Below are 57,671 nucleotides of genomic sequence, written 5' to 3' on the forward strand. Positions count from 1 at the left end.
AAACGCGCAAGATACAATCGGTACAATTCTCTTAGAGTATTCACTCCCAGTGCATATTACTGTTAGGATGCCCATGGGTCGAAAATGACCTGAATTTTAGATAATAAGACTTTACGCAAAGACCACTCCGTTGAAGCGTGCCTGTTTTGCACCAGTGCTTTGCGAACATAAAAGAGAGATCACTCTCAACGCCCTTCGGCTATAACTCAGAAAACACACCGAGGGCGCAATAATCATTACAACCGGAGGGGACACCATGCCTTCACTAAAAGGGTCTTTGCTTAAGACGCTCTCATTGGCAGCTATTGGCGCAGGTATGACTGCTGCCGTCATCAGCACACCAGCAACCGCAGCACCTGTTCAGCAGTTCGTAACTATCGGCACTGGTGGCGTAACCGGCGTTTACTACCCCACGGGTGGCGCTATCTGTCGTCTGGTGAACAAAAACCGCAGAGAACATGGCATCCGCTGTTCTGTTGAAAGTACCGGTGGTTCCGTTTACAACCTGAACACCATCCGTGCCGGTGAAATGGATATGGGTATTGCCCAGTCCGACTGGCAGTTCCACGCTTACAATGGTACCAGCAGGTTTGAAAACATGGGTGCCAATAAAGATCTGCGCGCCGTGTTCTCTATTCATGCAGAGCCTTTCACCGTTGTAGCCCGCAAAGATTCCGGTATCACAAACTTTGAAGACCTCAAAGGCAAGCGCGTTAACATCGGTAACCCCGGTTCCGGCCAGCGTGGCACCATGGAAGTGGTAATGAATGCCTGGGGCATGACTACCTCCGACTTCCGTCTGACTACCGAGCTGAAAGCCGCCGAGCAGTCCAAGGCACTGTGTGATAACAAAATCGACGCCATGGTTTACGTGGTTGGTCACCCCAATGGTTCCATCAAGGAAGCCACGTCTTCCTGCGACACAGTGCTGGTGAACGTGCAGGGCCCAGCTATTACCAAGCTGATTGACAACGCGCCGTACTACCGTACTGCCACCATTCCCGGCGGTATGTATCAAGGCAACCCGAACGATGTCACCACCTTTGGTGTGGGTGCAACCTTTGTGTCTTCCACCAACACTCCTGACGCCTCTATCTATCAAATCGTGAAGTCTGTCTTCGAGAACTTCGACGACTTCCGCAAACTGCACCCTGCGTTTGCCAACCTGAAGAAGGAAGAGATGATTCAGGATGGCCTCTCTGCACCGCTGCATAGCGGTGCTGCCCGTTTCTACAAGGAAGCCGGTCTGATCAAGTAAACCTCGCTTAATTCTGCTCCACTCGTTTCACTGGCCGGGCTGGTGAAACGAGACCCCAGACACTCCTCTGCTGTATGCCCGTGGAGTCGTGATGCAACCAGGGTAACGAGATATGTCCCATGAAAAAACAGCGTCCGACATAGTCAGTGACGCCGATACCGGCGCCCGTAATCCGAAAGGAATGGCCGCCCGTTTTTTAACTTTAACCGCCTTATGCTGGTCTCTTTTTCAACTATGGTACGCCTCACCGCTACCTTTTCAGCTGAACGTCTTTATTCTGAACGATACAGAAGCCAGGGCGATTCATCTGGCCTTTGCTGTTTTCCTGTCGTTTACTGCTTTCCCCGCATTTAAGGGTTCCCCAAAAAATCATATTCCTTTTTACGACTGGGGTCTTGCATTAGTGGGCAGTTTTTCGGCCGCCTACATTTATATATTTTACAACGCTCTGGCTGATCGCCCTGGCGCCCCTGTCACGATGGATATCACCTTCGCAGTGATTGGCATCGTGCTTTTGCTGGAGGCCACCCGTCGTGCACTTGGCCCGCCACTGATGGTTGTAGCCGGTGTCTTCCTGCTTTACACCTTTGCCGGCCCACATATGCCCGATGTCATCGCCCACAAAGGTGCCAGCCTGAACAAGGCTATGTCCCACTTCTGGCTGACGACAGAAGGCGTGTTTGGCGTAGCGCTGGGGGTATCCACCAGCTTTGTCTTCCTGTTTGTTCTGTTTGGAGCATTGCTGGAGCAGGCGGGTGCGGGGCAATACTTTATTCGTCTGTCGTTTTCCCTGCTCGGACACCTGCGCGGTGGCCCGGCAAAAGCTGCAGTTGTGTCGTCTGGTTTGAGCGGTGTAATTTCCGGTTCCAGCATCGCTAACGTTGTGACCACCGGCACTTTCACCATTCCGTTAATGAAACGTGTTGGCTTCCCGGCCACCAAAGCCGGTGCCATTGAAGTGGCCGCGTCTACCAATGGTCAGCTCACACCCCCGATTATGGGTGCCGCTGCCTTTCTGATGGTGGAGTATGTTGGTATTCCCTATATCGATGTGATTCGTCACGCCATCCTGCCTGCTGCCATTTCCTACATCGCACTGTTTTACATTGTGCACCTGGAAGCGGTGAAAGCCGGTATGCAAGGTATGCCACGGGAACGAGCCCTGAGCCGAGCCGAGTGGCTGCTGGTATTTGTAGGCGGCTTCCTGAGCATGTGTATGCTGGGTGCTCTGGTTTACTACGGTATTGGCTGGATCAAGGATGTGGCAGGTGACAACTCTCTCTGGGTCATTGGCGGTTTGGTTACAGCAGCCTATCTTGGCTTGCTCTGGCTGGCTGCTCGCTTCCCGGATCACCATGAAGATCATGAACTCACCATCGCGCCTCGTATTCGTACCACTGCGTTGAGCGGCTTGCACTTCCTGCTGCCGGTGGTGGTGTTGATCTGGTGTATTGGCAAGGAACGTATGTCTCCCGGGTTGTCTGCCTTCTGGGCCACGGCGTTTATGATGGTTATCGTGATTACCCAACATCCGATTATGGCCTTATTCGGGGGGCAGTCGGATATGATGGCACGGGTCAAACACGGTTTTTGCGACCTGTTTAATGGCATGGTATCCGGCGCACGAAATATGATCGGCATCGGTGTTGCCACGGCGGCAGCCGGTATTGTGGTGGGTACTGTCACCCTGACCGGCATCGGCCAGGTGATGACGGAGTTTGTGGAGCTGATCTCCGGCGGCAGTGTGTTGCTCATGCTGATTTTCACTGCCGTAATCAGCCTGATTCTCGGTATGGGATTGCCAACCACGGCTAACTACATTGTTGTATCCAGTCTGATGGCTCCAGTGATTGTCAGCCTTGGGGCAGCCCACGGTTTGATTGTTCCGCTGATTGCCGTGCACCTGTTTGTGTTCTATTTCGGGATACTGGCGGATGATACCCCACCGGTGGGCCTTGCGGCTTATGCAGCCGCAGCGATTGCTAAAGGCAATCCGATCCAAACCGGTATTCAGGGGTTCACCTACGATATACGCACCGCCATTCTGCCGTTTATGTTTATCTTTAACACACAGTTGTTGCTGATCGGCATCAACAGCATTTGGGAATTGCTGCTCACTATCTTCAGCGCCCTCGGTGCCATGCTGGTGTTTGCAGCGGCCACTCAAGGGTTCTGGCTCACGAAAACCAAGTGGTACGAAACCCTTGGTCTGCTGTTGATCGCCTTTACCTTGTTCCGCCCGGGCTTCTGGTGGGATATGGCCTGGCCGGAGTATCAACAGCACCCCGGCAGTGCCATTGAACAACAGGTGATGACGGTTGAGGCTGGAGAGGAGTTACGCCTGCGGGTAGGTGGTGAAGACTTCACTGGAAAGTACCGGGAGAAAACTCTTCTCCTGCCAGTGGGTGATGAAACCACTGGCGCTGACCGACTCTACACCATGGGGCTTGAGCTGATAGAAAGCGATGGCAAAACCATCGTTGATAATATCGGCTTCGCCAGCCCTGCAGAAGCAGCAGGTATTGATTTCGACTGGGAGGTTCTCAGGGTCGAAACACTCAACGATCGCCCCCCACGACAGTTAATGTTTATTCCTGCACTTCTGCTACTGCTGAGCATAGCCCTGATGCAGAAGCGCAGAATCAAACAGGCAACAGAAACCGCTTAAGCAACTTCTCCCAAGAGGCAGGAGTTAACGGTTTTCTGAAGCAATAATATCCAGACGGCAGACAGTGGAATCTCCCTCCACTGTCAGCCTGGGTGTAACAACAACACCCTGTCTTAATATGTTCTTGCCCACCTCAAGTCGATACTGATTCTGATAATCTCTGCAGCGGAAAGAAGAAGACAGCAGTGTTAAATGCACTGTAATCCATTCCCCAAACCGCACAGACTGAACACCGATATCTCCTGAAAATACCCGCATATTCACCTCAGGCGTAAAAGCAACAGAACTGTGAAAGGCCAGCATATTGCCTTGCAGGCGGGCTTCCTGAGCTTCGCTCATATTGAGATAAACCGGAATGGTCCTGGGGGGGATTGAACTATCGGCCCGGGCCAGATTTCCAAGGAACATAACACAGAGAACAAATCCGCACAGGGTAAACAGATACGGGTGGCGCACTTCCCTTTCCATGGCAACTCCTCGACGTCTTTCTGCCATATTTTTGCTATTGCCGGAGACTGCACCACACCAGGCAAACATTCATGACGCCCTCTCTCAGGGCGGCTTATCTCTACTGTAGACGACATTTCCAAATGTCAAAGAGCGAGGTATTCTCAACACCGACTCTCGCTCAAAATCTGTCGTACAGGTAGCACAAGCATGACTATGAAAGCTATTCGCCAACACCAGCATGGCGATATTGAAGTACTTAAACTGGAAACTGTCGAAATCCCAACACCCTCTCCCGGGCAGGCACTTATCCGAGTTCACGCTGCAGGTATCAACCCGGTAGACACATATATTCGCGCCGGCACAAATGGCTATAGCGCCCAGATGCCACACACACCCGGGCTTGATGGTGCTGGCGTCATTGCAGCACTGGGGGATGATCACAGCCACCAGCTCAACGTTGGTGATCGGGTTTATTTTACAGGAAGCTTCACCGGCACCAGTGCCGAGTACGCTCTGTGCGATATTACCAAAATTCACTCCTTGCCAGACAACGTACCTTTTGAGGAAGGTGCCTGTGTAGGCATTCCCTGTACGACGGCATGGCGTGCCCTGTTTCAGCGTGGACAGGCCAAACCCGGTGAGACACTTTTGGTTCATGGAGCCAGCGGTGGTGTTGGCCTGGCAGCAGTGCAATTAGGGGTAGCGGCAGGTTTAACCGTTATTGGTACAGCAGGCTCTGAGGAAGGTCGTCAGTTGGTGAAAACCCAGGGTGCTCACTTGGTGCTGGATCACAGCAATGACACTCATATGGATGATCTGCTGGAGTGGACACATGGCAAAGGCGTGGATATTGCGCTGGAGATGCTGGCAAATATCAACCTCGGCCATGATTTGAATGCCCTGGCGATGGGCGGCCGTGTGATTGTGATTGGCAACCGTGGCACGGTCACCATCAATCCACGGGATTTGATGAAGCGGGATGCGGATATTCGCGGGATGTCGGTCTTCAATGCATCCGAAACCGATAGAAAGGTTATCCACTCTGCTCTGTATGCGGCACTCGCCATTGGCAGCCTGAAACCCGTGATTGCCAAAACATTCCCGTTAGAGCATTTGGGAGAGGCCCACACAGCCGTTCTGCAGCCTGGAGCTATGGGTAACATGGTTGTGAAAGTGCACGACTAAACCGGACTATAAAAACAGATCAAGCTGCGTCGCAGTATCTCTGGCCTTGAGATCGTGGAGCCGGATACCGGCTCCCAGCAGGCGTACGCTTTTCTCGCCGCGCTCCCAGGCTTTCGTCATCAGCCTTTTAAATGGCTCCTCCTTGAAAGGCTCCTTGTCACTCAGGGCGCACAACTCCTCCATTGTCGTTTGGGTGAAGTCACCAAATTTCACCTTCACGAAACGTTTGGTAATGGCATATTCTTCTCGAATTTTTTCATAGCGACTCTCCAGCTCTTCCAGCAGCTCAGGAACCTTTGCCAGCACCTCTTGCTGCCCTGCAAGGTCTTCGTCGTATGTGAGTTCCACAGAAAGAGATTTACGACGATGGCTTGTCACCACCGGGCGATTATCAATCCCCCTTGCCAACTGATGGAGACGCTCCCCAAACACACCAAAATGTTTGTTGAGGTCTGCCTGCTCCCAAGTGCGGACATCGGCACAGGTTTCGATACCCAGTTTTGCAAGACGCTTGCCTGTAGCTTTGCCTACACCAAATAGTTTTTTAACCGGAAGCTCTGCTACAAACGCATCCACTTCTGACGGTGTAATCACTTTCAACCCATCGGGTTTATTCCAGTCACTGGCCACTTTCGACAGAAACTTATTGGGGGCCACCCCCGCAGACACGGTAATACCAACAGTTTCCTTCACCCGACGACGAATCTCCTGAGCCATTAAGGTGGCACTGCCTCGGCACATATCGCTGTTGGTGACATCCAGAAATGCTTCATCCAGTGACAGCGGTTCAATCTGGTCGGTATAGTCAGAAAAGATTTTGTGAAGCTGTGCTGAAGCGTCCCGGTAAAGCTCAAACCGGGGTTTAATAATATTCAAATGCGGACACAGGCGCAGGGCATAAGCGGAGGCCATGGCAGAACGAACACCGTAGTCTCTTGCCTCGTAGTTGCACGTAGCAATCACCCCTCTCTTTTCGGGCAACCCACCCACCGCTACAGGAATACCGTTTAAACGGGGATTTTCCCGGATTTCAACAGCTGCATAGAAGCAGTCACAATCCACATGAATTATTTTTCGTTGTGGCTGATTCTCCATCACACCTCTCCACACTTCCCCGTTGACTATCGAGACCGGACTCCCCGGGTTGTTTATGCGTATTACTGTATTCGACACGCCTGTCGTCCGTCAGCTGTTTAGTGCCCTTGCATGGCTTCTTCTCAAACTGACAGGCTGGAACATTGAGGGTCAGAAGCCTTTAACCCGCCGTTTTGTTCTGATTGGCGCTCCCCATACCAGTAACTGGGACTTTGTCATTTTCATGGCTGTGGCCCTGCGCATGCGTATTCCTATTTACTGGCTTGGCAAAGCGTCCCTGTTCAAAGGCCCGTTTGGCCCGATCATGCGCTACCTCGGTGGTGTAGCTGTACACCGTGAGCGTAACAATAATCTGGTGTCTCAGGCTATTGCGGCATACAACTGTCATCCCCGCTTTGTGCTGGCTCTGGCGCCTGAAGGTACCCGTTCTTCTGTTTCAGAATGGAAAAGTGGCTTCTGGCACATTGCAAACGGCGCCAAAGTACCTGTAGTGCCTGCCTATGTTGATTTATCCAAAAAGCTGGCTGGTATCGGAGAACCCTATAAGCTGGTCGGAGACAAAGAGAAGGATATCGCCAATCTGCAGGCGTTTTACGCACCTTACAAGGGCAAACGTCCTGGGCAGCAACCTTCTATAGTCACAAACCTCAAGTCTAACGCCAAGATTGAAAAGAAGCCGCTATAGTCCAAGGAAATTGCTTTTAGAGATAAGGCCTTAGCAGAAGGCCGCTTTCCAGGGAGAGGCCTCATGAATAACAGCGTGATAATTGCAGAAGACCATCCGCTCTTTCGGGCCGCGCTGCAAGCAGCTGTATCCCAGGCCATGGATAGCAAGCCTGAAGTTACCGAAGCCGATACTATCGACTCACTTCAGGATGCTCTGGAAAGAAACAGCAATCCCAACCTTGTTCTGCTCGACCTGAATATGCCCGGGGCCCATGGTTTTTCCGGGCTTCTTTATGTGCGTGGCCAGCATCCCAAAGTGCCTGTTGTCGTGATTTCCGCCCAAGACGACGAATCAGTGATCCGCAGGGCACTGAGCTATGGCGCTGCAGGTTTTATTCCTAAATCCTCATCAATGCCCGTTATCAAAGCTGCGCTTCAGGGAGTCATGAGGGGAGAGAACTGGATTCCCCCCAATATTGATATGTCCAGAGAAGTTGAACTGGGCAAGAGTAATCTGGAAGAAAAGATAAGCAGCCTCACTCCGCAACAGTTCCGCGTGCTGGGTATGATCGGCGAAGGTATGCTGAATAAACAGATTGCCTGGGAGTTGAATATTTCCGAGGCCACGATCAAAGCCCACGTAACAGCCATCTTCCGCAAACTGGGCGTGCGAAACCGAACCCAGGCCGTAATTGCTCTGAAGCAGCTGGAACTTGACGAGCCAAACTCCAGCAAGGATTCTGAAAACCCATCACTGAGCGCTGAGTAAAATCACTCAGCATGATATGATCTCACACATCACACCCTGCCTTTCCACCTAAAAACATAACAGGTTCCGGTGATGTTCAAGTGTACTTTCATGCACAGCAAAGTGTTATCGATCACGCTTTTCCCGCTACTTCTGATTAGCTCCTTTATAACTCCGGAGCAGGCCCTTGCAACATGGGGATTCGAAACCTTCAAAAGTGGCTCGCTTCACCATCAGGTTGCTACCTCATCTCCACAGAAAAACGGTCGAGAGCTGGAGGTCTTCTGCAGTTCAACAGACCCCAGACTTACCCTTGCTCTCTACCTTCCCAAGCAACGCTTTCGCCGACGTGAACCGGTTGAAATCACTCTGCAGATCGACCGTAAACGCTCCTGGAAGATTCCCGCCACCCGTCATGCCATGGCCATTACTGCACCAGATATTTCTGATGCAGTGATAGAGGATCTGTCATCAGGAAACCGGGCACGTATTACCTTTCCGATTTCCTCCCAGAGGAAACAGACGGAAATATTCCATCTACGAAGGTCGTCTGTGGCACTTTCCAGCATTGTGAGCAAGTGCGGTTAGTTATAGCGTTTTGTAGACCGTATATTCTTAAAGTGGCTGTCTATACTTCCTCATCCATCTATACCAGCTTCAAGGGTGATGACATGCCAGAATACCCTGCCTATCCGGTTGACACAGAAACCGCCAGCCAGGCTTGGATTGACGATGCCCGTTACCGAGAGATGTACCAGCAATCTGTGATCAACCCCGAAGGTTTCTGGCGAGAACATGGCGAGCGTATTCACTGGTTTAAGCCCTACAGCACTGTGAAGAATGCCTCATTCGACCAGCACAGGGTTGAGATCAACTGGTATCAGGATGGCACGACAAATGCCGCCTATAACTGCCTTGACCGTCACCTGAAAGACAAAGGCGACAATGTTGCGATTTACTGGGAGGGAGATGATCCCTCTGTCAGCCGTCAGATCACCTACAGAGAGCTCCATGAGCGGGTTTGCCGGTTTGCTAACGGCCTGAAATCCCAGGGAGTTCGTCGGGGGGATATCGTGGCGGTTTATATGCCCCTGGTGATTGAAACCGCCATTGCCATGCTCGCCTGTGCCCGTATTGGTGCCGTGCATTCTGTGATCTTTGGTGGATTCTCACCACAAGCCGTTGCAGGACGTATTCTCGACAGTGGCGCACGGGTCATGGTGACCGCTGATGAAGGCATCCGTGGCGGAAAAGTCATCCCACTTAAGGCTAATGTGGATGAAGCACTGGCTTATGATGATGTGAATTCCATTGAAAAGGTTATCGTTTACCGTCGTACTGGTACCGAAACCGGCTGGAATGAGAATCGGGATATCTGGTGGCATGAGCTGGAGGCGATTTCATCGCCCTACTGTGAAGCCCGGGAAATGAGTGCAGAAGCACCGCTGTTTATTCTTTACACCTCAGGCTCCACAGGAAAACCAAAAGGTGTCGTGCATACGACCGGCGGTTATCTTGTGTATACCTCCATAACTTATCAGTACGTGTTCAATTACAAAGACGGTGACGTGTTCTGGTGCAATGCCGATGCAGGCTGGATTACCGGTCACTCCTATGTGGTGTACGGCCCGCTGACCAATGGTGCCACCATTGTTATGCACGAAGGGCTTCCCTCTTATCCATCCGTCAGCCGCATCAGTGAGATTGTCGATAAATATCAGGTAAACATTCTCTATACAGCCCCCACTGCTATTCGGGCACTGATGGCCCACGGCAACAGGGTGATTGATGGTACCCGGCGCACAAGCCTGAAACTGCTGGGCAGCGTAGGCGAACCCATCAACCCAAAGGCCTGGATCTGGTACCGCAAAACCATTGGCAACAACAACTGCCCTATCGTCGATACCTGGTGGCAAACAGAAACCGGCGGCATCATGATCACACCCCTTCCGGGTGCCACGACCCTTAAACCCGGTTCAGCTACTCGCCCGTTCTTTGGCATCCTGCCTGCCATTGTGGATGGACAAGGGCATATTCAGGAAGGCCCCTGTACCGGAAATCTAGTGCTTATCGATAGCTGGCCCGGTCAGGCACGCACCATTTACGGTGACCACAGTCGTTTTGTTGAAACCTACTTCAGTGCCTTTCCCGGCATGTACTTCACCGGTGATGGCGCTCGCCGGGATAAGGATGGCTACTACTGGATCACTGGCCGTGTAGACGACGTACTCAATGTATCTGGTCACCGCATGGGCACTGCCGAAATTGAAAGTGCCATGGTGTCCCATCAACAAGTGGCCGAGGCAGCCGCTGTGGGTTACCCCCACGAGATCAAAGGGCAGGGCATTTATGTGTATGTCACCCTCAAGCAAGGGGTGAATTACACCGACAACCTTGCTACCGATTTACGCAACTGGGTGCGCAAGGAAATCGGCCCCATCGCCACGCCAGACATTATCCAGAATGCCCCTGACCTTCCTAAAACACGGTCCGGAAAAATTATGCGGCGCATTCTCAGGAAAATTGCGGCTGGTGAATTTGAGAACATGGGAGATATATCCACTCTGGCTGACCCCTCCGTGGTCAATCAGCTGATTGATAATCGTGTGGATTAAGCGCGTAACCCCTTTGGCAGGGAGTGCCTTCCCCGCCTATGCCACTCGTGATGAAACCCGTTTCAGAACATCCCAGTATCCCGGTGGCTCAGGCACCAGCTTTTTATCCTGCAGCAGCCGATGCAACTTCGGCAGATGCCAGTAAGGCACCGACACCAGCGCATGATGCTCAATATGATAGTTCACGTGATAGGGAGCAACTAATGCCCGGGCAACCCAGCCCGCCCGGGTGGAACGAGTATTGCGCAGCATATCCGGCACCTGTTCTGTCATAGCGTGCTCTGCCATGGACCGGATACGCATAAACAGTGGATAAGGGATCAGATAAGCCACAATCCAGGCCAGATAAAGCTCAGGGTGTCCGACAGCTGTCGCTAATAAAAAGAGAGCAAGGTTGCACAATACTGTGGGCCAAACCTCTGAGGCAAACTGACGGGCAATATCAATCCCCCGGCGCCCTTCCACAGGCAAACGTTCCACATCAGCAGACACCGTCCACCTCAATACACCGGCATGCATCAGGAGCAAACCGTAGGTGTTTTTTAAGCCCGTTATACCCAGCAGGTCTCGTGTGAATTTCCTGGCAAGAGAGCGTCGTGTAGTAGGCAGGTGACGGATCAGGGAGTAATCGATATCCTCCTGCGAACCGGTTTTGGTATGATGCTGGGCATGGTGTTTCCTATACTTGCCCAGATGCAAAAGAATCGGGTAACCACACAGCCACTGGGTTGCAGAGTCATTCAGGCGGGCACTTTTAAAGAGAGAACGGTGAGAGGCCTCATGAACAAGAATTGCCAGCCCCAGTTGCCGTCCTCCAATAATAGCCAGCGCGCACACAATAACAGGAATGGATATCCATAAAGGCTGATTCTGAACAACAGCAATCGCAGTCATTGCGCCAAAGATCACGACCCAACAGGAAAGAACAGCTCTCCAGCCCATAAGGTTTGAGCGTATTTGCAGTTGTTTTATTACATCATCCCCCAACAACTCAGACAGTTGTTTGCGGGCATTTTTCCGTTGCAGCCCCTGTTCAAACAGGGTTTGAGAATTCAGAGTTTGAGGATCACTGTTATTATTCATTTCTCACCTCCCACACAAAACAGTACAGATAAGGGAAAAATCACACAATGACGTAATATTTTAGTTAACTGGCAAAGATGTTAACAAAATATGAACAGAAATATTCCGCAATCACTACTTCGTGATGCAGAATAGAAAAAGAAGAGATATAGAAAAGGAAAGTTGGTAGCGGGGGCCAGATTTGAACTGACGACCTTCGGGTTATGAGCCCGACGAGCTACCAGGCTGCTCCACCCCGCACCAGAGAAGAGCTGCGCATTATAAGGAGCATCTTTCCTAAGTCAATGAATCATTTGTATTTTCTATATAGGTAATTACATAACTAGCGAGGGAGAGTCTTTCCCACAGGTGCTTCCGCTTCATCTTTTTCAGATTTATCAAAAGGCTGTTTTACCAGCCCTTCCACACAGTAGGATTTGAGAAAACTGACCATCCTAATATAGAACGGCACACTCTTTACCTGGAAGTGGAACTGGGTGAGGTCACTCAGTTCAGACAAACGCTCCAGCATTTCTGTAAGAAGCTCCGGTGCATAAAGGCGATACAGCACCTCTTCACCGTTTGTCCGGTTCTTGCCTCTGACAAACTGATACTTGTGCCCACAGAACATCAAATCAAACGACAGATCCTGATTGCCAGAGAAACCCTTATCCCATAGCACTATAGAGAAGTTACCGGACTTCGCCTTGTTCACAGCCAGGCTAATAACGCTCTCCAGCGTTGTAATGTTGTTCTGAGCAAAACCACTTTTTTTATAAACGTCAGAGTTCAAGTAACGATTATCTGCCCCTACACACATGTTCAGAGCTTTACGGGTATGGGTCTCATTCATAGGATCAAGGTAGTAACCCACCACAGATTCCAGAATTTTATCCCGAGCTTCGGCCAGATGCGGCGCGTGTTCTTTCAACCTGGCCAGAGCCTCTGTTCCCATTTGTCGAAGAGATCCCATACGCTGGTACTGATCGCCATACATGCGGTGCCAATATTGCTGTCGCAACTCCGCCGCCAGCGACACGACTAAACCCGCTGCACCCACAGCACTCACAGCCGGAATCCATACAGGCATCGCAGCTGGTGCAATCACGGAACCTGCCACCATAGCCTTAACAGTGAAAGCCCACATCCCTGCAGTCCCCGAACCCAGAAGAACACCACTTCCCAACAGCCAGGGTTTGCCAATCCTGTTGTGAATATCCATGGTTTTGATCATTGCATCCGTATCCCATAAAGAGCTGGCGAATTCATAACGGGCATCCACATACTCCTGATATCCCCAGCCAGCCACATCACCATAGGTTTCCAACAGTGCCTGAGCATGGTCTTTGTAGGCATCCCGGTCGATCAGAGTTCCTCCCACATATCGATCATGCCACTGCTTCAGCATGCGGAAGTCCCGCAGGGCAATCTGCTCAGCCCCATCAGGCTCCATAATTTCACCGTAATGCCTGGCTTTTTTGTGCATACCTTGAGCAGAAATCACTGTGCGAATCCTCTGCCTGTCTTTTCCATACACTTGTCTGGCTTCAGGGACGTGAGCAGAATCGTCGTTATAAAACGCATTCATCGAGGTGGGTCGTGGCACAAAAGGTGCCGCAGAAGTGCAGGTTGCAACAGAGGATGCCGTCAGTATCGCTCCCATAAGTGCTGTTTGCTTTAAGAGTCTGGCCAGCATCAAAGCTTCCTCCGCATTTACTGAAAATAACGGATGCTATGGCTCTCAGGCGTGGGAAATGTTCCTGGTTTTTATGCAGATTTATGTTGAGAGTTTTTGTGCAAAGTAACAGCAGATAAACAAAACCCCATCTGGTTACAAATGGGGTTTTATCTCAGCAGGTGGTTACATCCGATAAAGGAGCCTTACCAACCTTTAACAGCCCCCCCCTTGAACAGGTCACGGGCTTTCTGCTCAACATCAGCACTGTGGTAGGCCGCTACCAGCTTGGCAATACGAGGGTCATCCTTGTTATCAACCCGGGATACGATCAGATTAACATACGGTGAGTCCTTGCCCTCCACCAGCAATGCTTTGCTGGGGGTCAACCCCGCTGGAATCGCATAAGTGTTGTTCACAAATGCGAGGGCCACATCAGGCAGGGAGCGTGGCAGCTGGGGTGCTTCCAGCTCAACAAACTCGAGGTTCTTTGGGTTTTCAGCAATATCGCGAGGTGTTGCATTCAGGTTGTTCACATCCTTCAGCTTAATCAGGCCAGTGTGATGGAGAAGAATGAGTGTACGACCTTCATTGCTGGGGTCATTAGGAATGGCCACCTTGCTGCCATCAGCCAGTTGATCCAGACCTTCCAACTTGTCGGAATAAGCCGCAATGGGATAAACAAAGGTATGACCAACAGAAGCCAACTTCAGGCCACGGTCGTTAATCATGCTGTCCAGATAAGGCTTATGCTGGAACGCATTCACATCAATACTGCCATCGGACAATGCCACGTTTGGGGTGATGTAATCCTGAAACTCCACCAGTTCGGCGTTCAGGTCGCTGTCTTTTTTGGCCTTGTCGATAGCAACTTGCATGATGTCAGCCTCCGGGCCAGACATCACACCCACTTTCAGCGGTGCGTTCTCATCGTACTTGGGAGCTGCTGGTTCCTTCTCGCCACAACCCGACAGAATCAGAGCACTGGCTGCCACCACAGCACCGATTAACTTTTTTAAATCCACGACCGATTTCATATCACTCTCCTGATACCACATACACTTATTTATGCTCGCAGCGAGCCTGGAGCTTTTCACCAGCTGACTGAATCAGCTGCACCACAATAATCAGCACAATAACTGTTGCGATCATGATCACCGGATCAAACCGTTGGTAACCATAGCGAATACCAAGGTCACCCAAACCACCACCACCGATAGCACCCGCCATGGCGGAGTAGCTCACCAGCGTCACCAGCGTTAAGGTCATACCGTTAATCAGACCCGGCAGCGCCTCTGGCAACATCACACGGGTGACAATTTGAAACGGTGTTGCCCCCATAGACTCCGCCGCTTCCACCAGGCCAGATGGCACTTCATTCAGGGCACCTTCCGCAATACGAGCCACAAACGGAATAGAGGCAAGACTCAAAGGTACAATCGCGGCAGTTGTACCTATGGACGTTCCGGCGATCAGGCGGGTAAGGGGAATAATCGCCACCATCAGAATAATAAACGGCACTGAACGTGCAGCATTCACCACAGCACCCAGCACACTGTTCAAAACCGGGCGTTGCAGAATCTGACCCGGGCGGGACACATGCAGCAGTACTCCCAGAGGAATACCAATCGCCGCACTTACAAGGCCAGACACCACAACCATATACAGCGTCTCCAGAAGAGACTCCCCCAACAGGGCCCATGCATCAGCTGACATAACCAACGACCTCCACCTGCAGGTTGTGTTTTTGCAGAAAGGCCTGGGCATCCTGCACGTGCCGTTCTTCACCTTCGATATCCACCATCAGAAAACCCATGGTTTTTCCATGAACGGTTTCGATATCCGCCTGAAGAATATTGAAATCCACTTCACAGATACGAGCAGCTTGAGTGATCAGCGGCTGCACAACAGTCTGCCCCACAAAGGTAATATGCAGCACAGGACGACAACCTGCCTCATATTCCTGGCGAAACTGGTGGCTGATATCTGCTGCAGGCTTCTCATGGATAGCCGCTCGCACAAATTCACGGGCCAGCTCCGTTTGGGGAGACAGAAAGAATGACTCCACATCATTCTCTTCAATCACCTGCCCTTGGCTGAGAATCGCCACCCGATCGCAGATGGATTTCACCACATCCATCTCGTGAGTAATCAACAAAATGGTGAGCCCCAGTGTTTTATTGATGTCCCGCAACAGGTTCAGGATGGAGGCGGTCGTTTGTGGATCGAGGGCAGACGTCGCCTCATCACAGAGCAGCACCTTCGGCTGACTGGCAAGCGCCCGGGCAATAGCCACACGCTGTTTCTGCCCGCCGGAAAGCTGAGAGGGATAGCTGTCTTGTTTGTCTTTCAGACCCACCAGTTTCAGTAACGGCAGAATAGTACTTTCAACGGCAGCAGCCGACTTGCCCGCCAGCTCCAGAGGCAAAGCGATGTTATCGTAAACCGTTCGGCCAGCCAGCAGGTTGAAGTGCTGGAAGATCATGCCAATATCACGCCGGGCTGTACGTAATTGGGCAGATGACAGCTTCATCAGGTCTTGTCCGGCTACTCGCACTTCCCCCTCAGTGGGGGATTCCAACAGGTTGGCACAACGAATCAGGGTACTTTTTCCGGCACCACTGGAACCAATCACGCCGTAAATACAGCCTTCTGGTACATGCAGGGAAATATCATCCAAAGCTTTTACGGGGCCTCCCGCGCTTTGAAATATTTTACTTATGTTCTTGAATTCAATCATTACAGCTCCGCAAACATCAGCTGGGTTCAGCACAACTCGCGCGGGGCCAAAGAGAAGGTAGGAGACAGATACAAAAAACCACTCAGGTCGGCGAGTGGTTTTGCGGTACTGCTTTGCAAAAGCATTCTCTTTAGCGGTATTTATTTAAGGCGCCCGCAAGCCGAAGGTACAAATCAGCGCCTGAGTAGAAAATACGTTTTCGGTTGGAGATCTGTCAATAAATTATGGGTAGGTATTTATACTTAAAGCCAGCATTTCTTGCCACATTATAAAAAAAACAGACAGGTTTTACTGTCGCTCTGCACTCGCACAGAAAAAATCACTTACAATCTTCACGAACATGCACAATCAGGTCCTGCAGAACATGGCGAATATGGTCGTCATCCAACTCATAAAAAACCTGCCGCCCCTGCTTACTGCATCGAAGAATGCGCATATCACGCAGAGAGCGAAGATGATGACTTGTGAGAGATTGGGAAAGCCCTGCCGCTTCCGATAAACAGCACACTGCACGGGGTTCATCCATACAGGCCATCACCATACGCAAGCGCCCTTCATCCCCCAAAACCTTGAAGATTTTTGAAAGCTCTGTGTATTCCTGATCATCAAGAATGACGGATTTCGCTTCTGAGCCACACTCCATATTTGCCTCCTTCCGTCGTTAGGGTCTGTGCTCTCTGGCAAGATATTCGCTGGACTGCATCTCCTGCAATCGACTCAGCGTTCTTTGAAACTCAAATTCCAGTTTGCCTTCGGTATATAGCTCAGGCAATGGTGCTGCACCAGACATGATCAGTTTTACCCCCCGATCATAGAACTCATCCACCATATTAATAAATCGGCGCGCCATATCGTCCACCTCCAGCCCCATCTGGGGAACGTCGGACAACAATACCGTGTGAAACTCCCGGGCAAGCTCAATGTAGTCATTCTGGCTGCGGGGGCCATCACACAAAGCTTTGAAATCGAACCACACAATATCCTGACACACTTTCCGATAAGGAATGAATCGCCCTTCTACTTCCAGATGGTGATTCTCCCTCAACTGATTGCAATCAGGAATCAAGGCTGCAAAATCCTTATCCATGGCAGCGTCAGCTCCAGCATTGAGAGGTGTGTGATACAGTGCTGCCTGCTCCAGCACTCGCAGGCGGTAGTCTACGCCATTATCTACATTCACTACATCTGTGTATTGATTAAGCAGGGCAATAGCTGGCAGGAAGCGTGCTCGCTGCAGGCCATTCTCATACAAACCATCAGGAATGATGTTACTGGTGGCCACCAGCGTGACACCGTTCTTGAACAGCTCTTCCAGTAACCCGGCAAGAATCATGGCATCGGTGATATCAGACACAAAGAACTCATCAAAGCAGATAACCCGGGTTTCCTCTGCCAGCCTGCGAGCCACCATGATCAGAGGATTTTTCTGCCCATCCAGTGTTTTCAGCTCCCCGTGCACACGTTTCATAAAGCGATGGAAATGGGTGCGCATTTTGTCTTCAAAGGGCAGGCAGTCGTAGAAAGTATCGACAAGATAGGTTTTCCCCCGCCCAACACCACCCCAGAAATACAACCCCTGACAGGGCTCTTTCGCCTTACGGCCAAAAGAGAACAGCGACGGCAGGCCGCCTTTCTTCTGCTCTACCGCCAGCAAATCATCATAGAGCCGCTGCAAATGCCGGACAGCCTCTTCCTGAGCGGGGTCGTGGACAAAACCGTCGTGCTTCAGATCCTGCTGATAATGCTCAAGGGGTGTCATACTGTTCCTGGTTTTCTATAGCTTTTCTCAGGGGGGAACTTACTCTAACGCGAGTAGGCATGGTCAACAACACTTAGTAACTTTGATGACCTATACACTAACCGGAAAAGGTTATAACTTAGGAGCAATTAACGTTCATGAGACATCTAACCTGAGGCTGGACTGTGGAGATATCGAACCTGCTTTGGACTATTGGCGCAATAGCCTTTTTCACCGGCCTTGTTATGGGAGCAGTGGCATATCACTTTTTCGCTGGCGGCGGTAATGCCGGTGGATCCCGTGCCCGCATCGCTGAACTGGAAGCGGAACTGAAAGATTACCAGAACAAGGTGTCCGACCACTTTAGCACCAGTGCCCATCTGGTGAACCGTCTGACCGAAACCTACCGCGATGTACACGAACACCTGGCCACCAGCGCCAGTGAACTGTGCACCGATGAGCTGACCCGCCATCGCCTGAACGACGCCATGCTCAGCACCCAGGCCATCAGCAACAAGGCGATTCCGACTGAACAGCCAAAGGACTACGCCCCAAAGATGGACGCTGATGAGGGCACCCTTTCCGAAAAATTCCGTGTGAACAAGCACAAGGACAATGGCACCGATTCCGCTGCCTGATCGACCGAACCAATAAAAAGGCCGCTGGATGTTTGCATCCAGCGGCCTTTTTGTCCTGTTATCACTGCGCGTCCAGGTACTTTTCTGCATCCAGAGCAGCCATACAACCAGTTCCCGCCGAGGTGATCGCCTGACGGTAGGTGTGATCCATCACATCACCTGCAGCATATACGCCTTCGATAGACGTCTGGGTTGCGTTACCTTCCAGGCCGCTGTTCACCTTCAGGTAGCCACCATTCATCTCCAGTTGTCCGGTAAACAGCTCGGTGTTCGGGGTGTGCCCTATCGCAATGAATATACCATCCAGACTGATTTCTTTAGTTGAAGCATCTTCCGTGCTCTTGATGCGCATACCGGTAACACCACTCTCGTCACCCAGCACTTCATCCAGAGTGGCGTTCAGCTCCAGCTTGATGTTGCCATTCTCTACTTTGTCCATCAGGCGCTTAACGAGAATCTTTTCAGCGCGGAACGTATCACGGCGATGCACCAGAGTCACAGATTCACAGATATTCGAAAGGTACAGTGCCTCTTCCACAGCAGTATTACCGCCGCCAATGACAGCCACAGGCTTCTTCCTGTAAAAGAAAGCATCACAGGTCGCACAGGCTGATACGCCCTGCCCCTTGTACTTTTCTTCACTCTCCAGCCCCAGATATTGGGCACTGGCACCGGTACAGATAATCAGGGCATCGCAGGTATAAACGCCACTATCGCCTTCCAGACGGAAAGGACGCTGCTTCAGGTCTGCTTTGTTGATATGGTCGATAATAACTTCTGTCTCGAAACGCTCGGCGTGAGCCTTCATATCTTCCATCAGACCGGGGCCAGTCATATCGTGTGCGCCACCTGGCCAGTTCTCCACTTCCGTGGTTGTAGTCAGCTGTCCACCAACCTCAATACCAGTAATAAGAACAGGATTCAGGTTAGCGCGGGCTGCATAAACAGCAGCGGTATAACCGGCAGGGCCGGAACCCAGAATTAACAGACGTACATGTCTGGTATCTTTCATTCTTTATTCCCCATACTGATCGAAAACAGGCCCATCATTGAGCGCTGATAAAACTGTCGCATCATAAAAATGTCAGACATAATAACCAGCGGTCCATTTACTCACCAGTCAAGAATAACTATCAGTGTTATTCAGGCTTTATATCGACTGACTCCCAACATGGAAGACTATGAAGCAGCACATTCAAACCACCGGCCAGGGCCTTGAGTATTTTCTGACAGGGCTACGCCGCCTGCCAGAGCCGGGAATTCGTGCTTTTGTCCTTATACCTCTGCTGGTGAATATCATTGTCTTCAGTGTGATGATCTGGCTGGCCACCAGCCAGTTCTCGATCTGGATGGATAAAATGATGGCCTGGCTGCCGGAGTGGTTGAGTTTTCTGTCCTTTATCATCTGGCCGCTGTTTGCCCTGGCGCTGGCTATTGGCATGTTCTTCACATTCACCATTGTTGCTAACCTGATTGCTGCTCCATTCAATGGTTTTCTGGCTGAAAAAATTCAGCGGGAGCTGGACCCGAACTGCATGCCGGAAGGCGGCTGGAAAGATCTGCTGGCCCTGATTCCCCGCACGATTGTTCGAGAACTGCAAAAACTCTTGTACTACCTGCCCCGGGCGCTTGTGCTGTTTGTGTTGTCTATCGTTCTTCCTATTGTCGGGCCAATTCTGTTTACCCTGTTTTCTGCGTGGATGATGGGCATTCAGTATTGTGATTACGCGGCGGACAATGAGCTGGTGAACTTTAAGGATATGAAAGTGAAGCTGGCCAGCCCCCGTTTGCAAACTATGATGTTTGGTGGTGCGGTCTCTTTCTGTTCTCTTGTTCCACTGTTGAATCTGGTGGTGATGCCTGCGGCTGTGATTGGTGGGAGTTACCTGTGGGTAAACCGAAGGAGCCCTGCATAAGCAGAGCTTCTTCACAGGACTGAGTTTACCCTAAAGCTGCTCTTCGAACACACTCTTGTTCAAGAAGGTGTTGAGCTTTCTTTCGATACCAGACAAAGGCATTACTGTAGGTAAACGACAATTTACTGTAGTGAGCCATGCCATTCTCTCTGGCCACCCTCACCTTATCATCTTCACTGCCAGAGTTATCACCACCGCCGATTTTTAAAGTCGTACGCAGCTTACCGCCTTCAGAAGACGATAACCGATAGCGTGCCAGTTTCGCCTTGGACTCCCCCTCAAAATCTTTCACAGAGGCCAGACGCTCTGAGATTTCTTCGTTTGTTTTTGCTGTTAAGTCGACCTTCATAAAATCAACCAACTCCTGCAGGCGTTCTTTGTGCCAATGGGTAGAATCTCTATACATTCCGAGGAGTTTTTCTAAGTCTGCGAGTGATTCACTATCCTGAGCAAACAGTGCTTTATCCACCGAAGGAAGAGCCACCTCCAGCTGGAGAAGGTGTTCACAAATGTCTTCACAGCGGCGTGTCAGGTTATCTCGCCGTGCACGGGTTCTCGCAACAGAATAAGCCAGAGCCCTTTCAACCTCCTCTCTTTGATAGTCAGGGTTTTGCCGGAGCGTACGCACCATATCGCAGTCTCTGTCCAGATCCAGAGACTTGTAAATACCACCTGTTTTTTGAACGACCTCGCTATTAATGCACTCTGCTGCGCTAATCGCACGTTCTGCAATTTCAACCTGCCTTTCCCAAACATCCAGAGTGTTGCCCAGGTTCTGATCCATCAGACGATAGGTTTTTGCTTGCTCAAGGTTACTGCTAACAAGCCAGGTGTTTCCCCCCAGACAATCCACCATAACCGCCTGTGTTTTGCTTTTACGCCTTACAGGCTCAGCCTGGCTGGAATCATCATACTTCAGATTGGTGAGATCCTCTTCACTGCTGTAAAGCCATAATGGGGATTGCTCCCATGCCTGAGCCTCTGTTTTCATACGTACTTTGGGTTTAGCGGAGTCAATACCCACAGGGCCGGCGGTGTTCACATTATCTTCATAATTAATGCAACAGTTCTGTACCCGCCACATTCTACTATCATGGAGAAGATTCATCTGGCAGGACAAGTGTCCTCTCTGAGTGGTACTTTTCACTCGTTTACCAGCCCCTCCCTGTTTTGTGAACTTGCTGAACTGAAGTTCCAGCATCGCCGTCATACGCCTTTCATCGAGGGAGATAAGCCGTACGGTAAAGCAGTCGTCAGGGCCGGCTTTTACTTCTTTGTCGACTCTGTATTTCATCTCCCGCGTGACACGGGACAGAATATTATAAATGGTGTCCAGACTGATAAGATGCTGACACACCGCCAGTGTTTGCGGGTTGCGACCAAACTGATCTGCGACTTGTTTCTCAAACTCATGGATTTCGCCACGAGCTCTGCAGTGGTAAGACACCTCTGTTTTAGTAACCTGCGCGCCCTGATTCGAATATTTTTCCAGAGAAATATCCACATGAGGTGGATAACAAAACGCTTTCACACCCATGGGGTTACTGACTTGCCTGCCAAAAAAGGGGAAATCTACCATCTGCACTCTTTCTATACCGCGAATACCTGCCCCTCTGGCAATAGCGGCCACCTGAGAACCCGTCATATTCCATTCTTCACCTTTGCTACCCACTTTGCAGGTTACAAAAAGCGGCAAATAAACTTGCGCCACATCATGAGGCAGAACACTGAGATTCTCTTTATCCGGAACAGCGAACGACTCACGCAAGGCTTTGTAGTCTTCGCCATTTTTCAGGAGATGGAGGAAGACGTAATAAAACTTTTCTTCGTCATGCAATATTTTTTTGAGGCTGGAGAAAACATCCGAACTTTGACAGCCCAGGTTGACAATCAACTTATCAATAACCTGCTCTTTGGCCTGAGACATAGCCTTCAAGTCTCCCGCCGATAGTTTCCCTCTCAGCGTTTCAAGAGCTCTATAAGAAATTAATCCTGGAACCAGGTCCTTAACTGACCGGGAACCGACTTTGCACTCTATAGCCAGAGCATGCAGTTCTGCAGGTGTTAAGCATGCCACTAATGCTCTAACTATTAACTTTGTGAACGGAGTATCCTTCCCGGCACACCTCAACAGGATGTATCGTCCTTCCTGTATGCTTGCAGAGTTTTCGGGGGGGGAGGCTTTGGCTGCTTCCCTTGAGGTTTTAGTGGCCACTAACCTATCACTGGCTGTTTTCTCTTCCGATACAGCCTTTTCAGAAACAGGACCTTCAACCTGAGCAGAGGCGGATAACAAAGAGTCCTTCTCAACCGGCACCTCTTCGACATTTATACCGGTTGTTTTTTTTACTTTCACGTCACAGGAGCCAGTAGCACTAAGGCTTCCCTGGCTCCCATGAAATAACGGCTTGGTCACACTCTCCATACGTTCCCCACTCCTGCTGTCATAGACGTTAATGGGGAATCAGACATACAAAGACTTAGATTAGTTCTTCAGATTGTTATCACTTTTAGGACATACCGTTAGGAAAATCTTCCATTCGTTCAAGGGCATGGGGGCGAATAGTTGACAGCGCAAGATCGTAATCCAGAAGGTCTTTCAGAACAAAATCAATACGGTTACGGTAGTAATTATCTGACTTCCCCATGGGGCTAACGCCTTCCAGAACATTCCCCACACTGCGAATAATCAAATGCTCGGGGAGATAGCAAATACGACAGTTTTTATAACTGGAACCCCGCAATTCTGAGATCACAAACGCACCGCCCTGCCCGGCAGACACAGCACAGAGCAATACAGGTTTGTGAGCAAACTGATCGGCACCAAACCAGGTGAGCAGATTTTTGATCGCCGGTGGCGCCATACCATTCCACTCAGGTACAACAAAAACAAAGGACGTTGCATGATTCAGCTGATCCCGAATTGTATTGATAAGGCTTTTATCCGGCGCAGGCTCTCCACTCCATAGGGGAAGAACGGTTTTCCCCAAATCCAGAACCGAGGCATTGGCTCCCAGATTTTCTACCTGATGGTTGATGTAGTCAGCGACTTTACGGCTTTGGGAGGCTTTCTGCTGGCTGGCAGCAATAACCAGAACCTGATGCATGGAGGTATCTCTTTTTTATTTTTTGGGTTAGTGAAAAGAAATATACCCAATTTCCGCTAATGTGTAGACCTCATTTTGATAAAAAACCACAGGGAAACCAGACAACCCATGTGTCATTCCCAGTCCAGTTACCCCAGCTATCGATGGATCATGCTGATCGTAATGATGGCACTGACTGTTGCCATTGAAATGCAGTGGCTGACCCATGCTGCGGTTGCCCGCCCGGCAGAGGCTTTCTACAGCCACCAGATTGAACACCACAGCTGGCTTAGCATTGATAACCTGGCACTGACTTATATGATTATGTACGTCGTACTGGCTTTGCCGGCGTCCTGGGTCATTGCACGCCATGGTTTAAAGTACGGTTTGCAGATAGGGGCGTTGATGACAGGTGCGTTCAGCCTGCTTAAAGGCTTTTGCGGCGAGAATCTGACTATCGTTACCATAGCGCAACTGGGGCTGGCAGCTGCCCAGCCGTTTATTCTCAATGCCGTTACCACCCTCACCGACCAATGGTTTCCTGTGAAAGAGCGAGCCATGACTGCCGGGCTAACAGTTTTTGCACAGTTTGTCGGCATTCTGCTGGCAGTGGTGGTAACACCTATGATGGTGGTTACCAACCCTGCCGATGTTAATTATGGCCAAGGTCTGTCTTCGGCCTTAATGCTCTATGGCATGATTTCGGGGATAACTGCGGTATTTGCTCTCCTGCTTGTGCGCCACCCACCAGCTTTCGCAGACACCAGAATCCCCCCAAAAACGCTCTTTGCACCTGACGCTCTTGTCACTCTGCTTAAAAACCACGATATGCAGATTGGGCTGTTTCTGTTCATGGTAGGTTTGGGAATATTTAACGCTATAGGCTCATTGACTGATGCCATCAGTGCCAGTTTAAACATTGAGGACTCCGACGGTCTTATCGCAACTATGATGTTGCTGGGAGGAATGTTGGGGTCTGTGATTCTCCCTGTCTGTTCCGATGTTTTTCAACGCCGAAAGAGCATACTTATTATCTGCGTGGTGGGTATGCTACCCGGGTTAGCGGGGCTGGCTTTTGCCGGTGATCTCTCGCCATCTCCCGATACCGTTTATGTTATCGCTTTATGTTCAACGACCATTCTGGGTTTTTTTGTTCTGGGATCAGGGCCTGTTGGGTTTCAATATATTGCTGAAGTGACCCGCCCTGTGCCAGAGGCCTTTTCACAGGGTTTGGTTTTGTTAGCAGGGCAGATATCCGGAATGTTTCTGGTGGTGTCCATGACCATAAACAACCACCAGTGGCTTTCATTTCTGCTACAGGCCTTTGTAGGGGTTACCCTTGTGTGTCTGGGTGCTGTTTTGGCCCTGCGAGAATCTCCGGTGGTAATGACGGCTTATCACGACGAGAACCAAAGATAACCTCGGCGGCACAACCTGTCCCGGATGCATTATTTGTCAGCGAAAAATCCCAGCCATACTTTCGGCAAATATCATTCACAATCAACAGTCCAAGGCCAAAGCCCTGATGACCGTCTGGCTGTTTGTCCAGCCCACACCCACTGTCGATAATACACAGGCTTTGGCTCTCTGTGACTATCCGCACCTCACCTTCCTGAGTGCAGGCCATGGCGTTACGTATCAGATTCGAAAGCAGAATGCGCACCACAGCTTCAGGTGCATATACGGAAGCAGTCTTATGAATTGAAACATTAACCTCCACCGCTTTACCCCGGAGCAGTTGACGGTGGTCGTCAATAATTTGATCCAGAAAAGAATGATCCACCTCCAGTGCCGTTTTCAGGGATTCTTTCTCTTCCCGCGCCAGGTTCAGCAAGGTATCAATCACATCATTCATAGCTGTGGCTGCATTGAGCAGGCGCCTTTTCTGTCGCTGGATAAACTCGGGCTCGGAAGACACATCCAGCAAGGCACCCACGCCACGAATAACCGTTAAGGGTGTGCGAAACTCATGGCTGGCATAACGGGTAAAAGAACGCTCACGTTCAATCAGCTCTCCAAGCCTGCTGCGGTAGGCATTCAGACTGTTGGCCAGTTGATGGACTTCCAGCGTCGCCCTTACCGGCAAACTCAGGGGTGAGAGATCATCGGTCTGAGACTCTCTTAAACGCCTCTCCAGAATAGACAGTGGTAATGTCAGGTGTTTGGCAAGATAAAGTACAGCCATGGCAGCCATAGTAAATAGCAATACAGACAAGATCATGTAGCGCCCGGTCCATAGATAACGCTGGGGGGTTGAGTTTTCCAGGCGCACAATATCCATCACGATATACACTGTATGTCCTGATAAGTGCGGATCAGGCAGAGCGTATACCATATACTCCGTGACATTTTCCTCAATCTCAAACTCATCAATGCCCAGCCACTCAGGAGGCAATAGACTCCTTAAGGGTTCTGGCACCTTATCCAGCCCGAGGTAAGCATTAGTCAGCTGATCAACAGAAATTATACCATCGTCGTCTTCTTCAAAATCGTCCAGTGACAGCTTCCCATAGAGCTCCATCCTGTTGGTTAGCACGCGATCTTCTGTTTCCAGAACCATGTCATAAAACAGAACCATCTGAATCAGGATAATGATCGCAGATAAGGTTGTGAACGTCAGTGCAATTCTAGAGCGAAAGGTTTGGGGGTAATTCATGGTTCCTGAGTGCCACATTCCAGACGATAACCAACCGTCGGTACCGTTTTTACCATGGCTACAGGAAATGGCTTATCGACCTGGGTGCGAAGCTGATAAATATGGTTGCGCAACACGTCACCATCAGGGGGATTATCCTTCCATAGTTCATAGATAATTTCGTCCCGGCTCACAGCTGCAGGGGCTTTACTGATAAGCAGTTTCAGAATGCGGAAACCGGTTGGGTTCAAATTCAAGGTTTGGCCATTGCGGGTCACGATACGGCTTTCCATATTAAGGGAGAGCTCGCCAAAGGATAAATCATTCTGAAAACCTTCTGGCTTACTGCGGCGTACCAGTGCTTCTATGCGTGCTTCGAGAATATTGAGATCGAAGGGTTTCACCACATAGTCATCCGCACCATGAGCAAAGCCTGTGAGTGTATCGTCTTTAGTATCCCGTGCCGTAAGCATCAGCACCGGTGTTTTCACGCCTTGTTCTCGCAAAGTGCGACATACACTGTAACCATCCATGCCCGGCAACATAACATCGAGCAAAATCAGGTCATATAGATTCTCTGTTCCAAGGTTTAACCCCTGGCGGCCATCTGCCGCATAATCCAGCTCATGCCCCAACGCTTCAAAATAATCGAATACCACGCCAGCGATATCCCGGCTATCTTCGATAAGTAGCAGTCTCATTCCCATACTCCGTACAACTAACGCAGACCATTCCCTAAGGAGTGTGAAACAAATGTCCACAGGAAGAACATGCGTATGAATCCTGTTACCAGATGTTCCGTCTTCCTAAATTTCCCTTTGCCAATAGCGCTGTGCCCCTTAGAATATCAGGTTTCTGAATATTAACGGCACAGCTGATTTCCATGCGCACCAGCCAATATTACCTCCCTACTCTCAAAGAGACTCCAGCCGACGCAGTTGTTGTCAGCCACCAGCTGATGCTTCGTGCAGGTATGATTCGCAAACTGGCTTCCGGCCTTTACACCTGGCTGCCCGCAGGTAAGCGTGTATTGAACAAAGTGGAACGTATTGTTCGCGAAGAGATGGACCGCTCCGGTGCACTCGAAAGCTGGATGCCAGTCAGTGCTCCTGCTGAACTGTGGCAAGAAAGCGGCCGCTGGGATGACTATGGCCCCGAACTGCTGCGCTTCCAGGATCGTCATAACCGCGACTTCGTGATGGGCCCAACCCATGAAGAAGTCGTGACCGACATGATTCGTGACGAGCTGACCAGCTACAAGCAGTTACCTTTGAACCTGTATCAGATCCAGACCAAGTTCCGTGACGAGATCCGTCCCCGCTTTGGTCTGATGCGCTCCCGTGAATTTCTTATGAAGGATGCTTACTCCTTCCACGTAACTCAGGAATGTCTGGCGAACGAATACGAGAACATGCACAGCACTTACTGCCGCATCTTTGATCGTCTGGGCCTGGACTACCGTCCTGTAGAAGCTGACACCGGTTCTATTGGTGGTACAGCGTCCCACGAATTCCACGTGCTGGCAGATTCCGGTGAAGACGATATCGCCTTCAGTGACAGCAGTGATTACGCCGCCAACATCGAGAAAGCTGAAGCGCTGGCACCTGCCGGTGAGCGTCCTGCGCCATCCGCTGAGATGAAACGCGTACCTACACCAAATGCCAAAACTATCGCCGAGCTGGTTGAGCAGTTTGACCTGAACATCGAACAGACGGTGAAAACCCTGATCGTAAAAGCTGCTGAAGAATCGGAGCACGAGCTGATCGCACTGATGGTTCGCGGCGATCATGAACTGAACGAAATCAAAGCCGAACATCTGCCGGAAGTTGCTGAGCCTCTGGAAATGGCATCTGATGCAGAAGTGAAAGCTACCATCGGTGCAGGCTTTGGCTCTCTGGGCCCTGTTGGCCTGACCATTCCCTGCATCATTGACCACACCGTTGCCAAAATGGCTGACTTTGGCGCAGGTGCCAACGTAGATGGCGAGCACCTGTTCAACATCAACTGGGAGCGTGACGCCACTTACACCCGCGTTGAAGATATCCGCAATGTGGTGGAAGGCGATCCAAGCCCTTGTGGTAATGGCACCCTGTTTATCAAGCGCGGCATTGAGGTGGGCCACATCTTCCAGCTGGGTAAGAAGTACAGCGAAGCGATGAAGGCGACTGTGCTGGATCAGAGCGGTAAAGACGCCACTCTACTCATGGGTTGCTACGGTATCGGCGTAAGCCGTGTGGTTGCCTCTGCAATCGAACAGAACCACGATGATCGTGGCATTATCTGGCCTGACGCCATTGCACCTTTCCAGATTGCTCTGGTGCCTCTGAAGATTGAGAAGTCTGAAGCTGTCCGCGAGACCACCGAGAAGCTCTACAAAGAGCTGACGGAAGCCGGTTACGACGTGATCATGGACGACCGTAAGGCCAGCCCGGGCGTAAAGTTTGCTGATATGGAACTGGTGGGTATTCCTCATCGTGTAGTTATCAGTGATCGCGGTCTGAAGGAAGGCACTCTGGAATACAAGAACCGTCGTGAAGGTGAGAACGTTGCTATTGCTATAGACGACGTTGTGACGGAATTGAAAAACAGGGTCAGTCTCTGATTTCGGGCTTTACCCAACTACTCCGGCAGGCGCTGCGTCTAAAAGCACAAAGCCTGTCGGCACTTTTTGCGCTCTTTTTCTTATCTCCCCTCCTTTTTGCCAACACTCCACCTGTTGATGATGAGATGCGTGCGTATCTTGAACAAACTATTTCCCAGGCCGACAGCTTTGATGATGTTTATGCTGCCGAGGTATGGCTGGTCGATATGTCTTTGCGGCTGGAGCGTTTTATTCGCAATCCTGAAGATCGATTAAAACTTTTGAAAGTTGTGCACCGGGAGTCAAGCCGGGTTGGTTTGCAGCCTGAACTCATACTTGCGGTGATCCATACAGAGAGTACCTTTAACAGGTTCGCAGTGTCGTCTGCTGGCGCACAGGGGCTCATGCAGATTATGCCGTTCTGGCGCAGGGAGCTGGGGCGCGAAGATGATAATCTGATTGAGTTGGAAACCAATATTCGCTACGGCACAACGATTCTCAGTTATTATCTGAAACGGGAAAAGGGCAACCTTTCCCGCGCCCTTGCCCGTTATAACGGAAGCCTTGGGAAAACCTGGTACCCGGAGCGGGTTATGACGCGCTGGGAGCGGTTTTGGGTCGTGAATTGATGCAGGATGTTGAGTACGCCTCACCTGAGTTCACGGCTGTGATTTGGGTTACTCTGCTAACATCGAAGTAACTTCAACCAGTTGTGAAAGTATTTGGCTCATCGCCGTCTACATCATCAATGAAAACTTTATCAACAATGGCCAATGGCGGGCCTTCCCAAAGCCAGTCACTGAGTGTGGTGACATCTTTCTCTTCACCAAACATCATCACTTCCACACTGCCGTCCGGGCAGTTGTTCGCCCACCCGGTAACGCGCAATTGCTGTGCCCTTTGTTTGGTTGAGGCACGAAACCAGACACCTTGTACCTTCCCCTCGACTCGGGCTTTTCTGCAGATTTTTGCCATTGGTTTCCTCTACAGGTTTGCTGACTTTTCGTTTACTGCGCCTGGAGTTTAGCGATGTGCTGCTCCAGCCTTTCTTTGGTTTGCGGGCCTAATAAGCGATCCTGCATTACACCGTCACTATTTAGAATATATGTTGCTGGCAGTACTGGGGGGCGTTCCAGTTTCAACATGCCGACTTTATCCGCAGCAACCACAGGGAACTCAATATCCAGCATGGCGATTTTTAAGGCCAGCTCTGTGCGGGACTCTGTACCATCAAAATCGACTCCCCACACCTGAATGCCGTTATCGGCTTTGCCCAGTTCATTGAGATCTGGCACCTCTTCACGGCAAGGGTCACACCAGATAGCCCAGTAGTTCACCACCAGCCAGTCCCCTTGTTTATTTTCCAGAGTAAGTGGGTTCCCCCGAAAATCCGCCAACTCCGGCTCTTTACTGCAACCTGTTACGAACACCACACAACTTAACAGAACGCTGAGGACGTAAGGCTTTAGTTTCATATGGTCTGATTCCCCCTTCCGTTATGCGCATCAGAAAAAACAGTATCCAGTGCACCGGCCAGTGCCTTATCTTTTGCCTGATTCACATCCCTTAGAGAATTCACCACAGATTCAAACCAGCCGGGATAGTCCGCCAGATTGATGCGGTTCAACTCTTTACTCGAAGGTTGGGGCCACGGGCTATCACTCATAATCGATGCAAGAGAGAGGGTTTGAAAACTGTGTGCCGGTGTCAGGGCGCCCTGACTGTTACGCCCCAGCACACCTTGCCCTGTTAACCAGGACGTCACCTGCTCCCAGTGCTTCTGGCCTATCGGCCAGCCCTCTCCCTGAACCTGTTCCAACATCGTGGTTTCCCCTTTTGCGAATTGGTTATGGAAGACGGAAAGAATAGCTACCATTGCCAGATTTGGGGAAAACTCTCCACGCTCCAGGCTCCGGGGTTCACCCAGCGAATGCACAAGCTCTGCTCCCAGAAGCACCAATAGCCAGCTCAGGTAAATCCACAAAAGAAATACCGGTACAGCCGCAAACGCGCCGTAGATAAACTCGTAGGTGGGAGAAAGGGTTAGCAGCAAGGCAAAACCAGATTTCGCCAGTTCAAACAGCAATGCCGTTGTCACTCCACCGACAAGTGCGAAGCGGAACTGCACCCTGCGGTTGGGAACGGTGAGATACAACAGTGTGAAAGCCAGTGCACTCATAAAGAGTGGCATCATGCGTAGAAGCACACCCTTCACTCCCAGCATAGTGGTGGCCTCATGAATGAATTTGACAGTGATGAAATAAGAGCTGGCAGCAAAACCCAAACCAATCAGTAATGGACCGAGGCTGAGTATGGCCCAGTAAAGCAGGAAGCTTGTTACAGCTCGCCGTTCACCCTGAGTATGAAAGATACGGTTAATGGCATGATCTATAGTTCGCAGCATCATGAGTGCCGTACCCAACAGAAAAGCCATACCTATCATGGTCAGGCTGCGTGCCTGGGTAGAGAATGAGGTAAGCCACTGACTGACAACCTCTCCGGAAGAAGGCACAAAGTTGGAGAAAATAAAGCTTTGCAGCTGCTCTCCCATGCCATGGAAAAACGGAAAGGATGACAGCATGCTATAGGTCACCGTCAGCAGTGGCACGATAGCAAACAGGGTAGTGTAGGTAAGCGCTGCTGCGTGGTTAAAGCAACCATCTTCAACAAAGCGTTGCAATGTGGTCAGTAAAACCCTGCGGGTATGGCGGACGTGAATTAACAAATTGTCTGTTTTCATTTTTCATATACCCTTACCCTGCTCCCGGATAGAATACACACACTCTTTTTACTAAAAAACCAAATAAGAGAAGAACATGGCTGCAGTTACTATTTACCATAACCCCCGCTGCTCGAAATCCCGTCAAACGCTTCAGCTTCTGCAGGAAAACGGAGTGGAACCGGAGGTTGTTCTCTATCTGGAAGACACTCCACCTCTAGAAACCCTTGCCAGGATTATCGTAATGCTGGGAGTCTCTGTCCGGGAGTTCATGCGCACAGGGGAGAGCGCCTACAAAGACAACAACCTCAAGGATTCCAGCCTGTCTGATCGGCAGCTGCTTGAAGCCATGGTCGAGCACCCCAAACTGATTCAGCGGCCTGTCGTTCTGGCAAATGGTCAGGCACGCATTGGCCGACCTCCTGAATCTGTACTGGAGATTCTGTAATGTCCAGGCCCTACGTTCTGGTGCTCTATTACAGCCGACATGGGGCTACGAAAGATCTGGCACTGAATATTGCCCGTGGGGTAGAGAGTGCTTCGGGTATGGCGGCACGCATTCGCACTGTACCCCCTGTATCCACCGTATGCGAAGCCACTGAAGACACTATCCCGGCTGAAGGCGCTGTATACTGCACAGAAGACGACCTGCGCCATTGCAGCGGCTTGGTTCTCGGCAGCCCCACACGTTTCGGTAATATGGCTGCACCGCTGAAATATTTTCTTGATGGCACAGCTAACCTGTGGTTTACGGGCGCTCTCATTGATAAGCCTGCTGCGGTATTCACTTCAACAGCCAGCCTTCACGGCGGGCAGGAAAGCACTCTGCTTTCCATGCAACTGCCACTGCTGCACCACGGTATGGTGATCTGTGGTATTCCCTACTCCGAACCCGCTCTGAATAAAACAACAACGGGAGGAACACCCTACGGAGCCAGCCACGTAGCCGGGCAAAATAATTTACCTCTGTCGGATAATGAAAAGGAGCTGTGCGTGGCGCTGGGGAAGCGGGTATCTGCGCTGGCCAAAAAGCTGCTTATAAAAACGGAATAATAACAATGTCTTCTTCGAATACTGATATGGGGCCGAAAGCCACACTTTGCTGGCGCGTATCTATTACCCTGTATGTACTGTTGCTAATCACAATCTCTCTGGATCACTGGCTGATTGCACCGCCTGAGGTTGATTCCCCCTGGCTCATCTGGAGCCTGCGTATGGCACCACTGGTGATGTTTGCCCCTGCACTCTTGTCAAAGCATGGAAGAGGGTTTGCATGGTTCGGGTTTGTGGTGCTTTTCTATTTTACCAGCGGTGTTGTCAGCGGTTGGGCACATCAGAGTTGGATTGGCTGGCTGTTAGCAGCTGAATCTCTGGCTTTGTTTACCAGCACGATTTTTTTTGTGCGGTGGTATTTTCAAGAGAAGTAGAGGTAGTTTGTCCATTAAAAATGGGCGACCCAAAGGCCGCCCATCTTATCAGCTAATAAAAATTACATGCTGGTTTCGTTTTCATCACCGTTCCACTGCTCGTCAAATTCACCTATTGCGCCAAGAACGATCTTCTTAACCTCAGGCATATCATCCCAAAGAGGTGTCAGATCACTGAGGTGCTCATCCAGCTCAGCTTCTTCATTCGCGAGTTCAGCTTCGATCAACCTATCAGAGCCAAATATGGTTTCATAACCGAAGCCGGCGTCCTCAAAGTTTTTCAGATTCTCCCGAGCATCTGCATCCATCAGATACTGAAGCCGCTGATTCAGTTCAGCAAGTACAGTTTCCTGAGCAGGAATCTTCTTTGTCACAAGCGTGCTACGCTCATGGAGACGATCAGAAAGCATACTAAGGCTAGTGATAACGCGGGTAGCCGCTGCCTGAGAACCCTTAAATAAACCGGCAGCCCTGGTGCTTGTCAGGCGTACGACTGCACGTTCAAGCATGCCAATGAATGTTTCCAGCCTGGTTTTTTGCTGATGGAGCTTATCCAACTTTTCCTGCGCTAAGTCCATCTGGTCAAGTGTGCTTTCCAGCTGAGCTTGATATTGGAGGTTGCCAAACCCACGATCCGAAGCCCTTTGCAGCTCTTCCATTTTTTCAATATTGGCAAGCTGACGATCAGTTACAGCTTCATCGTTATACTGCTGTACATAGCGATTACCATCATCGTCAACCTTGTGAACATCAGCCTGCTCTTTAAGAACTTGATTCTTCAGTTCCTGCATAAGTTGCTGGTGCTTGAAGGGATTCACTTCCCCTGCGTCCATAGCATCCTCAATACCTTTACCAAATGCCTCGTCCGTTTTGCTTTCAGCTTGGCGGCCCGCTTCTGCAACCCGATAATGATGCTTGCTGATAGCAATCAGTTCACCGGTTTCAGGGTTTGATGCAAATACGAAATCACTCGGATCACTCACTCCAGGCTGATAACGGTACTTGGCCTTCACTGTATCTTTTAGCTCTTGATGAACCTGGCGATAAAACTCAGGGCTACGATCTTGCGAGGCCTCTTTCAAGGTTCCTTTTTGGGTCTTTTTACTATCAGGATGAAGTGGGTTGAGAGTCGGCATATAATGCCACCCCTTCCGGGCGTTTTCCCAGGCTTTAAACGACTCCTGGGACGGGGCGGGAGGTGGCTCATGGCTCTTCTGGAAAGCACTTTGCACCATCTCTTTAAAAGTTTTATGACGGGAGTCCAGTGATCTATCTGATACCTCTTCCATGCCTTCTGAATCCGCCATTCGGATGGACTCTATCAGGTCAACTTTAGCAACACCTCTGTGGTTATGCAAGTTCTTAGCAATATCAAGACCTTCGCGAACACTGTCCTTAAACGCTTCAACTGCAGTGTACAAGGCTCCGTTTAAACCGCTTGTTACTTTAGCCATGGTGAAACCTCCGTGTGTGTACCATGTATTTCTGACCGGGCATATCCTTGCCCATGACCGTAACAATACGCAGATAGTTCCCGTGCGTCTGTTAGACAAAGGCATGAGACAACACAATAAAAAGCTATGGGCTACAAAAGGCCTACCAGCCCATCACCTCTTTCACAAAGGGAATGCTGAGCTTGCGCTTGGCACGCAGGCTGGCACCATCAAGACGGGCGAGAACATCAAACAGGCTCTGCATAGTGCGAGGGCTGCGATTGAGGATAAAGCGGGCAACATCCTCGTTCAAATCCAGACCACGGAGGTGGGCTCTGAGGCGCAGTGTCATCACCTTATCGTGGTCATCGAGGGGCTGAACCTGAAAAACCAGGCCCCAGGACAGACGGGACACCAGATCAGGAAGGTTGATTTCCAGTTGACGGGGAGGACAGTTAGCAGCCACCAGCAGGCGCTTGCCTCTGTCTCGCAATTCATTAAAGAGGGTGAAAATCGCCTCTTCCCAGTGATAGTTACCGGCGATGGCTTCGATATTGTCCAGACACACCAGATCCAGGGCGTCGTAACCCTCCAGCACACGCGGGGGGTAATCGACCATTTCATCCATGGGAAGATAGGCGGAACGAAACCCCAGACTGTCGGTCTGGTGACAGGCAGCCTGTAACAAATGGCTGCATCCGGCCCCCGAAGGGCCGTATAAATAGAGGAAGGATTCCGGAGTAATGCCATCGGCACACTTTTCCAGGTCCAACATATTCACAAGGGAAGCGTTGGGGCCGGGATAGTAATTGGCGAAGGTGGCGTCATCCCTCAACTGCACACTAAGCGGTAATTGCAACGGTTGACTCATGTATCCGCTATGAATCTACGGTTTTGGCAGGTAACTACCATATCATGACTCGTCACTCGCATGATACAGGTGACTCCCCTTATAGTTGCCATGAAGGTGTACAAGAAGCACCATAATGACGGCTGCAACCGGCAAAGCCAGTAAAATTCCGGTAAAACCAAACAGTTGCCCCCCTGCCATAATGGCAAAAATTACAGCAACCGGATGTAAACCGATCTTGTCGCCTACCAGCAAAGGTGTGAAAACCATGCCTTCCAGCGCCTGACCAATGGTAAACACCAGCACAACACCAGCAATGGGTAACCAGGAATCAAACTGGAACACGGCCATCACCAGCGCCACACCAATACCTACGATAAAGCCCATATAAGGCACAATACTCGCGAGTCCGGCTACCAGGCCAACCAGCAGGGCGAACTGTAAGCCTACAATCCAAAGTCCGACACCATAGGTAATACCCAGTAACAGCATGACCATTAACTGACCTTTCAAAAAAGCAGCAAGCACTTCGTCACACTCTTTTGCAAGAGTCAAAACGGTAGGCGCAAGGTTGCGAGGAATCAAATGCACGACATTCGCCGTCAAACGATCCCAGTCCCGTAAAAGGTAGAATGTTACAACAGGAACAAGAAACAAATTCGCCAGAAAAGCTCCCATGGCTTTTGTTGAGCCACCGATAGCGTCTGTCAGATGCTCCAAAAGATTACTGGCCTGCTGCCATTCACCGGAAAGCTGGGTACTAAGCTCTTTCAGATTGAACATATCCGGGCTGATGTCCACAAACTGCGCCAACCATGGAACAAACACAGTTTGTAGCCAATGCCCGAGCACCGGAAGGAGTTCTATGGCATAACGAATCTGCTTAACGGCACCAGGTACTAAGATCAGCAGTGTCAGGACAAACACAAGAATTACACCCAAAAACACGACACACACGGCAGAGGTGCGTCTCAACCCCAGCCGTTCCAGACGATCAGCAAGAGGGTCACCAAGGTAAGCCAGCACCATGGAAATCAGAAAAGGTGTCAGCACCGGCCCCAGCAAATAAACCAGAACGCCGGCCACAGCAATCAGCCCCAGAATAAAGCTGCGCTGTGGGACAGTCATTATCCCGCTGGAAGACTGAACCACTTCTGAGTTTTCTGTCATCCCTTGGCAACCTCCTTCGTACCAGACAAATTACTTAACCCAGCGATAATCAAAATCAACCAGCCAGTGATTCACCATTCCCTCTTCTTCCGGCTGCTGAGGTTGGGCTGCCACGGCAACGACTGAGAGCGTACGATCAAGTTTTATGGTGGCACTCAACTGCTCCATGGAGCCATCAATAGTCACCTCAAGAAGAACCTGAGAGCCCCTGACTCTTACCGGAATCACCTGCCGAACAGCTGTCAGCCCGTCGAAGTACTGAATCAGGCTGGCATAATCAGATACAGTATCGATACCATCCACGGCAACTCTGACCGGACGCCCTGGTGAACCATCAGCGGCTACAGCGTAATAGCTGGCCATATGGCTGGCAGCGGTTGTCATCAATTTATCGGTCAGATCTTTCGCAGCAATATCTCTGTAGTCGGCACTGATGGCCTGCTGTTGAAACAGCAACAAGGAGCGGGCATTAAAGTAACCCTCACCTCTTACAGATGGCCAGACCCGCACCGCCAGTACCGTGTTCACTCCATAGCGCTGGGAAGCCTGCTGGATAGGATCAATAAACATTCCCCATAAGTCTGATGTCGTCAGTGCAGAGGCATCCTCAAAATCATAAAGAGGATAAATGACTGGTACGCCCCAGCCTTTGGCTGCCGCATCGATACCATTCTTCAGAATGGACTCTCCGGACACCATGTCCCGGCGCCCCCTCTCTTCCTGAGCCATCCACACGAGAACAGGGGGCCGCACCGCACCCCAGATGGGCAGGCCGCTCTGTCTCAGCAGTCCATTCAGAGCTTTTTCATTAAAGCTCACTTGCAGGAAGTAACGCTGATAGGGGTTAGAACGTTCAGACTCTGGTAAATCCCGGTAATTGAACTGGCTCACCAGGCTATCAACCTGCTTGATAATATCCGCCGCTTCAGGAAGAGTGCTGACACTGGCCTTGCCTGTTACACGCTTAAGCACATTTTCCAACCCCAGTTGGAAACCTGCCTCCCGGCTGCTTTCGCTTTGATCAGAAACCGGCACCCGGGCCTCATAGAGGTTACTGACTGATACGCTCTCCGCCAGCACCCGTGTCACCCACAGGTTAGAGATAAGCATGCCCAGGAGGCTCATTAGGGTAAGATGGAGAAGACGACCCCTCCGATTAAGAAACACTGCCATTATCTTTGAAAACCATCCCGCTGATTCTGAAAACAGCCATAAAGAATTCACTCGCGATTCCAGCCGCCATGAATAAATCTGGAGATATTGTGCCACAAGTTAGCTCATGGGTAGGATCATTGACGCAATATTGAAGCAATATCCGTACTGCGATAGCCGAATTCTCTCACGACTGATACAATCCTGCGCCAGCTCATCACCCAAAATCCCACTTTTTTCGTGAGTCAATACTCAAAAATGACCGAGAATAAAGGATCGCTCAGTTACCGTGATGCAGGCGTTGATATCGACGCTGGTAACGCCCTTGTAGACCGTATCAAACACGTAGCAAAACGCACCCGCCGCCCTGAAGTTATGGCTGGCCTTGGAGGATTTGGTGCACTTTGCCAGATTCCCAAGGGTTACAACGAGCCTGTTCTCGTCTCCGGCACCGATGGTGTTGGCACCAAGCTTAAGCTGGCAATGGATCTCAATCGTCACGACACTATTGGCATCGACCTGGTGGCTATGTGCGTGAACGACCTGATTGTGTGTGGCGCCGAACCTCTGTTCTTCCTCGATTATTACGCCACCGGACACCTGAATATAGACGTTGCAGCCAGCGTTGTTGCCGGTATTGGCAGTGGCTGCGAACTGTCCGGCTGCTCTCTGGTTGGTGGTGAAACTGCCGAAATGCCCGGCATGTATCAGGGCGAAGACTACGACCTCGCAGGTTTCTGCGTAGGTGTCGTTGAGAAAGAAGAGATTATCGACGGCAGCAAAGTAAAAGCTGGTGACGCTCTTATCGGTCTCGCCTCCAGCGGTGCCCACTCCAATGGTTACTCCCTGATCCGCAAAATTCTGGAGGTAAACAACATTCCTCTGGAGTCTCTGGCTGAGAAGGAACTCGACGGTAAACCTCTGGCCGATCTGCTGATGGAACCCACCCGCATTTATGTGAAGCCCATGCTGGAGCTGATTGGTAAAGGCGTAGTGAACGCTATGAGCCATATCACTGGCGGCGGCCTGCTGGAAAACATTCCCCGGGTTCTCCCAGAAGGTACAAAAGCAGTGATTGACACCACCAGCTGGGAGATTCCGGCCTTGTTCCGCTGGCTGCAGGAAGGCGGTAATGTAGAGCAGACAGAAATGTACCGCACCCTGAACTGCGGTGTGGGCATGGTAGTCGCTGTTCCTGCCGAGAAGAAGCAGGACGCTATCAAACTGCTGACAGCTGCTGGCGAAACAGCCTGGGAGATCGGCGCTATCGCTGATGCTGCCGAAGGCGAAGAACAGGTGGAACTGGCTGGACTGTAATACGGGACTTTAATAATTTTGCCGACAAATCACTCCCATACAAACCCCAACGACGACCGCCTGCCGGTCGTCGTTCTTATATCTGGCAGCGGCAGTAATCTGCAGGCTCTGATTGATACCCAGAGTGACACAGGCATTCGCATTGCCGCTGTTATCAGTAATAAAAAAGGCGTGCCTGGCCTGAAGCGTGCGTTGCAGGCGGGTATTCCTGCTGAGGTTCTGGATCACAAGAACTTCGACAGCCGTGAACAGTTTGACCAGGCCATGATAAAGCTGATCGACAGTTACAATCCAAAGCTGGTTGTACTGGCAGGCTTTATGCGCATTCTCACGCCGGAATTCACCAGACACTATGCGCAACACCTGCTGAATATCCACCCGTCCCTGCTGCCCAAATACAAAGGTCTCCATACCCATAAAAGAGCTTTGGAAGCGGGCGACAGCGAACACGGTGTTACAGTACACTTTGTTACCAGCGAGCTGGATGGTGGCCCGCCGGTGATTCAGGCCCGTGTACCGGTGCACAGCGATGACACCGAACAGGTTTTACAAAAAAGAGTGCTGGAACAGGAGCACCTTATCTATCCTGTTGCCGTAGGCTGGTTCGCCAGTGGTCGCTTACGCCTTGAAGGCAATCAGGCTCTGTTAGATGGCGCCCCTCTTCCCGCACAAGGTTTTCAACATACCGCTGTATCAACTTTTGACCCACCGTTGGAATGATGAATTTGGCAAATCTGAGTAACTATTGCTTTGCAAAGACGACTCCGCTGCTGGCAGTTTCTCTACTGGCAGGGGGGCTTCTGTTTTCTGGCACCAGTCAGGCCGCCCCTAAACACCCACCTGTACAGTTAGTCCCCTATGAGGCTAACTACAGTGCAACCCTGAGCGGCGTACCCATAAACGGTAAAGCCAAACGCTCCCTGGTACGCAACAGCGACAACACCTGGACCCTCTCATTCAATGCCAGCATGCTGATTTACAATTTTGATGAAGAGTCACACTTCACATTCAACAATGGAAAAATTCAGCCCAAGAAGTACGCTCTGGAAAAAGGTGCGCTGGGAAAAGGTAAATCTGCCAGCGTCGAATTCGACTGGGGCAAGAAGTTCGCCCAAAGTCGTGAGAATGAAAAAAATTGGAAAGTCCCCCTTCAACCCGATGATCTGGACGGCATCAGCTACCAACAGCAATTACAGTACGATGTTTCTGCCGGGCTGAAAGGGCTCAGCTATACAGTGATTGATAAAGGCAAGCGCAACACCTACAGCTTTGTTGTAGATGGTGATGAGATGCTGGAAACTCCTGCTGGCTCCCTGAAAACCGTTCGCCTGAAAATGGTACGGAAAAACAAAAAACGGGAAACCTGGATCTGGCTGGCAAAAGACTGGAATGACCTGCTGGTAAAACTCAAACAGAGTGAGAAGGGCAAAGACTACATCGTCACACTGGCTGATGGCACAGTAAACGGCAAATCTGTGCAAGGAGTGGTCAAACAGGAAAAACCCCAGTAACCCCTAAGGCTACTTTCACATAAAATGCTTAGTATTTCACACGCAAACCCGAGTGAGTCTATCATGCAACTTCTGCACACCATGTTACGTGTTGGCGATCTGGATCGCTCCATTGCTTTTTATACCGACACTCTCGGTATGAAACTGCTACGCAAATCCGTCAACGAAGAGTACAAGTACACCCTCGCATTTGTAGGCTATGGCGACGAATCCGATACTGCGGTTATCGAGCTGACCTATAACTGGGGCACTGAATCCTACGACCACGGAAACGCCTTTGGCCATATCGCCATTGGTGCTGACGATATCTACGAAACCTGCGAAAACATTAAGAAAGCCGGCGGCAATGTTATCCGTGAAGCTGGCCCGGTTAAAGGCGGAAGCACCCACATTGCTTTTGTCGAAGACCCTGACGGCTACAAAGTTGAACTGATTCAGATGAGTCAGGCAGGCCAGGGCCTGGAAGGTTAATTGACAAACCTTAAGTGTCCAGACTCGTACTTCACAGGGGCTGGACACCTAAAACACAAAAGCACTGCGAAGTTGCCATGCTTTTGTGTTCAAATCATACAATCAAATCAACCACCTGCTCTGTGACAGACCGTAACAGCTCGCACCCCAATCGTTATGCTTCTCACTATCACAGGGGCCACACACAATCCGTACATCAAAATAAAAACGAAAACCAGAATTTCAGACTAAGGTATCCCCACGGCTCGGCAAAACGAAAGATAATTATGCGAAGTAGTGAAATACCCACAACTCCTTATTCATGCCAGGGAAGCACCGATCAGACATACAAATACTGGCGCCTCCATGTTTTTCTTGGCATTTATGTTGGCTATGCCGCTTTTTATATCACCCGAAAATCGTTCACCTATGTAACTCCTGCATTGATGCAGGATCTGGGCTTCGATAAAGCCGATATTGGCATCATTGGCAGCCTGTTTTACTTCACTTACGGGGCCAGTAAGTTTATCAGCGGCATTCTGAGCGATCACTCAAACCCCCGCTACTTTATGGCTGCTGGCCTTTTTATTACGGGCGTTCTCAACATCCTTTTTGGCTTCAGCACCTCCCTTGTCACATTTACCGCCATCTGGACCTGCAACGCTTTCTTCCAGGGTTGGGGCTGGCCTCCCTGCGCAAAGATTCTCAACAGCTGGTATTCAAGAACGGAAAGAGGGTTCTGGTGGGGTATCTGGAATACCACCCACAATGTCGGTGGAGCCATAGCGCCCATGCTTCTGGGTTGGCTGGTCATGACTATGGGGTGGCGATTTGGTATGCAGATTGCCGGCTCTCTGGGCATTATTATGACTCTCGTCCTGGTATCCCGAGTGAGGGACAAACCCCAGACCATGGGGCTGCCCAGCGTTGGGGAGTGGCGCAACGACCAGCTGGAAATTGCCCATGAACAGGAGGGTCAGGGGCTTAGTAAAAGAGAGATCCTTTTCCACTACGTTCTCAATAACAAATTACTCTGGCTACTGGCACTGACTTATGTGCTGATTTATATCGTCCGAACCGCTATCAGCGACTGGGGTAACCTTTACATGACGGAAGTGCACGGACACAGCCTGCTGTCTGCAAACTCCGCCCTGTCGGCATCTGAGATTGGTGGGTTCTTTGGCTGTCTGGTGGCTGGGTGGGGATCGGACTGGTGGTTTAAGGGCAATCGCGATGTGATGATCACCATCTTTTCTTGCGGCGTTGCAGCGTCTGTTCTCGGGCTCTGGCTTATTCCAGATGCTGGCTACACTCTCCAGCTGGCACTGTTCTTTATGATTGGCTTCTTTATTTATGGCCCACAAATGCTGATTGGAATGGCGGCTGTGGAGTGCTCACATAAAAATGCAGCAGGAGCATCTAATGGATTTGTAAGTCTGTTTGCTTATGTGGGAGCTGCTCTGTCTGGCTACCCCATTGCAAGAATCATGGAGTTTTATGGCTGGAATGGTTTTTTCACAGCATTAACGGTCAGCGCCACAATGGTTGTTATTCTCCTTATCCCACTGGTGGGTTCAAACAGTCGTTTAAGACCTAATCAATAGGACAAGCTTCAGTTGTTTGCCGAGACTGTTTCAAACAGTCTCGGCAAAAAGTTAACACAGTAAAAGCTTCAAAATTACAGAGAAGTCACCGCGTTCAGAGACATAACCATCATATCATTGAAGGAGTTCTGACGAGCTTCAGGATCCAGGGCCTCACCGGTACGGATATGGTCACTTACTGTGCAAATAGCCAGGCCGTTGGCACCAAACTCAGCACATACGCCATACAGGCCAGCCGCTTCCATTTCTACACCCAGAATGTTGTACTTTTCCATGGTATCAATCATGGTTTTATCTGGGTTGTAGAACAGATCAGCAGAGAACAGGTTACCCACCTTAATCTGTAAGCCCATCTCACGGGCAGAAGCGACAGCCTTCTCCAGCAGATCAAAATCACAGATCGCAGCGAAGTCGTGATCCTTGAAACGGATACGGTTCACTTTGGAATCAGTGCAAGCCCCCATACCGATAACAACATCACGAACTTTCACATCGTGGGATACCGCACCACAGCTACCGATACGAACAAGATTCTTCACGCCGTATTCAGTGATTAGCTCCTTGTAATAGATGGATGCGGATGGGATCCCCATACCAGAGCCCATTACGGAGATTCTTTTGCCCTTGTATGTGCCAGTGAAACCCAGCATGTTGCGGACGCTGGTCACTTCCCTGGCATCTTCCAGAAAGTTTTCAGCAATGTATTTGGCACGCAGAGGGTCGCCTGGGAGCAGTACGGTTTCTGCGAAAGCACCAGCAGGGGCGTTAATATGGGGAGTCGGCATTGTTAAATCCTCAGATAATCTCTTTCAGGAAACTTTTACCAAATTTGAGTTTTGGCAGGTTGAAGTGTTCTGCAAGGGTTTGTCCCATATCTGCAAAGGTTTCGCGCCCCCCCAAATCCACAGGCTTAACACCTGGGCCAGATACCAGAAGCGGAACATGTTCGCGGGTATGGTCAGAACCAGGCCAGGTTGGATCGCAGCCATGGTCAGCGGTCATCACCAACAGATCACCGGTCTGCAACTTTTCCATCAATTCAGGCAAACGTGCATCAAACTCTTCCAACCCTGCCGCGTAGCCTGCTGCATCACGGCGGTGTCCCCAAGAGGAATCAAAATCAACAAAGTTAGTAAATACCAGCGTGTTGTCACCGGCACGCTCCACCTCTTCCAGCGTTGTATCAAACAGCGCATTCAGACCGGTAGCTTTCACCTTGCGGGTAATTCCCTGATGGGCGAAGATATCGGCAATCTTGCCAACACTCACAACATCGCCACCGGCTTCTGCCAAATGATCCAGCAGTGTTGGTGCCGGCGGCAGTACAGAGAAGTCACGACGATTACCGGTACGGACAAAATCATCCGGGCCAGTACCGATAAATGGACGGGCAATCACACGACCAATATTGTATTCATCCAGCAGCTTGCGGGAAATTTCGCAAAGCTTATAAAGCTTTTCTAGGCCGAACGTTTCTTCGTGGCAGGCAATCTGGAACACACTATCAGCGGAAGTGTAAAAAATTGGCTTGCCGGTGCGCATGTGCTCTTCGCCCAGCTCTTCCAGAATCACTGTGCCGGAGGAGTGGCAATTCCCCAGATAACCGGGCAGATCAGCTTCTTCTACCAGCTTATCGAGCAGCTCCTGAGGGAAGCTGTTTTCATGTTCATGGAAGTAGCCCCAGTCAAACAGAACCGGAACGCCAGCCATTTCCCAATGACCACTGGGAGTGTCTTTACCGCTGGAGATTTCGGCAGCATAGGAATAAGCGCCAGCTGTAGCTGGCGCTTCAGCCATGCCCTGAGCCCATGCACCTGTGGAGTTTTTATGGGCGTGAAGAAGCCCAAGGCTGGTGAGGTTTGGCAGCTTCAGCGGGCCATTGCGATCAATATTTCCACGGCCTTCTGCACATTCCTGCGCAATATGCCCCAAAGTATCCGCGCCGGTATCGCCAAATTTTTCAGCATCAGCTGCGGCACCGATACCGAACGAATCCAGTACCAGAACAATTGCTCTTGGCATCTTTATTCTCCTGTAATGCGCTCATATACAGTAGGCAGTGTTTCTGGGCGCTTATCACTCAGAATCACAGCTTCACGAACCATGCGTGCTGCTTCTTCCCATGCAGCCTCAGAGCCTGCATGGACCACAACCAGAGCCTCGCCCTCTGCAATGTCCTGCCCCAGAGCGCATACTCCTGTTAAACCTACGCTGTAATCCAGCTTATCGGTTGGCGTACGACGGCCACCGCCCATTGCCACAACAGCCAGCCCCATTTGACGGGCATCAACTTCAGCAACATAGCCAGATTTTTCAGCCATAACAGGTTTAATCACATTGGCTTTTGGAAGGTAATGGTCATAACGCTGAACAAAATCTTCCGGACCACCCAGGCCAGCAACCATACGCCCAAAGACATTTGCCGCACGGCCGTCGTCCAGGCAGGCCATCAGCTTGTTGCGAGCCATATCCAGATCTGGTGCCAGATTAGAAGACACCAGCAGCTCTGCACCCAGAGCCATTGTCACTTCCAGCAGGCGTGGGGTACGGTGTTCGCCGGTCAGGAAGCGTACTGCTTCCGCAACTTCCACAGCGTTACCCGCACTGGATGCCAGACACTGACTCATATCGGTCAGCAGAACGGTAGTTTTTACACCAGCGCCTGTCGCCACTTTAGCAATGCTTTCCGCCAGCTCGCGGGACGCTTCGTAGGTTGGCATAAATGCACCGCTGCCAACCTTCACGTCCATAACCAGAGAGTCCAGACCTTCAGCCAGCTTCTTAGCCAGAATTGAGGCAGTGATCAGGTCGATGGATTCTACGGTCGCAGTCACATCACGGATACCGTAAATGCGCTTGTCTGCCGGAGCCAGTTCACCGGTCTGGCTGACGATAGCGACGCCAGTTTCTTTAACAACCTTGCGGAACTGGGTTTCATCAACGGAGGTCTGGTAACCGGGAATACTGTCCAGTTTGTCCAGCGTACCACCGGTATGACCCAGGCCACGGCCAGAGATCATGGGGACATAGCCACCACAGGCTGCCAGCATGGGGCCAAGCATCAGGCTAACAACGTCGCCTACACCTCCGGTAGAATGTTTATCAACGACAGGGCCTTTCAGACCTTCGCTTTCCCAGCTCATAACGATGCCGGAATCACGCATGGCTTTGGTCAGGGCGATACGCTCGTCCATTTCCATACCCTGGAAATAGATAGCCATCGCCAGTGCACCCACCTGCCCTTCGGACACAGTGTTATTGGTGACACCTTGAATAAATGCACTGATGTCGGCTTCTGAGAGCTTATGACCTTCCCGCTTCTGACGAATGACTTCCTGAGGAAGAAACATATCAATAGCCTCCGTTATCAACGTGGCCGTCGTTCAGTCCCAGAGTGTTCAGCAGGTTGGGCAGCAGGCTGCTGGCACCAAAGCGGTAGTGGTTGGAGTTGATCCAGTCAGCGCCCAGAATGTCAGCAGCGATGTCCAGATGCTCTTTAGCGTCTTCAGCAGTGCGCACACCACCGGCTGGCTTAAAGCCAACATCTTTGCCGCTTTCCTTGATAGCCGTCAGCATGATGCGGGCCGCTTCAGGAGTCGCGTTCACTGGCACTTTACCGGTGGATGTCTTGATGAAGTCAGCACCAGCATTGATGGAAATATCGCTGGCTTTACGGATCAGAGCCGGGTCTTTCAGCTCACCGGTTTCGATGATTACTTTCAGCTTAACACCGTGAGTACAGGCTTCCCTGGATGCCTTCACCAGATCAAAACCAATTTTCTCATCACCTTCCATCAGTGCACGATATGGAAACACAACATCCACTTCGTCAGCACCCATGGCAACAGCTTCTGCAGTCTCACGACGAGCCAGTTCCACATCGGCTTTACCGGCTGGGAAGTTGGTGACAGTGGCAACCTTAACGTTGGGCAGGCCGATTTCTTTCAGGGTTTTCTGGGCGATGCCAACAAACTTGGGGTAAACGCACACTGCGGCGGTGTGACCAGCGGGGGTTTTGGAAGATTTGCACAAAGCGACAATACGTTCAACAGTGTCGTCTTCGTTCAGGGAGGTGTTATCCATCAGCTGCAGAGCGAGCTTGCTGGAAGTATTGAGATCAGACATTACAACTTCTCTCCTGTTAACCAGTCCGCAGGCAAAAACGGGCGGCGCTGGTTGAAAAGGTAAAACCGGCCGAGCTCTTCCAATTCCTTTAGAAGACGCTCATCCGGTTTTTATGGTGCTCTGCCGTCTCTAAAGAAGAAAAAGAGCACCGCGCTGTAAACAGTATTTTGAGTACAGCGTATTATAGCGCCAAGAACAGACCGGCGATGGCAGCACTCATCAGGTTAGACAGAGAGCCAGCCAGAACAGCTTTGATACCCATGCGGGCAATGTCGCTGCGACGCTCAGGAGCCATGCTGCCCAGACCACCCAGCAGGATAGCGATAGAGGACAGGTTGGCAAATCCGCACAGCGCAAAAGTGATTACTGCCTGAGAGTGAGCGGACAGCGATTCTTTGATGCTGACGAAATCGATGTAAGCAACGAATTCGTTCAGTACGATCTTCTGACCGATCAGACTACCCGCCTGCAGCATTTCAGATGTCGGGATACCCAGCGCCAGAGCGATTGGGGAGAACAGGTAACCCAGGATCATCTGCAAAGACAGATCAGCGTGACCAAACCAGCCTCCAATGCCGCCCAGCATACCATTAACCATGGCGATCAGAGCGATAAAGGCCAGCAGCATGGCGCCTACGTTAGCCGCCAGGCCCAGACCGGAAGATGCACCTTGTGCAGCAGCATCCAGAACGTTAGCTGGCTTTTCGTCAGCATCCGCATCCATCTGCGCTTGCCTCTTGTCAGAAGTCTCTTCGGTTTCAGGCTTCATAATCTTGGCCATCAGCAGGCCACCGGGAGCAGCCATGAAGCTCGCAGCAACCAGATACTTCAGTTCAACACCCATGCTGGCGTAACCAGCCATAACGGAGCCGGCAACGGAAGCCAGACCACCCACCATAACGGCGAACAGTTCAGATTGGCTCATGTGCTTGATGAAAGGACGTACAACCAGAGGCGCTTCAGTCTGGCCTACGAATACGTTTGCGGTAGCAGACAGAGTTTCAGTACGGCTGGTGCCCAGCACTTTCTGCAGGGCACCGCCCAGAATCTTGATAACAAACTGCATGATGCCCAGATGGTAAAGAACGGCAACAAATGCAGAGAAGAAGATGATGATAGGCAGTACGTGGAACGCGAATATGAAACCACCAGCAGTCGCAGGGCTACCCAGGTGCCCCAGCAGGAAGCCGATACCTTCATTGGTGTAGTTAATAACGTTTTGTACACCACTTACGATAGCGCTCAGAACGGTTTGACCAACAGAGGTAGCAAGAACGAATGCGCCAAGACCGGCTTGAATGGCAAATGCGCCACCAACAGTGCGCCAGTTAATTGCCTTGCGGTTGTCGGACAGCAAAACTGCCAGTGCCAACAGACAGAGAATACCAAAAATACTAAAGCCGATCTGGGCCATAAACCACCCCTGGGTCCTTACAAACCCAATAATTGAATATCATGAATCTCATAGCCGTGTTGGGAGCAGAAGCTTATGCGCCCACAGGCACACGACAGCGGTCAACAATTGACCAAATCTGTACAAGATTCACACACAAAAACTTGGCGCTCATTGTCCACAAACAAATACGAACAACCTTTGATTTGCATCAATCACATGGCTTTTAAAGGGAACTAGGATTTAAGGTTTTTTACTTATTTTTTTTGGAAAAAAAAACCTCACAACATGGGTTGTGAGGTTACAAATATCAGGTATCGCTCGCTCGTTCTGCTCTAACAGATGACCATGATCGAAACAGGGTCACTCTGTTGACACTGGATTCACCCAAATCCGAAAGTGCCATAACAAGCAGAAGAAATTGCCGCCCTGTGCAGCAACGGGGCACATATTAGAGATTTGCCTTGATGAAAAAAAACGCTTTATTTTGTCAGTGCATTCACTTTTTTTGACAGTTGACTTACATCTAATGATTCAGACAGAGACACTGCAGATTGTTCAAATGGTTGCCCACTTCGGTAACTTCACCATTGCCGCCAGGCATCTGCATAAAGTTCCATCCGCCATCAGTTACACCATTCGCAAAGTGGAAGATGAACTTGGTGTTCAGCTCTTCATCAGAGACAGCCGCCGGGTAGAACTAACCCCTGCCGGTGAACACTTTGTTGAACAGGGCCGTAAAATTCTTGGAGATCTGGCTGAGCTGGCCTGCACAACCACTCAGATTGCCACAGGAGTCGAGGCAGAGCTGTACATCGCTCTGGACAACGTCATCAATCAGGGGGCCATTCAACCTCTTATCGACGAGTTCAAAAATCAGTTCCCAGATACTCGCCTGCATATCATCAGCGAAGTCTACATGGGCGGCTGGGACGCTCTCTTCCACAATCGGTGCCAACTGGTGATTGGAGCACCGGTGACAATTCCGGAAGAAGTGAGTGCAAGCTCTAAGTTTGATTCTCGGGCAATGGGACCGCTTGAGTGGCAGCTTGTGATGTCTCCCGATCACCCTCTGGCTGATAATACAGATGCACCACTGTCAGCCAGAGACTTTGCAGGGTACACGACCATTGTTGTTGGTGACTCTGCCCGAGTTCTACACCACGGTGGCGACAGCCTTGCCAAATTCGGCAGGGTGCTTGTCGTCCCCAACTTTCGTCAAGCCATGTACAGCGCAGCGAAAGGCATCGGCGTGACTATGGTACCGACTCACTTTGCAGAGCATTTTTTAAGGCAGGGTGAACTGATCACTCGTCCGGCACCTGAGCTGGAATATAACCGTAAATGCCTGATGGCCTGGAACAAGGAAAACATGGGTGCAGGATTGAAGTGGTGCCTGAAATGGCTGGGTAAAGAAAAGAAACTGACCAAACACTGGCTCAGATATCGGGAGGGTATGGGAATGATTGACATCTCTTAACAACACCCTCCCCTGCAAGGGGAGGGTAAAACGCTTCTTAGCTATTCAGCAAAATGCGCGCAGCATCCACAACAATATTCACCGCATGAGATTCGGTTCTTGCCATCAACTGTGCATCAGGAATTTCCTGCTGGGTGCGATTAACAATAACACCCGCCACACAGCCGGCACGCAAGCCCAAAGCTGCACACATAGTCAGCAGGGTTGCGGATTCCATTTCATAGTTGAGCACACCCAGGTTCTGCCATTCATTCATGGAGCCCTGATACTTACGAATGACATAACCACGCAAAGTGTCGTAGCGTTCCTGCCCAGGGTAGAAGGTATCGGACGACGCAGTAATACCAGTGCGATAGGTCACACCTCGATCACGCGATGCCATTACCATGGCATTGGCACATTCAAAGTCGGCAACAGCTGGGTACTCCAGTGGTGCAAAGTGCTGGCTGGCACCGTCCAGGCGTACAGAGCCGGTGGTCACGATGACACTGCCAACATCAATATCTTCCTGAATCGCACCAGTGGTGCCGACACGCAGGAAGGTACGAATACCCAGCTGGGCCAGTTCTTCAACCGCAATAGATGTGGAAGGGCCACCGATACCGGTGGAACAGACGATGACGGCGTTATCACCAATATAGGCACGCCAGATGGTATATTCCCGATGGCTGCACAGATGCTCTGCACGATCCATAAGCTCAGCAATTTTCTTAACGCGCTCAGGATCACCGGGAACAATAGCCAGCTCTGCGCCCTGCAGGTCTGCCTTTACTAAACCAAGATGAAAAACATCAGACATGGAGTACTCCTTCGCCTCTTCTGACGTATGAATTTCACGTAATGATAAGCTATAAGTACCCGTACCATTACTTTCGCATAGTCTGGCGGCGTCATCATTATGCGAAAGCAATGGTCCGGGCACTTAAGTGCCGAAATTGAACAAGAAGAGAAAATCAAAATAATAAAGCTGGCATATTTAACACCAGCTTTATCAGGAACGGAAAGAAATCAAATCACCTGAAAACAGGTTTAGATAACTTCAATGTTCTCAGCCTGAGGACCTTTCTGGCCTTGAGTAACGTTGAACTTCACACGCTGGCCTTCAACCAGTGTACGAAAGCCACTGCCAACAATAGCGCGAAAATGAGCAAAAACGTCAGGTCCGTTATCCTGCTCAATGAAGCCATAACCCTTGGATTCGTTAAACCACTTTACGGTTCCGGTAGTCTCAGACTCAGCCATCTCTATTACCCTGTTTTCCTATAACAGTTTTGATTTATTCAGCAATTGTATGGTCAGACCATACAATTGCCCGTTTAAAGTCTTTATTGCTTATTTTCTCACTTATAAAACAGGACGAAGCGCGGATACTGAGATCATCTAACCATCGCAATGCATATAAGCTCACTAAGCCAGTAATGATTATATACAGTATCAATCCACTGGCAACGGAATTTTTATAACCGTTCTCCCAGACAAAACCTTTACACCAGTGCTTTAAAGAATTTGATTTACAACATTTTCTACATAGAGCCTTATCCGTAAAATAACAGAATTTGGCTACAAAACGACCTCCACCGGTTTCACATCCGGACACGAAGGAAGAGTACACTATGTCATCCGCAGTACAGCAGCGCGTTGCATCCATCCGGAACTATCTCCACGAGCACAATCTGGATGCCTTTATCCTGCCAACCGCCGACCCGCATCTGGGCGAATATCAGGCCACTGACGTTCTGCGCGTCAACTGGCTCAGCGGTTTTCATGGTGAAAACTGCATCGTGGTGATCAGCCGAGAAAAAGCTGGCATCTTCGTTGATGGCCGCTTTACTGTTTCTGTAAAGCAGGAAGTGCCTGCTGACGTTTTCGATTACATGGACATCGACAACGATTGCCACCTGAACTGGATCATGGAGCAACTGCCTGCCGCTGGTCGTGTAGGTGTTGACGCCTCCCTATTCAACATCGGCTGGTACAAAAATGCCGAAGCCGTATTGGCCAAGCAGAACCACGAACTGGTTTCCCTGCCAGAAAACCCTGCAGACCTGTTCTGGGAAGATCGCCCGGCAGCACCAGATGCCGCTATCGAACTGTTCCACAGCGCTGGCGAAAACAGCACCGAAAAACGCCAGAAACTGGCCACTCAAATGCAGGCTGAAGGACTGTCTGGCATGGTCCTGACCCAGCCTGAAGATACCAACTGGCTGGTCAACATCCGTGGCGCCGATATCCCTTACGTGCGCACCACCCTGAGCTTCGGCAGATAGCAAAACGACGGCACACTGGAACTGTTTATCGATACCGCCCGTCTCCCAGAAGGCTTTGCCGAGTGGGCTGGAGAGGGAGTAAATACTTACAACATCGCACAGATGTCTGATGTTCTGCCCAGGCTCATCAGTAGCGAAAGCACAGTGTATCTGGCTCCTGGCGAAACCAACGCCTGGCTGTACAACCTGGTGAGCGATGCTGGCGCCAGGATTATTGAAGGCCGTAACCTCTGTGCCCTGCACCGCGTTTGCAAGAACGAAGTGGAACTGGAAGGTATGCGCGGCGCCCACATTCAGGATGGCATCGCCGTCACTCGTTTCCTGGCCTGGGTTGATCGTGAAGTGGAAGCAGGTAATCCCCACAACGAAGAAACCTTCGCCCAGAAGCTACTGGAATACCGTGAAGGTGTAGAAGGCTTCCTCGCACCTTCCTTCGGCAGCATCTCCGCCTTTGGCCCTAACGCAGCCATGTGCCACTACCACCACGATCCAGAAAACTGTCGATCACTGGGGCAGGATGGCATGTACCTGATCGACAGCGGCGGCCACTACAACAACGGCGGCACCATCTGTGGTACAACCGACATCACCCGTACTGTAAAAGTGGGCGATGCATCCGACCACGAACGCCACATGTTCACACTGGTTATGAAAGGTCACATTGCTGTGGATCAGGCCCGCTTCCTACCCGGCAACCGTGGCGAACAGATTGATATGCTGGCCCGTCAGCCCCTGTGGCAGGAAGGCTACAACTTCGACCACGGCACCGGCCACGGTATCGGACACTGTCTGTCTGTTCACGAATTCCCAACCCGCATTCGTACTGGCGCCGGGGAAGGCGGTGTAATAGAGGAAGGCATGTGCATGAGTAACGAGCCGGGCTACTATCTGGAAGACGGATTTGGTATTCGTCTGGAAAACATTATTGCTGCACGTAAAGCAGACCTGCCGGGCGACCGTGAAATGCTGGAGTTTGAAGTCATCACTTTTGTACCTTTCGACACCCGCCTGCTGGAAGTGGAAATCCTGACCGATGCTGAAAAGCAGTGGCTGAACAACTACCACAGTGCCTGTTTCGAGAAAATTGCTCCTGCACTGAATGACGAAGATCGCGCATGGCTGGAGAACGCAACGCGCCCTATCGCTTGATAGCTGCTGGCATCATTCAAATAAGGTTCGCACTGTGCGGGCCTTATTTTCTCTCGCTATCATGTGCTCGCCTGTCGTAGTCAGCTCTTCGGTTTCTTAACGCCCTCTAACGAGCTGGGTAAAAAAGACCTCCATTTTAATATAAAACACTTCTCCATCGGCTTGTTCATTGTTTCTGAAAAATTCATGAAACTCAGCTAACCCCTCATACTCTGCGTATATCTCAGACCTGTTGATTCGGATCCTCTCTTGATCTATCTGCCTGTTGGAAAGTTGAACGACGGCGACACATTGGTTATCACGTTTCCGGATTAACCGCACATTAATATATCCACCCTTGGGTAAAGAAGTGCCCCTACTATTATCGAAGTCAAAATATATCAGCCCTTCCTTAATAATAATCTCTACTTGTAGATCTTCACTACACACCTTGTTGCAGTTGAGCAATGTAGTAGAAATCCAGTTACCAGCCTCATGCCCTTCTTGTGCAGTAAAGCGGGGGGATTTGAAAATTTCATCGGGAATATTTTTCACTTGCTCTTGCAAAACCTCCTCTGCCTGTGATCGCAGGCGACTATATAAATGCTGCGATACATCACACAGAGTTGTTCGTGCACCTTCTGCAACCGGAAGGTTGTTAATGGCCCTCTGATCCCTGAAACTCTGTATTGGATGAGCTTCCTCCCTGCAATATGGGCAACGATTTTTGGCTTTTACCAGACAGTTTTTACAGTAAACCTGCTGACAACAACTCGTCTGAACCGGGTTTACAAAAAGTCGCATACATAGATCGCACTGTAACTTCTGTGGTACAGGAATCGCTATGGGAATCCGCATTTCGGGAACAATAACCGTAAGATACTCCACGTCAGGCTGGATCTCGCCTTGCGGCGGTCTCCGAAGCTGTACATTTGTTGCTACGGTCTGGCACTGATTTTCAGGCAAATCATCATTCGGTTTCCCGGATTCCACTGTATCAGGGCTTACATCGACATCAGGTAAATCATCATTCACCCCCCCGATCTCCACTTCATCAGGGTTTACATCCACATGCAATGCAGCGGCCTGGCATGGGGCTGGAATAGTGGCAGGCTGGCGTTCTTTATCAGGGTCTTCATCACCTTGTCCAAAACAGCTGGCATACAAACTGCGAATACCTGCCCCCAGAAAACTAAACGCTCCCGAACTACCCGATGCCTGTCCTTTATCAGAATTCGTTTCTTCACTGTTTTGAGAAGTTCTCCCACTCCCTCCGCTCCCTCCACCGGCCAGTAACATAAAAGGAATGTGCCCGCTGGAAACATCGACCTGCCTGGACATAGGTAATGACAAAAAGGCTTGTAGATTATTAGCAGATAAGGGCAGGGCGGAGTGGTAACAACTACCGGCCATGGCGGCTGCACTTGTAAAAAGTAATACGTACAGCAGACACTGGGGCAGTGACGCAGAGACCAAAACAACTATATCGCCACGAAACTTAGAATGAATAACTAATTTATTGTTTTGTTTCATAATCCGTGACGAACTATAGCATATTGTCATTTGTAGTACTTCGTGTCACCAGGTTCGCGACACAGTCTGGATGACAAACTGCGATACTGCCATCAGGTTCAACCTAAAGACTAAGCAAGCCACAAAAAGCTGATTTAAGTACCCGGACCATCGACGTATACTGACCAACCATTACCTTACAAACACAATAACAAAGGTAACCTATGCTCTACATCTCCAGCATTATCGGAAAAGGCCGTGGTGTATTAACCAGCAAGAAGATTGAAAGGGACACCGTTATCGAGCGTTGCCCGATAATTATTCTGCCGCCAGACGATGTAGCTAACCTGCGCAAAACCGAGCTGAACAATTATTATTTCTGCTGGGGAAGTAAACAGGAAAGTGCAGCTATCGCTTTGGGCATGGGTTCTATTTATAACCACTCTTACACGCCCAATGCCTTGTATCGTCCGTGTCAGGATGAACAGGTTCTGGAAATTGTCGCGATCAAGAAAATCCTGCCCAATGATGAAATCACTATCAATTACAACGGCAGCCCGAATGATCAATCGCCATTATGGCAGGGTGAAGGGGAAGAGAATCAGATTGAGTGGCAGAAGTGAATGAAGCAAAAAAGGCTCCTTCCCTTGCTAGAGGAGGAGCCTTTTTAATGAGCGAAGCTTAGGCAGCTTCGTCTGTCACGGAAGGTTCCGGAGTACGAATCAGGTAGTCAAACGCACCCAGAGAGGCACCGGCACCGCTGCCCATCGCGATAATGATTTGCTTGTACGGTGCGGTAGTTACATCACCGGCTGCGAACACACCAGGTACTGAGGTCTGACCACGTTCGTCGACAATAATCTCGCCACGGGGAGACAGTTCAACAACGCCCTTCAACCATTCGGTGTTAGGTACCAAACCGATCTGAACAAAGATGCCTTCCAGCTCAATATTCACCAGCTCATCGGTTTCACGGTTTTTGTAAACCAGACCTGTCACTTTCTCGCCATTGCCCTGCACTTCTGTTGTTAAGGCATTGGTAATGATCTCTACATTGGGCAGAGAGCGCAGTTTCTTCTGCAGTACCTCATCAGCACGGAGCTTGGTATCAAATTCCAGCAGTGTCACTTTGGCAACGATACCTGCCAGATCAATAGCTGCTTCCACGCCGGAGTTACCGCCACCAATTACTGCCACTCGCTTACCTTTGAACAGTGGGCCATCACAGTGTGGGCAGTAGGCGACACCTTTGCCACGATATTCCTGCTCACCAGGAACATTCATTTCTCTCCAGCGGGCACCGGTAGACAGTATCACTGAGCGACTGGAAACTGTTGCGCCGTTTTCCAGTTCCACATCAATCAGGCCACCCACCTCTGTTGCAGGCTTGAGCACTTTGGCCATCTGACCGGTCATAATATCCACGTCGTAATCTTTAACGTGCTGCTCAAGGTTGGCGACCAGCTTGGGGCCTTCCGTTTCTTTTACGGAGATAAAGTTTTCGATGGCCATGGTGTCCATCACCTGACCACCAAAGCGGTCTGCCACCAAACCTGTCCGAATGCCTTTACGGGCAGAGTAAACCGCTGCCGCTGCACCGGATGGGCCACCACCGACAATCAGAGTATCGAACGAGGCTTTGCTGTTAATGGTTTCCGCTTCCCGCTTGCCTGCGTTCTTATCAATCTTCTTTACAATATCTTTCAGACTGATACGCCCCTGGGCAAAGCTTTCTCCATTCAGGAATACGGAGGGCACAGCCATCACTTTACGCTCGTCCACTTCATCCTGGAACAGCGCGCCATCAATCATGGTGTGACGGATTTTCGGGTTCAGTGCCGCCAGCAGGTTCAGTGCCTGTACAACTTCAGGGCAGTTCTGGCAGGACAGAGAAATATAAGTTTCAAAGTTCAGCTCACTGTCCAGCCCTTTCACCTGTTCCATCAGCTCGGCTTCCAGCTTCGGGTCATGGCCACCGGTATGGAGCAGAGCCAGTATCAGGGAGTTAAATTCGTGCCCCATGGGCACACCGGCAAAATGAATACCGGCTGATTCGCCTTGCCTGCGAATAGCGATAGACGGAACACGTGCATTGGCAGTGTCACCGGCAACGACTGTAATGTTGTCGCTTAGTTCCGCCAGTTCATGTGCAAGGGTCTTTAATTCTTTGGACTTTGCAGAAACCTCAGCGGATAAAGAATCATCAACAAACGCAACAATCTCAACTGTGCGGCTAATGTTCTGAAAGTAAGTTGACAGTTGTTGTTTAAGACTTGCGTCCAGCATGATGCTCTCCACTACTCCTGTAAAAAATTGTACGACAGGAAATATAATAATAAGGGTAAAAATCCCAGAGCTTTGCTTGCTGCCACAAAGCCCCGGGGTATTGCAGATTAAAACTTAGATCTTACCAACCAGGTCCAGAGAAGGAGCCAGAGTTTCTTCACCTGGCTGCCATGCTGCTGGGCAAACTTCACCGTCGTGCTCAGCTACGTACTGTGCAGCCTGGATCTTGCGGATCAGCTCTTTAGCGGAGCGGCCAATGCCCAGATCGTTGGTTTCTACAACCTTGATAACGCCTTCTGGGTTCATAACGAAGGTGCCGCGCAGTGCCAGGCCATCTTCTTCAATCATTACTTCAAAGTTACGAGTGATAGCACCTGTTGGATCGCCGATCATTGGGAACTTGATCTTGCTGATAGTGTCGGAGCTGTCGTGCCATGCTTTGTGAGTGAAGTGAGTGTCGGTGGACACGGAGTACACTTCAACGCCCATAGCCTGCAGCTTCTCGTAGTGATCAGCCAGATCGCCCAGCTCAGTTGGGCAAACGAAGGTGAAGTCGGCTGGGTAAAAGAATACAACAGACCACTTACCCTTCAGATCTTCTTCAGTTACAGAGATGAAGTCACCGTTGTGAAAAGCGGTAGCGGAGAATGGCTTGATTTCTTGGTTTACCAGAGACATTTAACTTTCCTCGTTAGGGTCTAAATAACTACTTGCCTTGTGTTCGAGATAAATCTTATGTCGGGAACAAAGTTTAAAGAAATGAATTGCACTTATTACGCCGATAGCAAAACCCTATATGGCACGTATGAACCAAATAAACCGGGCGGCATATGCCGCCCTGCCGTTCTATACGTGCTATACGTGCTATACGCCACAGGCGTTATGAGCAGGTAATGTTGCCTTCAGAGAGCTGACCAGAGAGCCTGTACTCTGCAGCAGGCGATAGCGATTATAGGCCAGATCATAGCGGGCATTGAGCTCACTCTGGCGAGCAGAGAAGTATTCGTTCTGGCTATCCAGCAAATCCAGCAGGGTGCGGGAGCCAATCATAAACTGCTTATCGTACAGATCACGGGAACGGCTGGCCTGTT

The 57,671-nt window shown here is 50.5% G+C and carries 55 protein-coding genes, 1 tRNA gene, 1 pseudogene and 1 riboswitch (1 of these 58 running past the window's edge); of the genes and pseudogenes, 24 read left to right on the forward strand and 33 right to left on the reverse strand.

The window, feature by feature from the left end:
- The first annotated feature begins 256 nt into the window (after nt 1-256).
- Both E1189_RS17405 and E1189_RS17410 read left to right on the forward strand, forming a co-directional pair.
- Nucleotides 257-1,258 (forward strand): TAXI family TRAP transporter solute-binding subunit, encoded by a 1,002-nt coding sequence (locus E1189_RS17405; protein ID WP_155161967.1) that lies wholly within the window; start codon nt 257-259, stop codon nt 1,256-1,258.
- Between the two features lie 112 nt (nt 1,259-1,370).
- The gene (locus E1189_RS17410; protein WP_155161970.1) at nt 1,371-3,926 is read left to right on the forward strand and encodes a TRAP transporter permease; all 2,556 of its coding nucleotides are present in this window, start codon (nt 1,371-1,373) and stop codon (nt 3,924-3,926) included.
- Between the two features lie 24 nt (nt 3,927-3,950).
- Here E1189_RS17410 and E1189_RS17415 read toward each other — a convergent pair whose 3' ends face one another.
- Nucleotides 3,951-4,394, reverse strand: coding sequence for a hypothetical protein (locus tag E1189_RS17415; RefSeq protein ID WP_155161972.1), 444 nt, complete (start codon nt 4,392-4,394; stop codon nt 3,951-3,953).
- 189 nt (nt 4,395-4,583) lie between these two features.
- Between E1189_RS17415 and E1189_RS17420 the strand changes: the two genes are divergently transcribed.
- Nucleotides 4,584-5,561, forward strand: coding sequence for an NADPH:quinone reductase (locus E1189_RS17420; RefSeq protein ID WP_230460493.1), 978 nt, complete (start codon nt 4,584-4,586; stop codon nt 5,559-5,561).
- 6 nt (nt 5,562-5,567) lie between these two features.
- Here E1189_RS17420 and dinB read toward each other — a convergent pair whose 3' ends face one another.
- Nucleotides 5,568-6,656: a DNA polymerase IV gene (gene dinB, locus E1189_RS17425; protein ID WP_155161974.1), complete on the reverse strand. Its 1,089-nt coding sequence runs from the start codon at nt 6,654-6,656 to the stop codon at nt 5,568-5,570.
- Between the two features lie 55 nt (nt 6,657-6,711).
- On the opposite strand from dinB, the gene E1189_RS17430 reads away from it, so the two are divergent.
- From E1189_RS17430 to acs, 4 genes are all read left to right on the forward strand, one after another.
- Nucleotides 6,712-7,341 (forward strand): lysophospholipid acyltransferase family protein, encoded by a 630-nt coding sequence (locus E1189_RS17430; protein ID WP_155161976.1) that lies wholly within the window; start codon nt 6,712-6,714, stop codon nt 7,339-7,341.
- Between the two features lie 63 nt (nt 7,342-7,404).
- Entirely contained in the window at nt 7,405-8,091 is a 687-nt protein-coding gene (locus tag E1189_RS17435; RefSeq protein WP_155161978.1) for a response regulator transcription factor, read from the forward strand.
- A 90-nt stretch (nt 8,092-8,181) separates the two neighbouring features.
- Entirely contained in the window at nt 8,182-8,658 is a 477-nt protein-coding gene (locus tag E1189_RS17440; protein WP_155161981.1) for a hypothetical protein, read from the forward strand.
- A gap of 83 nt (nt 8,659-8,741) precedes the next feature.
- Nucleotides 8,742-10,685 carry an acetate--CoA ligase gene (gene acs / locus E1189_RS17445; protein WP_155161983.1) on the forward strand — a complete coding sequence of 648 codons (1,944 nt, stop codon included), beginning with the start codon at nt 8,742-8,744 and terminating at the stop codon, nt 10,683-10,685.
- Between the two features lie 36 nt (nt 10,686-10,721).
- On the opposite strand, the gene E1189_RS17450 is transcribed toward acs, so the two are convergent.
- The 8 genes from E1189_RS17450 to zapE all read right to left on the reverse strand — a co-directional run bounded on the left by E1189_RS17450 (nt 10,722) and on the right by zapE (nt 17,921).
- Nucleotides 10,722-11,768, reverse strand: coding sequence for a fatty acid desaturase family protein (locus E1189_RS17450; protein ID WP_155161985.1), 1,047 nt, complete (start codon nt 11,766-11,768; stop codon nt 10,722-10,724).
- Between the two features lie 163 nt (nt 11,769-11,931).
- Nucleotides 11,932-12,008: transfer RNA gene (locus E1189_RS17455), tRNA-Met, on the reverse strand.
- Nucleotides 12,009-12,090: 82 nt separating this feature from the next.
- Nucleotides 12,091-13,443, reverse strand: coding sequence for a hypothetical protein (locus E1189_RS17460; protein WP_155161987.1), 1,353 nt, complete (start codon nt 13,441-13,443; stop codon nt 12,091-12,093).
- 185 nt (nt 13,444-13,628) lie between these two features.
- Complete coding sequence (locus tag E1189_RS17465) at nt 13,629-14,459, reverse strand: MetQ/NlpA family ABC transporter substrate-binding protein (protein ID WP_155161990.1); 831 nt, start codon at nt 14,457-14,459, stop codon at nt 13,629-13,631.
- A 25-nt stretch (nt 14,460-14,484) separates the two neighbouring features.
- Nucleotides 14,485-15,138, reverse strand: coding sequence for a methionine ABC transporter permease (locus tag E1189_RS17470; RefSeq protein WP_155161992.1), 654 nt, complete (start codon nt 15,136-15,138; stop codon nt 14,485-14,487).
- On the reverse strand, nt 15,128-16,162 hold the full coding sequence (locus tag E1189_RS17475; protein ID WP_155161994.1) for a methionine ABC transporter ATP-binding protein: 1,035 nt from the start codon (nt 16,160-16,162) through the stop codon (nt 15,128-15,130). The genes E1189_RS17470 and E1189_RS17475 overlap by 11 nt, the downstream gene beginning before the upstream one ends.
- 109 nt (nt 16,163-16,271) lie before the next feature.
- Nucleotides 16,272-16,352, reverse strand: a riboswitch (SAM riboswitch).
- 129 nt (nt 16,353-16,481) lie between these two features.
- The gene (locus E1189_RS17480; protein ID WP_155161996.1) at nt 16,482-16,805 is read right to left on the reverse strand and encodes an ArsR/SmtB family transcription factor; all 324 of its coding nucleotides are present in this window, start codon (nt 16,803-16,805) and stop codon (nt 16,482-16,484) included.
- Between the two features lie 18 nt (nt 16,806-16,823).
- Entirely contained in the window at nt 16,824-17,921 is a 1,098-nt protein-coding gene (zapE, locus tag E1189_RS17485; RefSeq protein ID WP_155161998.1) for a cell division protein ZapE, read from the reverse strand.
- Nucleotides 17,922-18,085: 164 nt separating this feature from the next.
- On the opposite strand from zapE, the gene E1189_RS17490 reads away from it, so the two are divergent.
- Entirely contained in the window at nt 18,086-18,538 is a 453-nt protein-coding gene (locus E1189_RS17490) for a Z-ring associated ZapG family protein (RefSeq protein WP_155162000.1), read from the forward strand.
- 61 nt (nt 18,539-18,599) lie between these two features.
- On the opposite strand, the gene trxB is transcribed toward E1189_RS17490, so the two are convergent.
- Entirely contained in the window at nt 18,600-19,550 is a 951-nt protein-coding gene (trxB, locus tag E1189_RS17495; RefSeq protein WP_155162001.1) for a thioredoxin-disulfide reductase, read from the reverse strand.
- Nucleotides 19,551-19,719: 169 nt separating this feature from the next.
- Here trxB and cysZ point away from each other — a divergent pair, with 169 nt between their 5' ends.
- Complete coding sequence (gene cysZ / locus E1189_RS17500) at nt 19,720-20,454, forward strand: sulfate transporter CysZ (RefSeq protein WP_155162003.1); 735 nt, start codon at nt 19,720-19,722, stop codon at nt 20,452-20,454.
- Between the two features lie 25 nt (nt 20,455-20,479).
- On the opposite strand, the gene E1189_RS17505 is transcribed toward cysZ, so the two are convergent.
- Both E1189_RS17505 and E1189_RS17510 read right to left on the reverse strand, forming a co-directional pair.
- Nucleotides 20,480-22,381, reverse strand: coding sequence for a hypothetical protein (locus E1189_RS17505; protein ID WP_155162005.1), 1,902 nt, complete (start codon nt 22,379-22,381; stop codon nt 20,480-20,482).
- A 583-nt stretch (nt 22,382-22,964) separates the two neighbouring features.
- A complete protein-coding gene (locus E1189_RS17510) occupies nt 22,965-23,561 on the reverse strand; it encodes an NADPH-dependent FMN reductase (protein WP_155162006.1) in 597 nt (198 codons plus the stop codon).
- Nucleotides 23,562-23,669: 108 nt separating this feature from the next.
- On the opposite strand from E1189_RS17510, the gene E1189_RS17515 reads away from it, so the two are divergent.
- Nucleotides 23,670-24,959 carry an MFS transporter gene (locus E1189_RS17515; protein ID WP_155162008.1) on the forward strand — a complete coding sequence of 430 codons (1,290 nt, stop codon included), beginning with the start codon at nt 23,670-23,672 and terminating at the stop codon, nt 24,957-24,959.
- Here E1189_RS17515 and E1189_RS17520 read toward each other — a convergent pair.
- Nucleotides 24,874-26,196, reverse strand: coding sequence for a sensor histidine kinase (locus E1189_RS17520; RefSeq protein ID WP_196221501.1), 1,323 nt, complete (start codon nt 26,194-26,196; stop codon nt 24,874-24,876). The genes E1189_RS17515 and E1189_RS17520 overlap by 86 nt on opposite strands.
- Entirely contained in the window at nt 26,193-26,876 is a 684-nt protein-coding gene (locus E1189_RS17525) for a response regulator transcription factor (RefSeq protein ID WP_155162012.1), read from the reverse strand. Before E1189_RS17525 ends, E1189_RS17520 begins: the two co-directional genes overlap by 4 nt.
- Before the next feature lie 182 nt (nt 26,877-27,058).
- Here E1189_RS17525 and E1189_RS17530 point away from each other — a divergent pair, with 182 nt between their 5' ends.
- A complete protein-coding gene (locus E1189_RS17530; RefSeq protein ID WP_155162014.1) occupies nt 27,059-28,777 on the forward strand; it encodes a proline--tRNA ligase in 1,719 nt (572 codons plus the stop codon).
- Nucleotides 28,778-28,902: 125 nt separating this feature from the next.
- Entirely contained in the window at nt 28,903-29,385 is a 483-nt protein-coding gene (locus tag E1189_RS17535; RefSeq protein WP_155162015.1) for a lytic transglycosylase domain-containing protein, read from the forward strand.
- A gap of 73 nt (nt 29,386-29,458) precedes the next feature.
- Here E1189_RS17535 and E1189_RS17540 read toward each other — a convergent pair whose 3' ends face one another.
- Genes E1189_RS17540 through E1189_RS17550 form a run of 3 tightly spaced genes read right to left on the reverse strand, consistent with a single transcriptional unit; the run spans nt 29,459 to nt 31,496 of the window.
- A complete protein-coding gene (locus E1189_RS17540; RefSeq protein WP_155162017.1) occupies nt 29,459-29,731 on the reverse strand; it encodes an acylphosphatase in 273 nt (90 codons plus the stop codon).
- A gap of 32 nt (nt 29,732-29,763) precedes the next feature.
- Nucleotides 29,764-30,231: a TlpA family protein disulfide reductase gene (locus E1189_RS17545; RefSeq protein WP_155162019.1), complete on the reverse strand. Its 468-nt coding sequence runs from the start codon at nt 30,229-30,231 to the stop codon at nt 29,764-29,766.
- Nucleotides 30,228-31,496 carry a YihY family inner membrane protein gene (locus E1189_RS17550; RefSeq protein WP_155162022.1) on the reverse strand — a complete coding sequence of 423 codons (1,269 nt, stop codon included), beginning with the start codon at nt 31,494-31,496 and terminating at the stop codon, nt 30,228-30,230. Before E1189_RS17550 ends, E1189_RS17545 begins: the two co-directional genes overlap by 4 nt.
- Nucleotides 31,497-31,572: 76 nt before the next feature.
- Here E1189_RS17550 and arsC point away from each other — a divergent pair, with 76 nt between their 5' ends.
- The 3 genes from arsC to E1189_RS17565 are packed head-to-tail and all read left to right on the forward strand — an operon-like array spanning nt 31,573 to nt 32,902.
- Nucleotides 31,573-31,923, forward strand: coding sequence for an arsenate reductase (glutaredoxin) (gene arsC / locus E1189_RS17555; RefSeq protein WP_155162024.1), 351 nt, complete (start codon nt 31,573-31,575; stop codon nt 31,921-31,923).
- Complete coding sequence (gene wrbA, locus E1189_RS17560; RefSeq protein ID WP_155162026.1) at nt 31,923-32,528, forward strand: NAD(P)H:quinone oxidoreductase; 606 nt, start codon at nt 31,923-31,925, stop codon at nt 32,526-32,528. The genes arsC and wrbA overlap by 1 nt, the downstream gene beginning before the upstream one ends.
- A gap of 5 nt (nt 32,529-32,533) precedes the next feature.
- Nucleotides 32,534-32,902 (forward strand): DUF2069 domain-containing protein, encoded by a 369-nt coding sequence (locus tag E1189_RS17565; protein ID WP_155162028.1) that lies wholly within the window; start codon nt 32,534-32,536, stop codon nt 32,900-32,902.
- A 62-nt stretch (nt 32,903-32,964) separates the two neighbouring features.
- Here the strand turns inward: E1189_RS17565 and E1189_RS17570 are convergent, their stop codons facing one another.
- The 4 genes from E1189_RS17570 to E1189_RS17585 all read right to left on the reverse strand — a co-directional run bounded on the left by E1189_RS17570 (nt 32,965) and on the right by E1189_RS17585 (nt 37,465).
- Nucleotides 32,965-34,356 (reverse strand): hypothetical protein, encoded by a 1,392-nt coding sequence (locus E1189_RS17570; RefSeq protein WP_155162030.1) that lies wholly within the window; start codon nt 34,354-34,356, stop codon nt 32,965-32,967.
- Between the two features lie 142 nt (nt 34,357-34,498).
- Entirely contained in the window at nt 34,499-35,206 is a 708-nt protein-coding gene (gene hda, locus E1189_RS17575; protein ID WP_155162032.1) for a DnaA inactivator Hda, read from the reverse strand.
- Between the two features lie 42 nt (nt 35,207-35,248).
- Nucleotides 35,249-36,355 (reverse strand): AI-2E family transporter, encoded by a 1,107-nt coding sequence (locus E1189_RS17580; protein WP_230460494.1) that lies wholly within the window; start codon nt 36,353-36,355, stop codon nt 35,249-35,251.
- Between the two features lie 30 nt (nt 36,356-36,385).
- On the reverse strand, nt 36,386-37,465 hold the full coding sequence (locus E1189_RS17585; protein WP_196221502.1) for a DUF2066 domain-containing protein: 1,080 nt from the start codon (nt 37,463-37,465) through the stop codon (nt 36,386-36,388).
- Nucleotides 37,466-37,765: 300 nt separating this feature from the next.
- On the opposite strand from E1189_RS17585, the gene purM reads away from it, so the two are divergent.
- The 5 genes from purM (at nt 37,766) to uhpC (ending at nt 42,389) form a co-directional block, all read left to right on the forward strand.
- Nucleotides 37,766-38,824: a phosphoribosylformylglycinamidine cyclo-ligase gene (purM, locus tag E1189_RS17590; protein ID WP_155162037.1), complete on the forward strand. Its 1,059-nt coding sequence runs from the start codon at nt 37,766-37,768 to the stop codon at nt 38,822-38,824.
- Nucleotides 38,825-38,842: 18 nt separating this feature from the next.
- A complete protein-coding gene (gene purN / locus E1189_RS17595) occupies nt 38,843-39,544 on the forward strand; it encodes a phosphoribosylglycinamide formyltransferase (RefSeq protein WP_230460495.1) in 702 nt (233 codons plus the stop codon).
- Nucleotides 39,545-39,549: 5 nt separating this feature from the next.
- Entirely contained in the window at nt 39,550-40,335 is a 786-nt protein-coding gene (locus E1189_RS17600) for a DUF3108 domain-containing protein (protein ID WP_196221503.1), read from the forward strand.
- 63 nt (nt 40,336-40,398) lie between these two features.
- Entirely contained in the window at nt 40,399-40,806 is a 408-nt protein-coding gene (gene gloA / locus E1189_RS17605) for a lactoylglutathione lyase (protein ID WP_230460496.1), read from the forward strand.
- 266 nt (nt 40,807-41,072) lie between these two features.
- Entirely contained in the window at nt 41,073-42,389 is a 1,317-nt protein-coding gene (gene uhpC, locus E1189_RS17610; protein WP_155162044.1) for an MFS transporter family glucose-6-phosphate receptor UhpC, read from the forward strand.
- Between the two features lie 74 nt (nt 42,390-42,463).
- Here uhpC and deoD read toward each other — a convergent pair whose 3' ends face one another.
- The 5 genes from deoD to E1189_RS17635 form a co-directional block, all read right to left on the reverse strand.
- Nucleotides 42,464-43,174, reverse strand: a complete 711-nt coding sequence (gene deoD / locus E1189_RS17615; RefSeq protein WP_155162047.1) for a purine-nucleoside phosphorylase — start codon at nt 43,172-43,174, stop codon at nt 42,464-42,466.
- A 10-nt stretch (nt 43,175-43,184) separates the two neighbouring features.
- Nucleotides 43,185-44,411: a phosphopentomutase gene (locus E1189_RS17620; RefSeq protein WP_155162049.1), complete on the reverse strand. Its 1,227-nt coding sequence runs from the start codon at nt 44,409-44,411 to the stop codon at nt 43,185-43,187.
- A gap of 2 nt (nt 44,412-44,413) precedes the next feature.
- The gene (deoA, locus tag E1189_RS17625; protein WP_155162051.1) at nt 44,414-45,739 is read right to left on the reverse strand and encodes a thymidine phosphorylase; all 1,326 of its coding nucleotides are present in this window, start codon (nt 45,737-45,739) and stop codon (nt 44,414-44,416) included.
- A gap of 1 nt (nt 45,740) precedes the next feature.
- A complete protein-coding gene (deoC, locus tag E1189_RS17630) occupies nt 45,741-46,514 on the reverse strand; it encodes a deoxyribose-phosphate aldolase (RefSeq protein WP_155162053.1) in 774 nt (257 codons plus the stop codon).
- Between the two features lie 181 nt (nt 46,515-46,695).
- Nucleotides 46,696-47,928, reverse strand: a complete 1,233-nt coding sequence (locus tag E1189_RS17635) for a NupC/NupG family nucleoside CNT transporter (protein ID WP_155162056.1) — start codon at nt 47,926-47,928, stop codon at nt 46,696-46,698.
- Between the two features lie 508 nt (nt 47,929-48,436).
- On the opposite strand from E1189_RS17635, the gene E1189_RS17640 reads away from it, so the two are divergent.
- The gene (locus E1189_RS17640; protein ID WP_155162058.1) at nt 48,437-49,387 is read left to right on the forward strand and encodes a LysR substrate-binding domain-containing protein; all 951 of its coding nucleotides are present in this window, start codon (nt 48,437-48,439) and stop codon (nt 49,385-49,387) included.
- 37 nt (nt 49,388-49,424) lie between these two features.
- Here the strand turns inward: E1189_RS17640 and udp are convergent, their stop codons facing one another.
- Nucleotides 49,425-50,186: a uridine phosphorylase gene (gene udp / locus E1189_RS17645; protein WP_155162060.1), complete on the reverse strand. Its 762-nt coding sequence runs from the start codon at nt 50,184-50,186 to the stop codon at nt 49,425-49,427.
- Nucleotides 50,187-50,416: 230 nt separating this feature from the next.
- Nucleotides 50,417-50,629, reverse strand: coding sequence for a cold-shock protein (locus E1189_RS17650; RefSeq protein WP_155162062.1), 213 nt, complete (start codon nt 50,627-50,629; stop codon nt 50,417-50,419).
- Nucleotides 50,630-51,000: 371 nt separating this feature from the next.
- Between E1189_RS17650 and E1189_RS25950 the strand changes: the two are divergent.
- Together E1189_RS25950 and E1189_RS25955 are read left to right on the forward strand one after the other, a co-directional pair.
- A pseudogene (locus tag E1189_RS25950) lies at nt 51,001-52,572 on the forward strand (M24B family metallopeptidase); the annotation flags it as partial.
- A 45-nt stretch (nt 52,573-52,617) separates the two neighbouring features.
- Nucleotides 52,618-52,803 (forward strand): M24 family metallopeptidase C-terminal domain-containing protein, encoded by a 186-nt coding sequence (locus E1189_RS25955; protein WP_329602104.1) that lies wholly within the window; start codon nt 52,618-52,620, stop codon nt 52,801-52,803.
- 96 nt (nt 52,804-52,899) lie between these two features.
- Here E1189_RS25955 and E1189_RS17665 read toward each other — a convergent pair whose 3' ends face one another.
- Nucleotides 52,900-54,315, reverse strand: coding sequence for an RING finger protein (locus tag E1189_RS17665; RefSeq protein ID WP_155162069.1), 1,416 nt, complete (start codon nt 54,313-54,315; stop codon nt 52,900-52,902).
- A 203-nt stretch (nt 54,316-54,518) separates the two neighbouring features.
- On the opposite strand from E1189_RS17665, the gene E1189_RS17670 reads away from it, so the two are divergent.
- Nucleotides 54,519-54,917, forward strand: coding sequence for an SET domain-containing protein (locus E1189_RS17670; RefSeq protein WP_155162071.1), 399 nt, complete (start codon nt 54,519-54,521; stop codon nt 54,915-54,917).
- Between the two features lie 58 nt (nt 54,918-54,975).
- On the opposite strand, the gene ahpF is transcribed toward E1189_RS17670, so the two are convergent.
- The 3 genes from ahpF to E1189_RS17685 form a co-directional block, all read right to left on the reverse strand.
- Nucleotides 54,976-56,580, reverse strand: a complete 1,605-nt coding sequence (gene ahpF / locus E1189_RS17675) for an alkyl hydroperoxide reductase subunit F (protein WP_155162072.1) — start codon at nt 56,578-56,580, stop codon at nt 54,976-54,978.
- Between the two features lie 114 nt (nt 56,581-56,694).
- On the reverse strand, nt 56,695-57,258 hold the full coding sequence (gene ahpC / locus E1189_RS17680) for an alkyl hydroperoxide reductase subunit C (RefSeq protein WP_155162073.1): 564 nt from the start codon (nt 57,256-57,258) through the stop codon (nt 56,695-56,697).
- Nucleotides 57,259-57,444: 186 nt separating this feature from the next.
- Nucleotides 57,445-57,671 carry the 3' end of a TolC family outer membrane protein gene (locus E1189_RS17685; RefSeq protein WP_155162074.1) on the reverse strand. The gene runs 1,108 nt beyond the window's last position, so the window shows 227 of its 1,335 coding nt (coding positions 1,109-1,335); its start codon lies off the right edge, out of view; the stop codon is at nt 57,445-57,447.

The organism is Parendozoicomonas verongulae (genome assembly GCF_009711465.1).
Taxonomy (GTDB): domain Bacteria; phylum Pseudomonadota; class Gammaproteobacteria; order Pseudomonadales; family Endozoicomonadaceae; genus Sansalvadorimonas; species Sansalvadorimonas verongulae.

Coding starts and splice junctions, on each gene's coding strand:
- E1189_RS17405 (WP_155161967.1), top strand. CDS start 257: ATGCCTTCACTAAAAGGGTCTTTGCTTAAGACGCTCTCATTGGCAGCT.
- E1189_RS17410 (WP_155161970.1), top strand. CDS start 1,371: ATGTCCCATGAAAAAACAGCGTCCGACATAGTCAGTGACGCCGATACC.
- E1189_RS17415 (WP_155161972.1), bottom strand. CDS start 4,394: ATGGAAAGGGAAGTGCGCCACCCGTATCTGTTTACCCTGTGCGGATTT.
- E1189_RS17420 (WP_230460493.1), top strand. CDS start 4,584: ATGACTATGAAAGCTATTCGCCAACACCAGCATGGCGATATTGAAGTA.
- dinB (WP_155161974.1), bottom strand. CDS start 6,656: ATGGAGAATCAGCCACAACGAAAAATAATTCATGTGGATTGTGACTGC.
- E1189_RS17430 (WP_155161976.1), top strand. CDS start 6,712: ATGCGTATTACTGTATTCGACACGCCTGTCGTCCGTCAGCTGTTTAGT.
- E1189_RS17435 (WP_155161978.1), top strand. CDS start 7,405: ATGAATAACAGCGTGATAATTGCAGAAGACCATCCGCTCTTTCGGGCC.
- E1189_RS17440 (WP_155161981.1), top strand. CDS start 8,182: ATGCACAGCAAAGTGTTATCGATCACGCTTTTCCCGCTACTTCTGATT.
- acs (WP_155161983.1), top strand. CDS start 8,742: ATGCCAGAATACCCTGCCTATCCGGTTGACACAGAAACCGCCAGCCAG.
- E1189_RS17450 (WP_155161985.1), bottom strand. CDS start 11,768: ATGAATAATAACAGTGATCCTCAAACTCTGAATTCTCAAACCCTGTTT.
- E1189_RS17460 (WP_155161987.1), bottom strand. CDS start 13,443: ATGCTGGCCAGACTCTTAAAGCAAACAGCACTTATGGGAGCGATACTG.
- E1189_RS17465 (WP_155161990.1), bottom strand. CDS start 14,459: ATGAAATCGGTCGTGGATTTAAAAAAGTTAATCGGTGCTGTGGTGGCA.
- E1189_RS17470 (WP_155161992.1), bottom strand. CDS start 15,138: ATGTCAGCTGATGCATGGGCCCTGTTGGGGGAGTCTCTTCTGGAGACG.
- E1189_RS17475 (WP_155161994.1), bottom strand. CDS start 16,162: ATGATTGAATTCAAGAACATAAGTAAAATATTTCAAAGCGCGGGAGGC.
- E1189_RS17480 (WP_155161996.1), bottom strand. CDS start 16,805: ATGGAGTGTGGCTCAGAAGCGAAATCCGTCATTCTTGATGATCAGGAA.
- zapE (WP_155161998.1), bottom strand. CDS start 17,921: ATGACACCCCTTGAGCATTATCAGCAGGATCTGAAGCACGACGGTTTT.
- trxB (WP_155162001.1), bottom strand. CDS start 19,550: ATGAAAGATACCAGACATGTACGTCTGTTAATTCTGGGTTCCGGCCCT.
- cysZ (WP_155162003.1), top strand. CDS start 19,720: ATGAAGCAGCACATTCAAACCACCGGCCAGGGCCTTGAGTATTTTCTG.
- E1189_RS17505 (WP_155162005.1), bottom strand. CDS start 22,381: ATGTCTCAGGCCAAAGAGCAGGTTATTGATAAGTTGATTGTCAACCTG.
- E1189_RS17510 (WP_155162006.1), bottom strand. CDS start 23,561: ATGCATCAGGTTCTGGTTATTGCTGCCAGCCAGCAGAAAGCCTCCCAA.
- E1189_RS17515 (WP_155162008.1), top strand. CDS start 23,670: ATGTGTCATTCCCAGTCCAGTTACCCCAGCTATCGATGGATCATGCTG.
- E1189_RS17520 (WP_196221501.1), bottom strand. CDS start 26,196: ATGAATTACCCCCAAACCTTTCGCTCTAGAATTGCACTGACGTTCACA.
- E1189_RS17525 (WP_155162012.1), bottom strand. CDS start 26,876: ATGAGACTGCTACTTATCGAAGATAGCCGGGATATCGCTGGCGTGGTA.
- E1189_RS17530 (WP_155162014.1), top strand. CDS start 27,059: ATGCGCACCAGCCAATATTACCTCCCTACTCTCAAAGAGACTCCAGCC.
- E1189_RS17535 (WP_155162015.1), top strand. CDS start 28,903: ATGCGTGCGTATCTTGAACAAACTATTTCCCAGGCCGACAGCTTTGAT.
- E1189_RS17540 (WP_155162017.1), bottom strand. CDS start 29,731: ATGGCAAAAATCTGCAGAAAAGCCCGAGTCGAGGGGAAGGTACAAGGT.
- E1189_RS17545 (WP_155162019.1), bottom strand. CDS start 30,231: ATGAAACTAAAGCCTTACGTCCTCAGCGTTCTGTTAAGTTGTGTGGTG.
- E1189_RS17550 (WP_155162022.1), bottom strand. CDS start 31,496: ATGAAAACAGACAATTTGTTAATTCACGTCCGCCATACCCGCAGGGTT.
- arsC (WP_155162024.1), top strand. CDS start 31,573: ATGGCTGCAGTTACTATTTACCATAACCCCCGCTGCTCGAAATCCCGT.
- wrbA (WP_155162026.1), top strand. CDS start 31,923: ATGTCCAGGCCCTACGTTCTGGTGCTCTATTACAGCCGACATGGGGCT.
- E1189_RS17565 (WP_155162028.1), top strand. CDS start 32,534: ATGTCTTCTTCGAATACTGATATGGGGCCGAAAGCCACACTTTGCTGG.
- E1189_RS17570 (WP_155162030.1), bottom strand. CDS start 34,356: ATGGCTAAAGTAACAAGCGGTTTAAACGGAGCCTTGTACACTGCAGTT.
- hda (WP_155162032.1), bottom strand. CDS start 35,206: ATGAGTCAACCGTTGCAATTACCGCTTAGTGTGCAGTTGAGGGATGAC.
- E1189_RS17580 (WP_230460494.1), bottom strand. CDS start 36,355: ATGACAGAAAACTCAGAAGTGGTTCAGTCTTCCAGCGGGATAATGACT.
- E1189_RS17585 (WP_196221502.1), bottom strand. CDS start 37,465: ATGCTTATCTCTAACCTGTGGGTGACACGGGTGCTGGCGGAGAGCGTA.
- purM (WP_155162037.1), top strand. CDS start 37,766: ATGACCGAGAATAAAGGATCGCTCAGTTACCGTGATGCAGGCGTTGAT.
- gloA (WP_230460496.1), top strand. CDS start 40,399: ATGCAACTTCTGCACACCATGTTACGTGTTGGCGATCTGGATCGCTCC.
- uhpC (WP_155162044.1), top strand. CDS start 41,073: ATGCGAAGTAGTGAAATACCCACAACTCCTTATTCATGCCAGGGAAGC.
- deoD (WP_155162047.1), bottom strand. CDS start 43,174: ATGCCGACTCCCCATATTAACGCCCCTGCTGGTGCTTTCGCAGAAACC.
- E1189_RS17620 (WP_155162049.1), bottom strand. CDS start 44,411: ATGCCAAGAGCAATTGTTCTGGTACTGGATTCGTTCGGTATCGGTGCC.
- deoA (WP_155162051.1), bottom strand. CDS start 45,739: ATGTTTCTTCCTCAGGAAGTCATTCGTCAGAAGCGGGAAGGTCATAAG.
- deoC (WP_155162053.1), bottom strand. CDS start 46,514: ATGTCTGATCTCAATACTTCCAGCAAGCTCGCTCTGCAGCTGATGGAT.
- E1189_RS17635 (WP_155162056.1), bottom strand. CDS start 47,928: ATGGCCCAGATCGGCTTTAGTATTTTTGGTATTCTCTGTCTGTTGGCA.
- E1189_RS17640 (WP_155162058.1), top strand. CDS start 48,437: ATGATTCAGACAGAGACACTGCAGATTGTTCAAATGGTTGCCCACTTC.
- udp (WP_155162060.1), bottom strand. CDS start 50,186: ATGTCTGATGTTTTTCATCTTGGTTTAGTAAAGGCAGACCTGCAGGGC.
- E1189_RS17650 (WP_155162062.1), bottom strand. CDS start 50,629: ATGGCTGAGTCTGAGACTACCGGAACCGTAAAGTGGTTTAACGAATCC.
- E1189_RS25955 (WP_329602104.1), top strand. CDS start 52,618: ATGCTGGAGTTTGAAGTCATCACTTTTGTACCTTTCGACACCCGCCTG.
- E1189_RS17665 (WP_155162069.1), bottom strand. CDS start 54,315: ATGAAACAAAACAATAAATTAGTTATTCATTCTAAGTTTCGTGGCGAT.
- E1189_RS17670 (WP_155162071.1), top strand. CDS start 54,519: ATGCTCTACATCTCCAGCATTATCGGAAAAGGCCGTGGTGTATTAACC.
- ahpF (WP_155162072.1), bottom strand. CDS start 56,580: ATGCTGGACGCAAGTCTTAAACAACAACTGTCAACTTACTTTCAGAAC.
- ahpC (WP_155162073.1), bottom strand. CDS start 57,258: ATGTCTCTGGTAAACCAAGAAATCAAGCCATTCTCCGCTACCGCTTTT.